The 42,125-nt window shown below is 62.3% G+C and carries 38 protein-coding genes and 3 pseudogenes (1 of these 41 only partly in view); 21 read left to right on the forward strand and 20 right to left on the reverse strand.

Annotated elements, in window-relative coordinates; genetic code table 11:
• The 4 genes in view from HFO71_RS30860 to HFO71_RS30875 are tightly spaced (at most 7 nt apart) and all read right to left on the reverse strand, a layout consistent with a single transcriptional unit that may run on beyond the window.
• Window positions 1–201 carry the start of a MaoC family dehydratase gene (locus HFO71_RS30860; RefSeq protein WP_130753642.1) on the reverse strand. Its footprint begins 252 nt before the window's first position, so the window shows 201 of its 453 coding nt (coding positions 1–201); the start codon lies at window positions 199–201; its stop codon lies beyond the left edge, outside the window.
• Window positions 201–2,066: an acetyl/propionyl/methylcrotonyl-CoA carboxylase subunit alpha gene (locus HFO71_RS30865; RefSeq protein WP_221988858.1), complete on the reverse strand. Its 1,866-nt coding sequence runs from the start codon at window positions 2,064–2,066 to the stop codon at window positions 201–203. Before HFO71_RS30865 ends, HFO71_RS30860 begins: the two co-directional genes overlap by 1 nt.
• Window positions 2,067–2,073: 7 nt before the next feature.
• Window positions 2,074–3,684, reverse strand: coding sequence for a carboxyl transferase domain-containing protein (locus tag HFO71_RS30870; protein WP_221988860.1), 1,611 nt, complete (start codon window positions 3,682–3,684; stop codon window positions 2,074–2,076).
• Window positions 3,681–4,826 carry an isovaleryl-CoA dehydrogenase gene (locus HFO71_RS30875; RefSeq protein ID WP_221972763.1) on the reverse strand — a complete coding sequence of 382 codons (1,146 nt, stop codon included), beginning with the start codon at window positions 4,824–4,826 and terminating at the stop codon, window positions 3,681–3,683. The genes HFO71_RS30870 and HFO71_RS30875 overlap by 4 nt, the downstream gene beginning before the upstream one ends.
• Window positions 4,827–4,992: 166 nt before the next feature.
• On the opposite strand from HFO71_RS30875, the gene HFO71_RS30880 reads away from it, so the two are divergent.
• Both HFO71_RS30880 and HFO71_RS30885 read left to right on the forward strand, forming a co-directional pair.
• A complete protein-coding gene (locus tag HFO71_RS30880; protein WP_011654326.1) occupies window positions 4,993–5,253 on the forward strand; it encodes a type II toxin-antitoxin system Phd/YefM family antitoxin in 261 nt (86 codons plus the stop codon).
• The gene (locus tag HFO71_RS30885; RefSeq protein ID WP_077980957.1) at window positions 5,243–5,662 is read left to right on the forward strand and encodes a hypothetical protein; all 420 of its coding nucleotides are present in this window, start codon (window positions 5,243–5,245) and stop codon (window positions 5,660–5,662) included. Before HFO71_RS30880 ends, HFO71_RS30885 begins: the two co-directional genes overlap by 11 nt.
• Here the strand turns inward: HFO71_RS30885 and HFO71_RS30890 are convergent.
• On the reverse strand, window positions 5,636–6,721 hold the full coding sequence (locus HFO71_RS30890) for an AraC family transcriptional regulator (protein WP_221980368.1): 1,086 nt from the start codon (window positions 6,719–6,721) through the stop codon (window positions 5,636–5,638). The genes HFO71_RS30885 and HFO71_RS30890 overlap by 27 nt on opposite strands.
• Before the next feature lie 81 nt (window positions 6,722–6,802).
• Here HFO71_RS30890 and HFO71_RS30895 point away from each other — a divergent pair, with 81 nt between their 5' ends.
• The 7 genes from HFO71_RS30895 to lpdA all read left to right on the forward strand — a co-directional run bounded on the left by HFO71_RS30895 (window position 6,803) and on the right by lpdA (window position 14,884).
• Entirely contained in the window at window positions 6,803–7,570 is a 768-nt protein-coding gene (locus HFO71_RS30895) for an SDR family NAD(P)-dependent oxidoreductase (RefSeq protein ID WP_221988861.1), read from the forward strand.
• Window positions 7,571–7,593: 23 nt separating this feature from the next.
• Complete coding sequence (locus HFO71_RS30900) at window positions 7,594–8,802, forward strand: acetyl-CoA C-acyltransferase (protein WP_221988863.1); 1,209 nt, start codon at window positions 7,594–7,596, stop codon at window positions 8,800–8,802.
• A complete protein-coding gene (locus HFO71_RS30905; RefSeq protein WP_221977924.1) occupies window positions 8,799–9,926 on the forward strand; it encodes an acyl-CoA dehydrogenase family protein in 1,128 nt (375 codons plus the stop codon). The genes HFO71_RS30900 and HFO71_RS30905 overlap by 4 nt, the downstream gene beginning before the upstream one ends.
• 62 nt (window positions 9,927–9,988) lie before the next feature.
• Entirely contained in the window at window positions 9,989–11,221 is a 1,233-nt protein-coding gene (locus HFO71_RS30910) for a 3-methyl-2-oxobutanoate dehydrogenase (2-methylpropanoyl-transferring) subunit alpha (RefSeq protein ID WP_130718617.1), read from the forward strand.
• A gap of 1 nt (window position 11,222) precedes the next feature.
• Window positions 11,223–12,236, forward strand: coding sequence for an alpha-ketoacid dehydrogenase subunit beta (locus HFO71_RS30915; protein ID WP_168285732.1), 1,014 nt, complete (start codon window positions 11,223–11,225; stop codon window positions 12,234–12,236).
• Between the two features lie 3 nt (window positions 12,237–12,239).
• Complete coding sequence (locus tag HFO71_RS30920) at window positions 12,240–13,481, forward strand: dihydrolipoamide acetyltransferase family protein (RefSeq protein ID WP_221988864.1); 1,242 nt, start codon at window positions 12,240–12,242, stop codon at window positions 13,479–13,481.
• 5 nt (window positions 13,482–13,486) lie between these two features.
• Window positions 13,487–14,884, forward strand: a complete 1,398-nt coding sequence (gene lpdA, locus HFO71_RS30925; protein ID WP_221988866.1) for a dihydrolipoyl dehydrogenase — start codon at window positions 13,487–13,489, stop codon at window positions 14,882–14,884.
• 110 nt (window positions 14,885–14,994) lie between these two features.
• Here lpdA and HFO71_RS30930 read toward each other — a convergent pair.
• Window positions 14,995–15,154: pseudogene (locus HFO71_RS30930) on the reverse strand (integrase core domain-containing protein); the annotation flags it as partial.
• A 235-nt stretch (window positions 15,155–15,389) separates the two neighbouring features.
• Between HFO71_RS30930 and HFO71_RS30935 the strand changes: the two are divergent.
• On the forward strand, window positions 15,390–17,351 hold the full coding sequence (locus HFO71_RS30935; protein ID WP_132612518.1) for an elongation factor G: 1,962 nt from the start codon (window positions 15,390–15,392) through the stop codon (window positions 17,349–17,351).
• A 449-nt stretch (window positions 17,352–17,800) separates the two neighbouring features.
• Here the strand turns inward: HFO71_RS30935 and HFO71_RS30940 are convergent, their stop codons facing one another.
• The 4 genes from HFO71_RS30940 to HFO71_RS30955 all read right to left on the reverse strand — a co-directional run bounded on the left by HFO71_RS30940 (window position 17,801) and on the right by HFO71_RS30955 (window position 22,651).
• A complete protein-coding gene (locus HFO71_RS30940) occupies window positions 17,801–19,360 on the reverse strand; it encodes a gamma-glutamyltransferase family protein (RefSeq protein ID WP_132612755.1) in 1,560 nt (519 codons plus the stop codon).
• Between the two features lie 72 nt (window positions 19,361–19,432).
• Entirely contained in the window at window positions 19,433–20,914 is a 1,482-nt protein-coding gene (locus HFO71_RS30945; RefSeq protein ID WP_221968981.1) for an FGGY-family carbohydrate kinase, read from the reverse strand.
• Window positions 20,915–20,929: 15 nt separating this feature from the next.
• Entirely contained in the window at window positions 20,930–21,730 is an 801-nt protein-coding gene (locus tag HFO71_RS30950) for a BtpA family protein (RefSeq protein ID WP_132612514.1), read from the reverse strand.
• Between the two features lie 69 nt (window positions 21,731–21,799).
• Window positions 21,800–22,651, reverse strand: coding sequence for a DeoR/GlpR family DNA-binding transcription regulator (locus tag HFO71_RS30955; RefSeq protein WP_018071845.1), 852 nt, complete (start codon window positions 22,649–22,651; stop codon window positions 21,800–21,802).
• Window positions 22,652–22,815: 164 nt separating this feature from the next.
• On the opposite strand from HFO71_RS30955, the gene HFO71_RS30960 reads away from it, so the two are divergent.
• On the forward strand, window positions 22,816–23,601 hold the full coding sequence (locus tag HFO71_RS30960) for an SDR family NAD(P)-dependent oxidoreductase (protein ID WP_077980763.1): 786 nt from the start codon (window positions 22,816–22,818) through the stop codon (window positions 23,599–23,601).
• A gap of 46 nt (window positions 23,602–23,647) precedes the next feature.
• Window positions 23,648–24,796, forward strand: coding sequence for an ABC transporter ATP-binding protein (locus HFO71_RS30965; RefSeq protein ID WP_221968985.1), 1,149 nt, complete (start codon window positions 23,648–23,650; stop codon window positions 24,794–24,796).
• A 12-nt stretch (window positions 24,797–24,808) separates the two neighbouring features.
• On the opposite strand, the gene HFO71_RS30970 is transcribed toward HFO71_RS30965, so the two are convergent.
• The 3 genes from HFO71_RS30970 to HFO71_RS30980 form a co-directional block, all read right to left on the reverse strand.
• Window positions 24,809–25,627 carry a carbohydrate ABC transporter permease gene (locus HFO71_RS30970; protein WP_027667202.1) on the reverse strand — a complete coding sequence of 273 codons (819 nt, stop codon included), beginning with the start codon at window positions 25,625–25,627 and terminating at the stop codon, window positions 24,809–24,811.
• On the reverse strand, window positions 25,624–26,565 hold the full coding sequence (locus HFO71_RS30975; protein ID WP_132612508.1) for a carbohydrate ABC transporter permease: 942 nt from the start codon (window positions 26,563–26,565) through the stop codon (window positions 25,624–25,626). Before HFO71_RS30975 ends, HFO71_RS30970 begins: the two co-directional genes overlap by 4 nt.
• 144 nt (window positions 26,566–26,709) lie before the next feature.
• Window positions 26,710–27,996, reverse strand: coding sequence for an ABC transporter substrate-binding protein (locus HFO71_RS30980; protein WP_221980362.1), 1,287 nt, complete (start codon window positions 27,994–27,996; stop codon window positions 26,710–26,712).
• 218 nt (window positions 27,997–28,214) lie between these two features.
• Here HFO71_RS30980 and HFO71_RS30985 point away from each other — a divergent pair, with 218 nt between their 5' ends.
• From HFO71_RS30985 to HFO71_RS31005, 5 genes are read left to right on the forward strand one after another with little or no spacing between them, the layout of a single operon-like run.
• Window positions 28,215–29,666 (forward strand): NAD(P)-binding domain-containing protein, encoded by a 1,452-nt coding sequence (locus HFO71_RS30985; RefSeq protein WP_221977921.1) that lies wholly within the window; start codon window positions 28,215–28,217, stop codon window positions 29,664–29,666.
• Window positions 29,663–30,700 carry a questin oxidase family protein gene (locus HFO71_RS30990; protein ID WP_168341683.1) on the forward strand — a complete coding sequence of 346 codons (1,038 nt, stop codon included), beginning with the start codon at window positions 29,663–29,665 and terminating at the stop codon, window positions 30,698–30,700. Before HFO71_RS30985 ends, HFO71_RS30990 begins: the two co-directional genes overlap by 4 nt.
• Window positions 30,701–30,718: 18 nt before the next feature.
• A complete protein-coding gene (locus tag HFO71_RS30995; protein ID WP_221968988.1) occupies window positions 30,719–31,915 on the forward strand; it encodes an amidohydrolase in 1,197 nt (398 codons plus the stop codon).
• Between the two features lie 37 nt (window positions 31,916–31,952).
• A complete protein-coding gene (locus HFO71_RS31000; protein ID WP_221968990.1) occupies window positions 31,953–33,302 on the forward strand; it encodes an 8-oxoguanine deaminase in 1,350 nt (449 codons plus the stop codon).
• Between the two features lie 9 nt (window positions 33,303–33,311).
• The gene (locus HFO71_RS31005) at window positions 33,312–34,544 is read left to right on the forward strand and encodes an amidohydrolase family protein (RefSeq protein ID WP_221988868.1); all 1,233 of its coding nucleotides are present in this window, start codon (window positions 33,312–33,314) and stop codon (window positions 34,542–34,544) included.
• Window positions 34,545–35,034: 490 nt separating this feature from the next.
• Here the strand turns inward: HFO71_RS31005 and HFO71_RS31010 are convergent, their stop codons facing one another.
• The 6 genes and pseudogenes from HFO71_RS31010 to HFO71_RS36245 form a co-directional block, all read right to left on the reverse strand.
• Complete coding sequence (locus HFO71_RS31010; protein ID WP_221968992.1) at window positions 35,035–35,400, reverse strand: GtrA family protein; 366 nt, start codon at window positions 35,398–35,400, stop codon at window positions 35,035–35,037.
• Window positions 35,397–36,101, reverse strand: a complete 705-nt coding sequence (locus HFO71_RS31015; protein WP_221988869.1) for an HAD family hydrolase — start codon at window positions 36,099–36,101, stop codon at window positions 35,397–35,399. Before HFO71_RS31015 ends, HFO71_RS31010 begins: the two co-directional genes overlap by 4 nt.
• On the reverse strand, window positions 36,098–37,084 hold the full coding sequence (locus tag HFO71_RS31020) for a UbiA family prenyltransferase (protein ID WP_077980965.1): 987 nt from the start codon (window positions 37,082–37,084) through the stop codon (window positions 36,098–36,100). The genes HFO71_RS31015 and HFO71_RS31020 overlap by 4 nt, the downstream gene beginning before the upstream one ends.
• Window positions 37,085–37,113: 29 nt before the next feature.
• The gene (locus tag HFO71_RS31025; RefSeq protein ID WP_231285909.1) at window positions 37,114–37,299 is read right to left on the reverse strand and encodes a hypothetical protein; all 186 of its coding nucleotides are present in this window, start codon (window positions 37,297–37,299) and stop codon (window positions 37,114–37,116) included.
• Window positions 37,300–37,364: 65 nt separating this feature from the next.
• Window positions 37,365–37,508 (reverse strand): annotated as a pseudogene (locus HFO71_RS31030) (DUF1173 family protein); the annotation flags it as partial.
• 856 nt (window positions 37,509–38,364) lie between these two features.
• Window positions 38,365–38,487 carry a hypothetical protein gene (locus HFO71_RS36245; RefSeq protein WP_276522915.1) on the reverse strand — a complete coding sequence of 41 codons (123 nt, stop codon included), beginning with the start codon at window positions 38,485–38,487 and terminating at the stop codon, window positions 38,365–38,367.
• Window positions 38,488–38,748: 261 nt separating this feature from the next.
• On the opposite strand from HFO71_RS36245, the gene HFO71_RS31035 reads away from it, so the two are divergent.
• From HFO71_RS31035 to HFO71_RS31050, 4 genes and pseudogenes are all read left to right on the forward strand, one after another.
• Window positions 38,749–39,786, forward strand: coding sequence for a DUF7146 domain-containing protein (locus tag HFO71_RS31035; RefSeq protein ID WP_077980776.1), 1,038 nt, complete (start codon window positions 38,749–38,751; stop codon window positions 39,784–39,786).
• 322 nt (window positions 39,787–40,108) lie between these two features.
• Window positions 40,109–41,048: pseudogene (locus HFO71_RS31040) on the forward strand (DUF2493 domain-containing protein).
• A gap of 126 nt (window positions 41,049–41,174) precedes the next feature.
• Complete coding sequence (locus HFO71_RS31045) at window positions 41,175–41,441, forward strand: type II toxin-antitoxin system Phd/YefM family antitoxin (RefSeq protein WP_077980777.1); 267 nt, start codon at window positions 41,175–41,177, stop codon at window positions 41,439–41,441.
• Window positions 41,438–41,854, forward strand: a complete 417-nt coding sequence (locus HFO71_RS31050; protein WP_077980778.1) for a type II toxin-antitoxin system VapC family toxin — start codon at window positions 41,438–41,440, stop codon at window positions 41,852–41,854. Before HFO71_RS31045 ends, HFO71_RS31050 begins: the two co-directional genes overlap by 4 nt.
• A gap of 77 nt (window positions 41,855–41,931) precedes the next feature.
• Here the strand turns inward: HFO71_RS31050 and HFO71_RS31055 are convergent.
• Window positions 41,932–42,125: WGR domain-containing protein (locus HFO71_RS31055; protein WP_221988871.1), on the reverse strand; the 194-nt coding region annotated here is incomplete at its 5' end.

Below are 42,125 nucleotides of genomic sequence, written 5' to 3' on the forward strand. Positions count from 1 at the left end.
GGTGAGCGCGAAGGTGAAGGTGCCGTTGACGACGATCCGGCCGAATTCGGTGCCGGCCGCATAGTCGGCATCGAGATGCAGAGGCTGCGGATTGTGGGAAAGCGTCGTGAAGAGCAGATTGTCGGTCTCGGTGACCGTGCGACGGATGTCGTGGGCGATGCGGTCGCCGACCGTCCACTCGTCGAAATAACGGCCGGCCATCAATCCTGCTCCTTCACAATGCTGACGACCAGCTGGTTTTCCGAGACCCTGATCCCCGAGGAAACCTGCAGTTTTTCGACGATGCCGTCGAAGGGCGCACGCAGAGAATGTTCCATTTTCATTGCTTCGACTGTCAGCAGGCGGTCCCCCTTGGCGACACGATCGCCTTCGGCGACATCCACCGAAATAACGAGGCCGGGCATGGGAGAAAGGATCGCGCCATCGCCGGCACCCTGACTTGCCTCGACTTCGCTGGCGACCGGCAGCCTGATCGGCCAGGCATTGCCGGCGTCGAAAAGCACCGTGGTTTCACCGATCGTGACTGTATTTGCCTCAAGCTCCGGACGTGATTGCCCCCAATGGAGGTGATCGCCGATACGGATGCGCACCCTTTTGTCATCCGCGCCGGCGATGCGGAACCCGGTCAGCGCAGACCAGGGATCACCATCCGTATTTTTTGAAAGCACGGTGGCCGCGGTGTCGATTGCGGTTTCGCTCGGCTCCGTCGCCACAAGCCTGTCGCCATGGCGGTCGAGAAAGCCGGTATCGATCCGAGCTGCGCGAAAATCCGGATCGACGGCGATGCGGGTGAGAAGGCCGGCATTGGATCTGACCGGCCAGACCTCGATCTCTGCGCAGGCGGCTGCGAGCTTCGAAAGTGCGGCCTCGCGGTTCGGCCCATGGGCGACAATCTTGGCAATCATCGGGTCATAGAAGGCGGTGATCTCGTCCCCTTGCTCGACGCCGCTATCGACGCGGATTGTGTCAGGCAGGCGCAGATGTTCGAGCCGGCCTGTCGACGGCAGATAGCCGGCGGCAGGATTTTCGGCATAGAGCCGGGCTTCGAAGGCCCAGCCGTTCATGGCAATCTCGTCCTGCATTTTCGGCAGCGGTTCGCCGCTAGCGACCTTCAACTGCCAGAGCACCAGATCCTCGCCTGATATTGCCTCGGTGACCGGGTGTTCCACCTGCAGGCGGGTGTTCATCTCCATGAACCAGATGCGATCTTCGCGAAGGCCTTCCGAGGCATCGGCGATGAATTCGATGGTGCCGGCGCCGACATAGTTGACCGCTCTTGCGGCCTTCACTGCCGCATCGCAGATCAATGCCCGGGTAGCGGCATCGAGGCCGGGGGCAGGGGCTTCCTCGATGACCTTCTGGTGACGGCGCTGCAGCGAACAATCGCGTTCGAAGAGATGAACGTAGTTGCCGAGCGTATCGGCGAAAACCTGCACCTCGATATGACGCGGATTGGCGATGTAGCGTTCGATCAGAACGCGGTCGTCGCCGAAGGCGGCGGCCGCCTCACGGCGGCAGGAGGCGAGACGTTCGGCGAAATCCTGCGGGCGATCGACGCGGCGCATGCCCTTGCCGCCGCCACCGGCGACCGCCTTGATGAGCACGGGATAACCGATGTTTTCCGCCTCGGCCGTCAGTCTCTCTTCGCTCTGGTCCGCGCCCATATAGCCGGGGGTCACGGGCACGCCGGCTGCCTGCATCAATTCCTTGGCGGCATCCTTAAGGCCCATGGCACGGATGGCCGCCGGCGGCGCGCCGACCCAGAGGATGCCGGCCTTTTCCACCGCTTCGGCAAATTCGGCATTTTCCGAAAGAAAACCGTAGCCGGGATGGATCGCAGCAGCGCCGGTTTTCCGGGCGGCATCGAGGATGCGGGTCTGAGAGAGATAGCTCTCGCGTGCCGGCGCCGGGCCGATGGCAATCGCCTCGTCCGCCTCCCTGACGTAGGGCAGGCCGGCATCGGCTTCGGAATAGACGGCGATAGTGCGGATGCCGAGCATCTTGGCCGAGCGGATGATGCGGCGGGCGATTTCGCCCCTGTTGGCAATGAGAAGACTTTCCATCATCGACGCCTCACATCCTGAACAGGCCGAAGCGCGGCCCTTTCGGGATCGGCGCATTCAGACAGGCGGAAAAGGCAAGGCCCAGCACATCCCGGGTCTGGCGCGGATCGATGATGCCGTCGTCCCAGAGGCGAGCCGTGGCATAATAGGGATTGCCCTCGGCCTCGTAGCCGGCGCGGATCGGCGCCTTGAAGGCTTCCTCCTCGTCAATAGGCCAATTCTCACCGCGCGCCTCCATGGAGTCTCGGCGGATCGTGGCGAGCACCGAGGCCGCCTGTTCGCCGCCCATCACGCTGATGCGGCTGTTCGGCCAGGTGAAGAGAAAGCGCGGGCGATAGGCGCGGCCGCACATGCCGTAATTGCCGGCGCCGAAGCTGCCGCCGATGATGACCGTGACCTTCGGCACGCTCGCGGTCGCAACCGCCATCACCAGCTTTGCCCCATCCTTGGCGATGCCGCCGGCCTCATAGCGGCCGCCGACCATGAAGCCGGAGATGTTTTGCAGAAAGAGCAAAGGCACGCGGCGCTGGCAGGCAAGCTCGATGAAATGCGCGCCCTTCAGCGCGCTTTCGGAAAACAGCACGCCGTTATTGGCGATGACGGCGACAGGCATGCCCCAGATGCGGGCGAAGCCGCAGACCAGCGTGGCGCCGTAGAGCGGCTTGAACTCATGCAGTTCCGAGCCATCGACGATCCGGCCGATGACCTCGCGCACATCATAGGGCGAGCGCACATCCTCCGGGATGAGGCCGCAGAGATCCTCGGGATCGAGTTTCGGCGGCCGTGGCTGCTGCAGGTCGATATCGACTGATTTCACGCTGTTGAGGGTGGCTGCGATATCGCGAACGAGCAGCAGCGCATGTTCGTCGTTTTCGGCCACATGATCGACGACGCCGGAGCGGCGGCCATGGGTTTCGGCGCCGCCGAGCTCTTCGGCCGAGATGATCTCGCCGGTTGCGGCCTTCACCAGCGGCGGGCCGGCGAGGAAGATCGTGCCCTGGTTGCGCACAATGACCGTTTCGTCGGACATGGCGGGCACATAGGCGCCGCCGGCGGTACAGCTTCCCATAACGCAGGCGATCTGCGGAATGCCTTCGGCCGACATCTGGGCCTGGTTGTAGAAGATCGCGCCGAAATGGTCGCGGTCGGGAAAGACTTCGGCCTGATGCGGAAGATTGGCGCCGCCGCTATCGACCAGATAGAGACAGGGCAGTCGGTTCTGCAGGGCGATCTCCTGCGCCCGGAGATGTTTCTTCACCGTCATCGGGAAATAGGCACCGCCCTTCACCGTCGCGTCATTGGCGACGATCATCACCTCGCGGCCGGCAACGCGGCCGATGCCTGATATGATGCCGGCGCCGGGCGCCTCGTCATCATACATGCCGTTGGCCGCCAGCGTGCCGATCTCCAGGAACGGGCTGCCGGCATCGATGAGCAGCTGGATACGATCGCGAGGCAGCAGCTTGGCCTTGCTGGCATGGCGCTCGCGCGCCGTTTGCGATCCACCCTCGCGCGCTTTCGCCGAACGGTTGTGGAGCTCGTCGATCAGGGCTTTGTTCTTGCCGGCATTGGCCTTGAAGCTGTCGCTGTCGCGGTCGATCGCAGTCGAAATCACCGTCATGACGCAATGAGCTCCCGGCCGATCAGGTAGCGGCGGATCTCATTGGTACCGGCGCCGATATCATAGAGCTTGGCGTCGCGCAAAAAGCGCTCGACCGGCCATTCCTTGGTATAGCCGGCGCCGCCGAGCGCCTGGATCGCCTCCAGCGAGACCTTCACGGCATTTTCGCTGGCAAAAAGGATTGCAGCAGCTGCATCCGTGCGCGTCGCGCGGCCGGCATCGCAGGCGCGGGCGACGGAATAGACATAAGCGCGCGCCGAATTCAGCGCGACATACATGTCGGCGATCTTGCCCTGCATCAGCTGGAAATCGCCGATCGCTTTGCCGAACTGTTTGCGATCGCGCACATAGGGCAGCACGACATCGAGGCAGGCCTGCATGATGCCGAGCGGCCCGGCGGCAAGCACGGCGCGCTCATAGTCGAGGCCGGACATCAGGATCTTCACGCCTTCTCCCTCCCGGCCCATCAGCGCCTCGGCCGGCACCGCGCAATCCTCGAAGACCAGTTCGGCCGTGTCGCTGCCGCGCATGCCGAGTTTGGAGAGTTTCTTGGAGACGCTGAAGCCGGGCAGGCCTTTCTCGATGATCAAGGCGGAAATGCCTTTCGGGCCGGCTGCGGGATCGGTCTTGGCATAAACAACAAGCACGTCGGCATGCGGCGCGTTGGTGATCCAGAACTTGGTGCCGTTCAGAATATAGTGATCGCCTATTTTCTCGGCACGCAACCGCATGGAGACGACATCGGAACCGGCGCCGACCTCCGACATGGCGAGCGAGCCGACATGTTCGCCGGAGATCAGCTTCGGCAGATAGCGGCGCTTTTGTTCCGGCGAGGCCCAGCGGCGGATCTGGTTGACGCAGAGATTGGAATGGGCGCCGTAACTGAGCCCCACGGAGGCCGAGGCGCGAGACACCTCTTCCATGGCGACGACATGATCGAGATAACCGAGACCGGCGCCACCGAATTCTTCCTCGACGGTGATACCATGCAGGCCGAGCGCACCCATCTCGGGCCAGAGCTGGCGTGGAAACGTGTTGCTTTCGTCGATCTCCGCAGCCAGCGGAGCAATATGATCGGCGGCAAACCGCGCCGTCGTTTCACGGATCGCGTCCGCCGTCTCGCCGAGCGAAAAATCAAACATGGCACTCCTCCCGCTGAAATATGTAGCGCGGGTTGCGGCGGGTTCAAAGTGCCCTTGAATGATGCGGCCGAAGAGCCTTGCGAATTCTTGTCGAGGGCGCGTGAGCGTCATTTTCTTGAAAATATGGAATATATGGAATATATGGAATTAAACCGGAGAGATTTTTATGCGACAGTTCACGACAGGTGATCTCAACAAACAGATCGGCGATGTCACCGATGTCGCGAGCCGCGAGCCGGTTATTCTCACCCGCCACAACAAGCCACGTTTCGTGCTGATGAGCTATGAGCACTATCAGCGAATGCGCAGCGGCGGGGACCCGCGTCGTGCGCATCACATTTCGGAGATGCCGGACGAGCATGCCGAATTGTTCGACGAGGCGATTGAGCGGCTGGCGCGCGGGGAAAGCTACGACGATGAACCATGAGTTTCGTCCTGGCGAGGTGATAACCTATCCCTATCTCTGGGCATGGCAACAGCAGCGTGGTGAGACCGAGGGGCGCAAACGGCGCCCAGTCTGTGTCGTCATCGCGATCCGCAGTGCTGGCGATGGAAACACCCATCTCGTCCTTCTGGCAATCACCACACAGCCGCCGGAAGTGGGAAGGGTTGGCCTGGAAATTCCTGATATCGAACGCCGGCGGGCCGGTCTCGGTGATCTCAAACAGAGTTGGATCGTCGTCGACGAATACAATTACGATATCGTCGAGCGCTCCTGGTACATCGAACCTCATCAGGCGGTTCTTGGTCGCTTCAGCAAGTCCTTCATGATGAAGATTGCCGCCATGTTCGCGAAAGCGCGAGGCCAGTCAGGGCGGGTCAACCGATTCGACTGACATGCCCTCGATTTCCGCTCCGTCCCGCCGAAAGACCTCGGGGCTCTTGTCCATCCATTTCCGGAAGGCCCGAAAGAAGGCGCTCGGCTCGGAATAGCCGAGATGCACGGCAATCTCGCCGATGGTCTTCGGCGTGTTCAGCAGCAGTTCGACGGCGAGGTCGCGGCGGATGTCGTCCTTGATGGCGGCATAACTTTGTCCCTCGTCGCGCAGGCGGTGGCGGAGCGTGGAGGGCGGCATGCGCATATCGGCGGCAAGCTCGGCAAAACTCCGCCACATGGCAGGCGTTGCCTGGTTCAAGCGCCGGCGGACGGCGGCGGCGATGCCGGCATCATAGCGATAGCGTATCAGAATATTGGCGGGCGCGCCGCGCAGGAACTGTTTGAGCGCCTGTTCGCTGCGCGCCACCGGCAGGTCGAGCAAGGCGCTGTCGAAGCCGAGCCGACTGATGGCTTGCGAGAAACGCACCGGGGCGCCGAAGAAGAGCCGGTAGTCGGCCCCTTGTTTGGGTTCCGCGCAGCGGAAATCGACGAGCCGGATCGGAATGCGCCGGCCGACCAGCCAGCAGATGATGCCGTGCAGGATGATCCAGTAGGTGCGGTAGGCGAAGGCCGAACGCGGGCCGCCGGCATCGCTGAGCTCGATCTCGGCCAGACCGTCGCGGATGACGAGCCGTCCCCGGGGATCGTCGACCACGACATCGAGGAAGCGCAGCGCCCGGCGCAGAGCGTGACCCAGCGTCGGCGCATGCAGCACGGAGTGGCAGAGCAGCGTGAAGCTGCCGCTCCGCATCGGCCGTGCGCCCATGCCGAAGAATTCATCGTCGAGTTCGGCGGCGATCGCCAGCCAGAGTGCGCCATAGGTCTCTGCCGAAACCGGCTGATCGACCGGGGTTGCCAGGCCGAGGCGGGCAAGGATCGGCGCCGTCGGCTTGCCGAGCCGCCGCAGGCTGTCGAGTGCCTCCTCGACGAAGCCAGGCGCGATCATGCGTCGCTCGATCTCGGCCATTCTATCCTCGCTATGGCAAAACTGGCCGAAATAATGGAGCAGTTCTGTCATCGCTTGCAATAGGTGGAGCGAATAGAATCGTATCCGTCGGTTGCGCATGGAGGGGTGCGATCGGCAGGGAGGAAGAGATTCATGCTGATCCGTGGAGCAAGTTTCATCGTGACCGGCGGCGGCTCCGGCTTGGGTGCGGCAACAGTGCGCGCGCTTGTGGAGGCCGGCGGGCGCGTGACAATCGCCGATCTCAATATGCAAGCGGGCGAAGAGCTTGCCCGAGAATTCGGAAGCGATGCCCGCTTCGTCAAGGCCGACGTGACCGATGGCGAGGAGGGGGCGGCGGTGGTTGCCGCTGCTGTCGAATCCTTCGGCGGCTTGCGCGGATTGGTGAATTGCGCGGGCGTGGCGCCGGCCGAAAAGGTGATCGGCCGCGACGGACCGCACCGGCTGGAGAGTTTTGCGCGCACGGTTGCCATCAATCTCATCGGCACGTTCAACATGATCCGGCTGGCCGCCGCAGCGATCCAGAATACCGAGCCGGATGCGGAAGGCGAACGCGGCGCCATCGTCAGCACGGCCTCGGTTGCCGCCTTCGATGGCCAGATCGGCCAGGCAGCCTATGCCGCCTCCAAGGGCGGGGTGGCGGCGATGACCTTGCCGATCGCCCGCGAGCTTGCACGTCACGGCATTCGCGTCGTGTCGATCGCACCCGGCATTTTCGAGACACCGATGATGGCTGACATGCCGGCCGAGGTTCAGGCGGCGCTCGGCAAGAGCGTGCCCTTTCCGCCGCGGCTCGGCCGTCCGGCGGAATTTGCCGGGCTGGTGCGTCATATCTTTGAAAACAACATGCTGAACGGCGAGGTCATCCGCCTCGACGGCGCATTGCGGATGGGCGCGCGCTGAGCGCGTTGCCCAGAGGAGGAAACATGACATTGCAGGATCCCATCGTCATCGTTGGTGCGGCGCGCACCCCGATCGGCAGCTTTCAGGGAGAGCTGAAGGAGGCGACAGCGCCGGAACTCGGAGCAACCGCGATCCGGGCGGCACTGCAGCGGAGCCGCGTCGAGGCCGAGGCGATCGAGGAGGTCGTCTTCGGCTGTGTGCTGCCGGCGGGGCAGGGGCAGGCGCCGGCGCGCCAGGCGGCGATCCATGCCGGCCTGCCCTTCGCGACCGCGGCCAGCACCGTCAACAAGATGTGCGGCTCGGGCATGAAGGCGGTCATGATGGCGCATGACCTGATCGCCGCCGGCAGCGCCTCCGTGGCGGTTGCAGGCGGCATGGAAAGCATGACGAATGCGCCCTATCTTCTTGACAAGGCCCGTGGCGGTTACAGGCTCGGCCATGGGCGTGTCGTGGATCACATGTTCCTCGACGGGCTGGAGGATGCTTATGACAAGGGGCGCTTGATGGGCAGCTTCGCGGAGGATTGCGCCGAGGCCTATCAGTTCACGCGCGAGGCGCAGGACAACTACGCGATCGCCTCGCTGACGCGGGCGCAGAAGGCGATTGCCGAAGGCTGTTTCGAAAGCGAGATCGCGCCGGTTACGGTGAAATCGGGCAAAGCCGAGCAGGTGGCGAGCGGCGATGAACAACCCGGCAAGGCGAAGCTTGACAAGATCCCGACGCTGAAACCCGCCTTCCGCGAGGGTGGCACGGTGACCGCCGCCAATTCCAGCTCGATCTCCGATGGCGCGGCAGCCCTTGTGCTGATGCGCCGTTCCGAGGCGGAGCGCCGCGGCCTCAGGCCGCTTGCGACGATCCTTGGTCATGCCACCCATTCGCAGGCGCCCAATCTTTTTGCCACCGCGCCGATCGGCGCGCTGCAGAAGCTGTCCGATCGCACTGGTCTGCCGCTGTCGGAGGTCGATCTGTTCGAAATCAACGAGGCTTTCGCCGTCGTCGCCATGGCGGCGATGCGTGATCTCAACCTGCCGCATGAAAAAGTGAACGTGCATGGCGGCGCCTGCGCGCTCGGCCATCCGATTGGCGCCTCGGGGGCGCGGATTCTGGTGACGCTGCTTGCCGCCCTGGACCGATACGACCTGAAGCGCGGCATGGCCGCGCTCTGCATCGGCGGCGGCGAGGCGACGGCTGTCGCCATCGAACGGCACGAGCGGGGAGGGCGAAACAGATGATCCTTTCCGACCTCCAGCAGCAAATCTCGGATCTCGCCCGCGACTTTGCCCGCGACCGGCTGGCGCCCGGGGCGGCCAAACGCGACCGGGAGCATCTCTTCCCGCGCGAGGAATTGAAGGAAATGGGCGAACTCGGGCTGCTCGGCATGCTGGTGCCGGAGGCCTATGGCGGGTCGGATACGGGTGTGATTGCCTATGCGGCGGCGCTGGAGGAGATTGCCGCCGGCGACGGACCCTGTTCTACGATCATGAGCGTGCATAGCTCCGTCGGTTGTGTGCCGATCCTCAAATTCGGGACCGAGGAGCAGCGGCAGCGCTTCCTGCCGAAACTGGCTAGCGGCGAATGGATTGGCGGCTTTGCGCTGACCGAGCCGCAGGCCGGTTCCGATGCCTCCAACCTGAAGACGCGGGCGCACCGCGACGGCGATCACTATGTGCTCGACGGTTCCAAGCAATTCATCACCTCGGGCAAGAACGGTCATGTCATCATCGTCTTTGCCGTGACCGATCCCGATGTCGGCAAGAAGGGCATTACCGCCTTCATCGTGCCGACGGATACGCCGGGCTACGAGGTGATCCGTGTTGAGCAAAAACTTGGGCTGCATTCCTCCGATACCTGCCAGATCGCCTTCAACAGCATGCGCATTCCGGCAGAACTCAGGCTCGGTGCGGAAGGCGAGGGCTATCGCATCGCGCTCGCGAATCTCGAGGGCGGACGGATCGGCATCGCGGCACAAGCCGTCGGCATGGCGCGGGCGGCCTTCGAGGCGGCGCGCGATTATGCCCGGGAGCGCATCGCCTTCGGCAAGCCGATCGTCGAGCACCAGGCCGTTGCGTTCCGCCTTGCCGATATGGCGGTACGGATCGAGGCGGCGCGGCAGCTGGTTTTTCATGCCGCCTCGCTTAGAGAGGCTGGGCTGCCCTGCCTGTCGGAAGCCTCGATGGCGAAACTTTTTGCCTCCGAAATGGCCGAGCGCGTCTGTTCCGACGCGATCCAGATCCATGGAGGTTATGGCTACATCGCCGATTATCCGGTCGAGCGCATCTACCGCGATGTGCGCATCTGCCAGATCTATGAAGGAACAAGCGACGTGCAGCGCATGGTGATCGCCCGCAATCTCTAAGCACCACATCCGGCCCTGCTTCCGGAGGAGGAGCAAGGCCGGCAAAGGGAGGAAAGAAAGACATGGTGGATTCCGCTCGTTTGAGCCTGCATGTCCCCGAACCCGCCGTTCGCCCCGGTGGTCAGCCCGATTTTTCCAACGTCAAGATTGCCAAGGCCGGTTCGGTGCCGCGGCCGGAGGTGGATGTCGCATCCGAAGATATCCGTGACCTTGCCTATTCCATCATCCGCGTTTTGAATCGCGAGGGCGAGGCGGTCGGTCCCTGGGCTGGGTCGCTCTCCGATGAGGCGTTGCTGACAGGGCTTCGCAACATGATGAAGCTGCGCGCCTTCGACGCCCGCATGCTGATGGCGCAGCGGCAGGGCAAGACCTCCTTCTACATGCAGCATCTCGGCGAGGAGGCCGTCAGCTGCGCCTTCCGCAAGGCGCTCGAGAAGGGCGATATGAATTTCCCGACCTATCGCCAGGCCGGCCTGCTGATTGCCGACGACTATCCGATGGTCGAGATGATGAACCAGATCTACTCGAACGAGAGCGATCCTTTGCGCGGCCGGCAACTGCCGATCATGTATTCCTCCAAGGAGCACGGCTTCTTCACCATCTCGGGCAATCTCGCCACCCAATATGTGCAGGCTGTCGGCTGGGCGATGGCTTCGGCGATCAAGAACGACAGCCGCATTGCCGCCGCCTGGATCGGCGACGGATCGACGGCGGAATCGGATTTCCACTCGGCGCTCGTTTTCGCCTCGACCTACAAGGCGCCGGTCATCCTCAACATCGTCAACAATCAGTGGGCGATCTCGACCTTCCAGGGCATTGCCCGCGGTGGTTCCGGCACCTTCGCGGCGAGGGGCCTCGGCTTCGGCATTCCGGCGCTGCGTGTCGACGGAAACGACTATCTCGCCGTCCATGCCGTCGCCCGCTGGGCGGCCGAGCGCGCCCGGCGCAATCTCGGGCCGACGCTGATCGAATATGTAACCTATCGCGTTGGCGCGCATTCGACCTCCGACGATCCGAGCGCCTATCGGCCCAAGACGGAATCGGAGGCCTGGCCGCTCGGCGATCCCGTGCTGCGGCTGAAGAAACATCTGATCGTCAAGGGCGCATGGTCGGAGGAACGGCATGTGCAGGCCGAAGCCGAAATCATGGATGAGGTGATCGAGGCGCAGCGCCAGGCAGAGGCGCATGGCACGCTGCATGCCGGCGGCAGGCCTTCGGTGCGCGACATTTTCGAGGGCGTCTATGCCGAGATGCCGCCGCATATCCGCCGCCAGCGACAGAAGGCGGGGTACTGACATGTCCAGAATGACGATGATCGAGGCCGTGCGCAGTGCCATGGACGTTTCGATGGCACGTGACGACAATGTCGTCGTTTTCGGCGAGGATGTCGGTTATTTCGGCGGCGTCTTTCGCAGCACACAGGGCCTGCAGGCAAAATACGGCAGAACGCGCTGCTTCGATACGCCGATCAGCGAATCCGGCATCGTCGGCACGGCGATCGGCATGGCGGCCTATGGGCTGAAACCCTGTGTCGAAATCCAGTTCGCCGATTACATGTATCCGGCCTATGACCAGCTGACGCAGGAGGCGGCGCGCATCCGCTACCGTTCCAACGGCGATTTCACCTGCCCGATCGTCGTGCGCATGCCGACCGGCGGCGGCATCTTCGGCGGCCAGACACACAGCCAGAGTCCGGAGGCGCTTTTTACCCATGTCTGCGGGCTGAAGGTGATCGTGCCTTCCAATCCCTATGACGCCAAAGGCTTGCTGATCGCGGCGATCGAGGATCCCGACCCCGTCATGTTCCTGGAGCCGAAGCGGCTCTATAACGGCCCCTTCGACGGCCATCACGAGCGGCCGGTGACGCCCTGGTCGAAACACGACCTCGGGGAGGTGCCGGACGGCCACTACACCATCCCGATCGGCAAGGCCGAAGTGCGGCGCGCCGGATCGGCGGTGACGGTGGTTGCCTACGGCACCATGGTGCATGTGGCGCTTGCCGCAGCCGAGGATGCCGGCATCGATGCCGAGGTGATCGATTTGAGAAGCCTGCTGCCGCTCGATCTCGATACGATCGTCAAATCGGTCTCGAAGACGGGACGCTGCGTCGTCGTGCATGAGGCAACCCTGACATCCGGCTTCGGCGCCGAAGTCGTGGCGCTGGTACAGGAACAATGCTTCTATCATCTCGAAGCGCCGGTCGTGCGTGTTGCCGGCTGGGACACGCCCTATCCGCATGCGCAGGAGTGGGACTATTTCCCCGGTCCCGGCCGTGTCGGGCGGGCGCTTGCCGAAGTCATGGAGGCCTGAGCCGTGCGCGAATTCATCATCAAGATGCCCGATGTCGGGGAAGGGGTCGCCGAGGCCGAGATCGTAGAATGGCATGTGAAGACGGGAGATCCCGTCCGCGAGGACATGGTGATCGCCGCCGTCATGACCGACAAGGCCACCGTGGAAATTCCGTCTCCCGTCAGTGGCACCGTCATCTGGCTTGCCGGCGAGGTCGGAGACCGGATCGCGGTCAAGGCTCCGCTGGTACGGATCGAGACGGCGGGAGATGTCGGCGAGGCTCAGTCCGTTGGGATTTCGCAGAAGCCGATTGTTGAGGCGATCAGGACCGACGTTGCAAGATCTGCTCCCGCAGTGCCAGCCCCTGCGGCGGCGCCAGTGCCGGCGCCGGGGGAAAAGCCGCTTGCCGCTCCCTCCGTGCGGCTCTTCGCCAGGGAAAGCGGCGTCGATCTGAGACAAGTGCAGGCGACCGGACCGGCCGGGCGCATCCTGCGCGAGGATATCGAGCAATTCCTAGGCCATGGGACCGCGCCTGCAACGGCAAAGAACGGCTTTGCCAGGAAGACGGCGACCGATGAGATCAAGCTGACCGGCCTGCGCCGCCGCATCGCCGAGAAGATGGTGCTCTCCGCCTCGCGTATTCCCCACATCACCTATGTGGAGGAAGTGGATATGACCGCGCTCGAAGAGTTGCGCGCCACCATGAACGGCGACCGCAGGGAAGGTCATCCGAAGCTGACGGTTCTGCCCTTCCTGATGCGGGCGCTGGTCAAGGCCATTTCCGAGCAGCCTGACGTCAACGCCACTTTCGACGACGATGCCGGCATCATCACGCGCTACAGTGCCGTGCATATCGGCATCGCCACGCAGACGCCGGCCGGTTTGACCGTGCCGGTGGTGCGGCACGCGGAAGCCCGCGGCATCTGGGATTGCGCCGCCGAGATGAACCGGCTGGCGGAAGCGGCGCGATCGGGTACTGCGACACGCGATGAGCTGTCCGGCTCCACCATCACCATCAGCTCGCTCGGCGCACTTGGCGGCATTGTCTCGACACCCATCATCAATCATCCAGAAGTGGCGATCATCGGCGTCAACAAGATCGCCACACGACCGGTCTGGGACGGCACGCAGTTCGTGCCGCGCAAGATGATGAACCTCTCCTCCAGCTTCGATCATCGCATTATCGACGGCTGGGATGCGGCAAACTTCGTGCAGCGCATCCGCACGCTCATCGAAACGCCGGCGCTCATTTTTATCGAAGGCTGAGATCAATGAAAGAGATCGTCTGCAAGCTCCTCGTCATCGGCGCCGGTCCGGGCGGTTATGTCTGCGCCATCCGCGCCGGACAGCTCGGCATCGATACTGTTATCGTCGAGGCCGGCAAGCCGGGCGGCACCTGCCTGACGGTCGGCTGCATTCCCTCCAAGGCGTTGATCCATGCGGCGGAGGAATTCGACGCGACGCAAAAGATGCTTGCCGGAAAAAACCCGATGGGCATCCGCGTCGAAGGCGCCTCGATCGACCTCATGAGGACGATTGCTTGGAAGGACGGGATCGTCGGCCGCTTGACCAGCGGTGTTTCGGGGCTGCTGCAGAAGGCGCGGGTCAAGATCGTTCATGGCCGCGCCCACTTCCGTGACGGCAAGACGGTGGAGGTGGAGACGGAAATTGGCCAGCAGATCATCCGCGCCGAGACGGTGGTGATCGCCACCGGTTCGGATCCGGTGGAGCTTGCGAACCTGCCTTTCGGCGGCCGCGTCATTTCCTCGACAGAGGCGCTGTCGCTGATAGATCTGCCAAAAAAGCTCGTTGTGGTCGGTGGCGGTTATATCGGGCTGGAGCTCGGGACCGCCTTTGCCAAGATGGGGTCTGATGTGACGGTCGTCGAGGCGACGCCGCAGGTGCTGCCGCAATATGATGCCGAGCTGGTGCGGCCCGTCATGCGCAAGCTGGCCGAAGGCGGTATCCGGGTGTTGACGGGTGCGAAGGCGATCGGCCTTGCCGACAATGGCGAGGCATTGATCGTCGAAACGCCGGATGGCCGGCGAGAGACCCTGCCGGCGGACCGTGTCCTCGTCACCGTCGGCCGCCGCCCAAGAACCGCAGGATCCGGTCTCGAAGAGCTCGATCTCGATCGTGCCGGTCCCTATCTCCGGATCGACGACCGTTGCCGCACCTCGATGCGCGGCATCTATGCGATCGGAGACGTAACCGGCGAGCCGATGCTTGCCCATCGGGCCATGGCGCAAGGGGAGATGGTGGCGGAAATCATCGCCGGAAAGAAGCGCGCCTGGGACAAAAGATGCATTCCCGCCATCTGCTTTACCGACCCGGAGATCGTCAGCGCCGGCTTGTCGCCGGCGGAGGCGAAGGCGCAAGGCTATGAAATTCGCACCGGCCAGTTTCCGTTCAGCGCCAACGGACGGGCAATGACGATGCTGTCCGAAGAGGGTTTCGTGCGCGTTGTGGCCCGCGCCGACACCAATCTCGTGCTCGGCCTGCAGGCGGCGGGAGCCGGGGTTTCCGAACTCTCGGCGGCTTTTGCCCTCGCCATCGAGATGGGTGCGCGCCTGGAAGACATCGCCGGCACCATCCACGCGCACCCGACCCGCAGCGAAGCGGTCACGGAGGCGGCGCTTAAAGCTTTGGGAAGTGCGCTGCATATCTGAGTTCAAGCGCTTTCGGCGTCCTGGGCCAGTTTTGAATTTGCTCCAGCGGTTTTTTTAAGATGCTCCCCGATTTTTGGGCCAGCGGGAGCTGGAAGTTTCGGGGGTATGGCTCAGCTCGGCGAGGGTGCCGATGAGCCGTTCAAAAGCGAGATCGGCACCTTGTTGCCGATCGCGCCATGTGGCCGAACTCGTTATAGTCTCTACGCCAATCCTCCATCTTTTGCGGGCATCCGCAAGGGTCAGGAACCAGTGCTGGTTCAGGCATTCGGCTCCTGCTGCTTGGCGATCGCCCGTTCGGGCGCGGCTGCAAACAATGGCAGTGGTTCGTCGCGCATAGACGTCGATATCGCAAATTCGTCAATGCGTTCTCTGCACCTGAATGGATCAGCCTCAAATGCAAGTCCAGATCAAGCGTTGTGACACTGAACACCTCTGGCGCCTTGCAGCAGTTCAGGGCATCCTATGATGGCTGAAAATTGTGTTTATGGCAGTTGGAGGAAGGCTGATGCGCTGCTTCACCGTGCTTGGACCCTCGCAGACCGGAAAATCGACAATCGTGGAAAAGCTCGGCTCCCTGGAGGGAACGCCGAGAAAATCCAGCTCCCCTTATGGATTGAACCTCACAGAATTCACCTTCGGAAACGAGGCGTGGTGTGCACTGGATGCGCCAGGACCCAACGAAGCGTTGGCGCATGCGCAGCACGCGCTTCTTGCCAGCGACGCCTGCATACTGTGCGTTTCATCGGCACCCGAGGAGGCTGTGCTCGCCGCGCCCTATCTGCGGATAGTCGAAGCCTCGGGGACGCCTTGCATCCTCTTCGTCAACCGGATGGACGAACCGCGAGGGCGGTTGAGGGACGTGATCGCCGCGCTTCAAGACTACGCCAACCACACGCTTTTGCTTCGCCAGATCCCGATCCGCGAGGGGGACAGGGTCATTGGCAGTTGCGATCTGATTTCGGAACGGGCGTGGCGATACCGGGAAGGCCAGACTTCGGCGCTGATCGCAATCCCCGAAAGCGCCGCCGAACGCGAGCACGAAGCGCGCAGCGAGCTCCTGGAACACCTGTCCGAATTCGATGACTGGCTTCTCGAGGAACTGATCGAAGATCGCGAGCCACCCAGTGATGCCCTCTATGCCATTTCATCACGGGTTCTAAGAGAAAACAGAATTATCCCGGTCCTGATCGGTGCTGCAATTCACGGCAACGGCATGACGAGGCTGATGAAGGCGCTGCGCCACGAGGCGCCGCCGGTAGGGGTTCTTCGGCAGCGTCTCGCTCACACGGGAACTGTCGATGAAGGCAAGCTGGTGGCCTTGAGCTTCCATGCCTATCATCGCCAGAATGTCGGCAAGACGGTGCTCGTGCGCGCACTTGGCGAGGGACTGCGGCAAGGCGCATCACTTGGTGGCTCCAGCCTCGGCGCCGTACAAAATCTCGCAAACGGGCGGTCTAATTTGGCGGTTCTGCCTGCGCCGGGGGATGTCTTCGCGACGGTCAAGTCCGACCATCTGCCCGTCCCTTCGCTGTTGACCTCCGGCGCGGTGGTCGCCCCGCCTGAGTGGACGGAACCACCCACGCCGATGCTTGAAAGGATCCTAATTCCGGGCAGTGAGCGCGATGAAAACAAACTTTCCGAAACGCTGGCGAAACTTTCCGAGACGGATCGCGGTCTGGAAGTCTTGCAGGAGGAAGGCACGGGCGCTCAATTCGTCCGCGCCCAGGGGCCGGTACATCTGCGTGATCTCTGCCGAACGCTGTCCGATGTCTTTCATATCTCCGTGACAGACCGAACGCCCAGCCCAGTCTACCGCGAGACGATCACAAAACCATTGGAGGTTCATTACCGCCATCGCAAACAGACCGGCGGTGCCGGGCAATTCGCGGATGTGAAGTTGAGCATTCACCCCAACGAGCGCGGCCAGGGCTTCACCTTTGGCGAAACCATCAAAGGCGGCGCCGTTCCGCGCAATTACATCCCTGCCGTCGAAGCGGGCGCGCGCGAAGCGATGGAGAAAGGACCGCTAGGCTTCGAAGTCATCGATGTCGGCGTAACGCTGTTAGATGGTCAGCACCATACCGTCGACAGTTCGGAACACGCCTTCCGGACAGCGTCGAAAATGGGGGTGCGACAGGCGCTTTCCGAAGGATCGACGGTGTTGATGCAGCCGGTCTTCCGCGGCGAGTTCCACATCCCGGCGGTCTATTCAGGCAGCCTTGTCCAGATCGTCTCCGCTCTCAACGGTCAGGTTCTCGGCTTCGACCGTGATGAAACCGCCAAGGGATGGGACATCTTCCGGGCGCTCGTTCCGGGTGGCGCACTTAACGATCTGGCGCGGGCGCTGCGCTCGGCGACGCAGGGCATCGGTTATTTTTCCAAGACCTTCGATCACTTCGAGGAACTATACGGCAAGGAAGCGGACGCCATTGTGAGGGCAAACGAGAAACCAGGCACCGCACACTGAAAACGTTCGCGCCACTTCATGCTCGTTCACAGAGCCGGGCTCACGCCGCCCTTACGTGCCTGGAACGTTTGCAGTTGTAGTAGCACAGGCCCGCGGTTGGGGCTTGCTTCGGGGATGAGCGAGGTCGATTGTGCCGAGATCACAACGGCGGTGGCCGACAGCATATTCGGACCGTCTATCCAGTGACCACCGGCGTCTCTCACGAAGATCGCCTGCAAGTACCCGGATATCCCCCAGCGGTCCATTCCCCCTGAAGCGCTAAGGCCTCCCACTGGAATCCTCGGCGACTTTCGAATCCATAGCGGAATGATACCCAGTGCGGAGAACGTCGCCGATCTGCTGGGAGCACGATGCTCGGGAACTGTCATCAGCGGTCCGTCTGATCAATTATTAGCTTTTGCCCGCTTCCTTGCGTTTGAACGCGTCTCGCCGACGCATAACCCCATAACTCATGCCGCCGGAGGAGACCCGATCGCCAATCCGTCGCCACGTGGATCATGCGCGCCGGTCGCCATGCCGTCCTCGTCGATAACGATTACGCCTGCCTGCCCTGCAAGCGGGCTCTGCGCCTCGATCGGTGACAGTGCGTGGCCTCGTGCGGCCAGTTCGGCAAACACCGCTTCGCCGGCATCGCTTTCCAGCTTGAGGCTGTCACGGCTGTCGGAAAAGGTCTTGCCGAGAAGAAAGCGTGGACCGGCCAGCGCTGCTGCTGGTTCCTCGTCGAAGTCGATCAATCGGGTCAGCAGCATTGCCAGCGTCTGCGGCTGGCCGTCGGCGCCCTGCGTGCCGTAGAGCAGGGCGGGCTTGCCGTTGCGCAGGCCGAGGCCGGGATTCAAAGTATAGAAAGGCCGTTTGCCGGGTGCGATGGCATTGACATGCTTGGGATCGGACGAAAAGGCCGCCCCGCGGTTCTGCCAGAGAATACCCGTATCGCCGACCACCACGCCGCTGCCCCAGTCGAAATACGTGCTCTGCAAGACGCTGACGCTGCCGCCCTCTGCGTCGGTTGCGGCAAAGAACACGGTGTCGCCGCTGCGAAAGGGCGCCGGCCATTCGAGCGCTCGTGCTGGATCAATGGAGGCTGCCGCCTGTGCAAGATGCTGCGCGCTCAGCCATTCCTCCACCGGCTGCGGCACGACATCGGGATCAGCAATGCCGCCGCGGTCTAGGAAAGCGCGTTTGACGGCTTCGACGCAGAGATGGAAATGATCGGCGCTGCCGGCCTTTTGGGCGGCAAGATTGAAATGGGCGAGAATGCCCATGATCGCCAGCGTCGACAGACCCTGTGTCGGCGGCGGCGGCGCAAGCAGCTCGAAGCCGCGATACGAGAGACTGACGGGTGCCACTTCGCGCGTTCGGGTTGCCTTGAGATCGTCGGCAGTCAGCGGAGAACCCGCCGCCTGCAGGCCCGCCGCAATCCTCGTGCCGAGCGCGCCCTCGTAGAATGAACGCGGCCCATCACGGGCAATCAGCGAAAGCGATAGCGCCAAATTCTCCTGTCGAAACAGACTGCCCGTTTCCGGCGCCGCGCCATCCCGCATGAAGAGTGCGGCAAAACCCGGCCAGCCGGCTGCCTCCGCCTGCCGGAAGGCAAGCCAGAAGCTCTGCGAGCGTGTAACAGGAAAGCCCTCTTCGGCATGGCGGATCGCATTGGCAAGCAAGACGGAAAAATCGATCTTTCCGCCCCAGTGCCGCGCGGAATAGTCATGAGCGTGCCGCCACGCATCGACGGCGCAGGCCGAGGTCAGCGCCGAAAGCGGCCCGCGCAGCGGAATGCTGCCGCCGAAATCCGGCAATTTCCGCGCCGCCTGGCCGATGCCAAGAAAACATGTTTTCCGCCCGCTGCGATCAGCAACGATCCAGACGGAATCGCCGCCAAGCCCGCAGAAATGCGGGTAGACGACGGCAACGGTGCTGCCGATGGCGATCGTAGCCTCAAGCGCATTGCCGCCGGCTCGCAGGATCGCCGCGCCTGCCTCGCTCGCCAGCGCATGCGGGCTTGTTACCATGCCGCCGCGCCCGGCTGCCTGTCTCGTGGAATCCCGTTCTGCCGGTGTCGTCACGCTCAAATCTCGCTGGGTCTATGGCCTGTAAAGCGCGCGATAGGTCCGATAACCTCGATCATAAACCGCTGCATTGTCGGGATTGGGGACGATTCTGTCACCTTGGCCGACAAAGGCGGTCACACCGGACCAATCCTCGGTCAGTCCGGCACCGATCGCCGCGGCCCAGGCGACACCGAGGCAGGAGCCGGGATGGCCGGTGAGACCCTGCAGTGGCTGCTGCAGCACGTCGGAAACGATCTGCATCCAGATACGGCTCTGCGATCCTCCGTCGGAAACGATGAAACGCGTCGTCGGATGGCCGATGTCGTTCAGCACGTCGATATGATGGCGCAGCGCATAGGCGTAGGCTTCCAGCATCGCCCGCCAGAGATGGCCGGTATGATGCGACAGCGTCAGCCCGTCAATCAGGCCGCGCGCACCGGCATCATGGATCGGCGTCTTCTCGCCGAGGAAGTAAGGCAGGATCGTCAGCCCGTCCGCGCCGGGCGCGCATGCCGCCGCCAGCCGATCGAGATAGTGGTGCACGGATATTCCCTCCGCCTTTGCCGCGATCTGCTCGCGTCCGGCGAAGATGCTGATGAACCAGTTGAGCCCCGAGCCGCCGGTCGACATGCAGCCGTTCGGCATGTAAAGCCCCGGAACCAGATGATAATCGAGAAACATGCGACGATCGGGCCGCACGACATCCGTTGCCGTCAGGATATCGACGGCACCCCCGAATTTCAGCAGCACGTCGCCCGCCTTGTTGATCCCCGCGCCGAAGGCCGAGGCGATCATGTCGGCTGCTCCGCCGATAACAGGCGTTCCGGGTGCGAGCCCCGTCGCCTTGGACGCCTCATCGGTCACATGGCCAAGCACCTCATGCGAAGCGGCCTTCCTGGGAATAGCGTCCCGCCGGACCCTCGCAAGCTCGATCAGTTCGTCGTCGAGCCTGTCGGTGTTGATATCGACGAAGCCAGCTTCCAGCGCCCAGTTCTGCTCGATCGCCTTTTCTCCGGTCAGTTTCCAGTTGATGAAATCATAGGAACCCATGACCGTGGCAATGCGCTGGAAGACCGCGGGCTCATGCCGTGCGATCCAGCGCAGCTTCGCCGTCACCAGCTGCTGGTTGATGCCGTTTCCCGCCTTCGCGAGAAAATCCGCCTCATTCCACTCGGCCCTAAGTTCCTCGACCTGCTCACCGCAGCGCCCGTCGCTCTGCTGGATGCTCGGCCTCAGCACGTAGCCGGCGTCATCGAGCAACACGACGGCCGGCAGCATGCCGGTTACGCCGACGGCCGAGATTTGCCTAGCCTCGATCCCGCTCGTTGCAATCAGTTCCCTGGTGATCTCACAGACATTCGCCCACCATTCCGCCGGGTCTTCCTCGGCCCAGCCGTGCTGCGGCGAATGAAGCGTCGACGGTCGTGAGGTGAGCCCGAGCACGCGGTTCGGCAGCTCGATCAAGATGCCGATGGTGGAGGTGGTGCCGATATCGAGGCCGAGCGTGATGGACATGGCGGTTCCTCTCGTTCAGCGCAGCGCCTCGACGATCTCCATGAAGCGCTTTACCCGGTCGCCGTCGACTGGGTTCCAGGTATTGCCGTCCACCTTGAAATGCGTGCCGATGATGACGCCGCTGGCAACGCTCAATATGTCGCGCACATTGTCCTTGTTGACGCCGGTATTAGCAAAGACAGGGACATCCTTGACCGTCTCGCAGACACGCCTGAGGTCCGATTGATCGACCGCCTGTCCGGTCAGTGGTCCCGACACCAGGATGGCATCGGCGAGCGACGAGAACACGGCACTCTTCGCCCTGAGTTCAATCGATCGCTGGTCCAGCGAATGGGCAAATTCCGCGTTAATGTTGAAGAGCATCTTCATATCGTCGCGGCCGAGGCTATGTCGCAGCCGTGCCGCCTTGGCGCAATCCGGCTGCCAGATGCCCATGTCGGAAGCGAAGACGCCGGTGAAGATCTCGCGAACGAAGCTCGCGCCCGTCACTGCGCCGATAGCAACGCTTGCCGAGGGATCCCAGAGATAGTTGACGCCGAACGGCACGGTCAATTGCGGTTTCACCCGCTCGACGATCGCGGTCATCGTCGCCAGCCCTTCCGGCGGCGCCTGGAAGACGTAGGGCCGGTCGTTCTCGTTGCCGAACATGATGGCGTCGACGCCGCCTGCCTGCAGCTTCTCGATGTCGGAAAGCACGTCGTCGACGAGCTTGTTCACACCGGCGGCGGCGTCATAGGCGGGCGAGCCGGGCAGGGCTCCGATATGCGCCATCGCGATGACCGCCTTCTTCTTGACGCCAAAAAAGTCGAAGACCATGCGGGAACTCCCTGAAGCGAAATCGAGTGGAACAGTCATCCGCCGGGGACGGATGCGGGAACGGGCAAATCAAAGCAGCGGCTGCTCCTCGGGCGCGATGCGCACATCGACCCCAGCGGCGGCGAGCGCATCGGCAAGATCGGCCGGCGGCATGGCATCGGTGATCAGCATGTCGAATTGCTGCAGCGGCGCGATATGCACCAGCGACATACGCTTGAACTTGGTGGAATCGCAAAGCACCACCTTCTGCGTGGCGCGGCGCAGATAGACCCGCTTCATGTCGGTGTCCTCGAAGGAGTAGTCGTAAATTCCCTGCGCCGTAATCCCGGACACGCCGACGAAGGCGATGTCGAACCAGAGTTCCTCGAATTGCGAAACGGCCGATTGGCTGCTAATCGCCATTTCCTCGCCACGCATGCGCCCGCCAGGCAGGTAGACCTCGCCAAAGCCGGTGCCGAGTTGCATGGCGTTGCGCACGCCGTTGGTGAAGATCTTCGTATGCGGCTGGTTGAGCAGCAGACCGGACAGCAGATAGGTCGTGGTGCCGACGTCGAGTGCCAGGGTGCGTGCGCCGGCGGCAACGCCTGCCGCAGCCATCGCAATGGTCCGCTTGGCGGCGGCATTGCGCGTCAGCCGGGATTCGAAAGTCGGCTCCTCGCGGTCGACAGCCTCATTGGCGATCGGCTCGAAGGCCTTGCCGCTGCGCACCGCGCCGCCATGGGTGCGCACCAGTCTGCCATCCTTTTCGAGTTCGATCAGGTCGCGGCGGACGGTCATTTCGGAAACGGCAAGCTGGGAGGCGACATCGCTGACGGAAACCGCGCCTTTGCGGGCCAGTGTCTCCAGGATGCGCGCATGCCGCACCTGGGCCAGAACCTTCGGTTTTTCCGCTGCGGCGACCATCTGCTGTTCCGCGTCCATGATACCGTTCTCATCCTCCCGCCGTCGCAACTCGTGGCTACGATTGTCTGATTGTTGCTCCCTATGTATCGAACAACTCGAACAAATTCAAACATAAATTTTTCTTGTTGTGTATGATTTTGTTGTTATATGATCGGTGATGTTTCCAGTCGATGAGGGCGAACATGCAGTCTCCGAGCTTTCCAGAACTATCCGGTAAGCGTGCGATCGTAACCGGCGGGGCGACTGGGATAGGGCGCGCGATCGCGACCGCGCTCTCCCGCCAGTCGATCCAGGTGGCGATCTGCGACATCAACCTGGCCGCCGCCGAACAGACGGCGGCCGAGATCGGCAACGGCGCCACTGCCTATGCGATCGACGTTCGCAAGCGCACCTCCGTCGAGGCGACCTTTTCCGAGGTGGTCGAGAGGATAGGCGGTTACGAGATCCTCTGCGCCAATGCTGGTGTCTCCACGATGCAGCATGCGCTGGAACTGACCGACGAGGAGTGGGACTATAATTTCGACGTCAACATTCGCGGCATCTTCCTGACCAACCAGATTGCCGCCCGGCGCTTTACGAGCACCGGCACCGGCGTCATCGTCAACACCGCCTCGCTTGCCGCAAAGATCGGCGCACCGTTGCTGGCCCATTATTCCGCCAGCAAGTTTGCCGTGCTCGGCTGGACACAGGCGCTCGCCCGCGAGCTCGCAGCTTCAGGCGTTCGCGTCAACGCCGTCTGCCCCGGTTTCGTCAAGACCGGCATGCAGGAGCGCGAGATCGCCTGGGAGGCGAGCCTGCGCGGCGTCACGCCCGAACGCGTCGTTGCGGACTATATCGCCCAGACGCCGCTCGGCCGGCTGGAAACGCCTGAAGACGTGGCCGATGTCGTCGTTTTCCTCTGCTCGAATTCGGCCCGCTTCATGACCGGGCAGGGCGTCAACGTCACCGGCGGCGTCTACACGACCTGACCCGTCCAGGACCTGCAACAGGCCTCCCGTTCAGCAAGGAAACAGCATGGCTGAAATCGTCTTCGACCAGATCAGCAAGAGCTATGGCGATGGCTATGCGGCGATCCGCAACCTGGACATGACCATCCGCGACGGCGAATTCCTGGTCCTTGTCGGCCCCTCCGGCTGCGGCAAGTCGACGGCGTTGCGTATGATCGCCGGTCTCGAGGAGATCACCGATGGCCGCCTGACGATCAACGGCGCCATCGTCAACGACCTTGCCCCGCGCGATCGCGATATTGCCATGGTCTTCCAGTCCTACGCGCTTTACCCACATCTGACGGTGGCCGAGAATATCGGCTTCGGCCTTCGTGTCCGCGGCCTCGACAAGGCCGACATCGCCCGCAAGGTGCAGGAGACGGCAAAGCTCCTGGAGCTCGAGGACTATCTCGCCCGCAAGCCCGCCCAACTCTCCGGCGGCCAGCGCCAGCGCGTCGCCATGGGCCGGGCGCTCGCCCGCAGCCCTCAGGCCTTCCTGATGGACGAGCCGCTTTCCAACCTCGATGCTCGCCTGCGCGGCCAGATGCGCGCCGAAATCGCCCGCATGCAGAAGATGTCGGGCATCACTACGGTCTATGTCACCCACGATCAGGTCGAAGCCATGACCATGGGCGATCGCGTCGCCGTCATGAAAAGCGGCGTCCTGCAGCAGCTCGGCACGCCGCGCAACCTTTATGATCAGCCGGCCAATCTGTTCGTCGCGAGCTTCATCGGCTCGCCGGCGATGAACCTACTGGCGGCCGATCTCTTCGCGACGGAGAACGGCCCAGAGGCCCGCTTCGGCCAGGCCTCCATCCTTTTTTCGGGCGAGGTGCTCGCCGAGCGGCCGCGCATCGCCTCCCCGGCCGGTCGCGCTGTCGTGCTCGGCATCCGCCCGGAAGCCTTCCGGCCGGTCGATGCCGGTGGATTGGCCGGGTCCGTCGCCTTCATCGAGGATCTCGGCGCCAACCTCCTCGTCCACGTCGATGTCGAAGCTGCCGACCGGTTGAAGTCGCTCTCGGCCGAAGAGGACGATGTGGCGCTGTCCGCCCCGCGCCTGCGCGTCATCATTGACGCTACCCGCCGCGTCAAGATCGGCGAGCGCCTGTCGCTTGCCGCCGACCCCGCCCGCGTCCACGTCTTCGATGCCGTGACCGAAGCGGCGATCCGCGCCTGAGGTGGTGTCTCTTTAGTGAATGCCCTTCGTCAGGCCCTGCACGAAATAACGGTTGAGGAAGAGCACGATCAGTACGATCGGGATCGTCGAAAAATGCGCCAGTGCGCCGAGCGTGCCCCAGGTGATGTCCTTCGTGCCGTAGGCTGAAAGCAGCGCCACTGAGATCGGCTTGGAATCGAGCCGGGTGAGGAACATCGGATAAAGGAAGTCGTTCCAGGAAAACATCAAGCAGAACAGCGTGGAGGCGACGACGCCTGAGCGCACCGCCGGCAGCGCCACGCGCCAGAAGGAGCCGAACAGCGTACAGCCATCCGTTAGCGCCGCCTCCTCCAGTTCCTTCGGCAGGCTGCGGAAATAGGAAAACATCATCCAGGTGACGAAGGCCGAATTCAGCATCGCGTTGATGAGGACGACGGCGACCCAGCTGCCGAGCAGCCCGACATCGCGCATCATCAGATAGAAGGGGATCAGCGCCGCCACCGCCGGCACCATGCGGATCGCCATGAAGAAATAGGCAACGGCAATGGCATAGCGGCTGGTCGAGCGTGCCAGCGCATAGCCTGCCGGCACGCCGAGAAGCAGCGACAGGATCACCGAACCGCCGGCGATCAGCAGGCTTGACGATACGAGGCTCCAGACGTCGAACAGGCGGAAGACCGTCGCGAACTGCTCGAGGGTCGGTGTAAAAGTCAGTTTTGGTGGGATCGAGAAGATGTCGCGCGACGGCTTGTAGGCGGTCGATGCCAGCCACAGGAAGGGCAGCAGGAAAAAGCCGAGCATGACAAGGATGAAGGCGCGCTCGCCGATGCGGCTCAAGGTGCGTGTGCTCATCGCCCGTTCGCCTTTCTGTCCGCCTTGCGGATCAACAGGATGAAGCCTGCCGCGATTACGGCGATGCAGATCAGTGTCAGGTTGGAGATCGCCGAGGCGCGGCCGATATTGAAGAATTCCAGACCCTGCTTCACCGCATGCAGCATCAGCGTGTTGGTCGCGTTGCCCGGCCCGCCGCCCGTCGTCACATAAACGCTGTCGAAGATGCGAAAAGCATCGATGGTGCGCAGCGTCAGCGCCAGCAGGATCGAAGGCAACATCAGCGGAATGACGATGATTCTCAGCCGCTGCAGCGCCGTTGCCCCATCCACTTCCGATGCCTCGAGAATATCACCCGGCAGCGCTTTCAGGCCGGCAAGCAGGATTAGCGCCACCAGCGGCGTCCATTCCCATATGTCCACGAAAATAAGGGTCGCCAGAGCCGAACTCGGATTGGCAAAAAGCCCGCGCGGATCGGAAAGCCCGAACTCGGCGAGGTAATAGCCGATGAGCCCATAATCGGCGAGCAGCAGCGCCCGGAAGATCAGTCCGACCACCAGCGGTGTGATCGTCACCGGTATCAGGATCAGCGCCAGGCAGATCCGGTTAAAGCGGTCATCGCGCCAGAGCGCCAGCGCAATGGCAAAGCCGAGCAGCAGTTCTACAGTCACAGCGCCGACCGTGAAGATGACGGTATTGACGAAGGCCCCGCGCGTCACCGGGTCGGAGAGAAGGTCGATATAGTTGCCGAGGCCGACGAAATGCGTCCGTGCAGGCTTCAGCAAATTATATTCGTAGAAGCTGAACCAGATGCCCTGCGCCAGCGGCCAGACGCCGATGACGAGCACGTAGATGACGGCCGGCAGTGTCATCAGGATGAAGAACAGCCGCCTGCGCTCCAGATAGGAAACGCTCAAGGCCGGGGAGGGCTTCAGCGCGGAAGTGAGGGATAGGGTCACGTCATGTCCATCGGGTTCCTGGTTCGATGCGCGTCCCGGGGATCGAGCCGGGGGCACCCGATCATGAAGCCCGAGGCGCATCGGATCAATGGTCTCGAAATGGCAGGGCCGCGACATAGGCCGCGGCCCCGGGGAGAACCGTTCTTAGAAGAGTTTTGCAGCGGCTTCCTGAGCGGCGTCGAGCGCCTTCTTAGGATCGGCATTGCCGACCAGCACGTCGTTGACGGCGGTGCCGAGCAGGTCCTGAATCTCTGGATATTGCGGGATGCGCGGACGATATTCGCCGTCACCATGCTCGAAGGTTTCCGCGATGACAGGCAGGAAGGGGAACTTCTTGAGCAGATCGGGATCGGTCATCTCGCTCTTGCGCAGGAAGCTGCCGGCGCCCATCATGTTGAATTCCTTGTGCACCGGCGGACTGACCAGCCACTTGATGAAGGCCCAGGCGGCTTCCTTCTGCGTGTCCTTGATGCCGGCGTTGATCGCCATGCCCCAGCCTCCGATCCCATAGACCTTCGGCAGACCGGCGCCGCGGGGCGCCGTCGTGATCGCCACCTTGTCGACGATCTTGGAAATCGAAGGATCATAATAGTCGGGCGCACCGACCGACCATGTCTGCATGGTCGCGGCAATGCCCTGGCGGAAGCTTTCCTCGCGTCCGCCCCAATCATAATTAACGGCGCCGGGAGGTGCCGCTTTCATGAAGAGGTCCTTATAGACGATCAGGCTCTTGATATTGGCTTCGGAATTCAGCGCCGGCTTGCCGTCGGAGCCGAGGATCGAACCGCCCATCTCGGTATTGTACTGCATCCAATCCTGTGCGACCGCCGGGCCCTTCTGGCCGTTGGCGACGAAGCCGTAGATCTTCTTGCTGGGGTCGGTCAGTTTGTAGGCGGCCTCGACCATTTCCTCCATCGTCGTCGGCGCCTTCAGGCCGGCGGCGTCGAAGAGATCCTTGCGATAGGCAAGAACGTTGGCATAACCGGCAAAGGGAAAGGCGACCTGCTTGTCTCCCCAGTGGCCAAGCGCATTGAGAAGCGTCGGATAGATGTCGTCGAGCTTCAGTTCGGCGGCGTCGCGCTTCATCCACTCGGTGAGATCGACGGTGTATTTGTTTTCGGCATATTGGCCCGCCCAGACGATATCCATCGTCACCAGGTCGTAGCCGCCGGTGCCGCCGACGAAATCGGTCGTGGTCTTGGTCAGCAGCGAGCCGTAATCGAGAATGTCGACCTTGACGTTGGCGCCCGTCTCCTCGGTGAACTTAGGGGCGATGGCAGCCAGAACAGCGGCGAACTGGTCATTCTGCGAGGCAAGCGTGAGCGTGATGCCCTCATACTTCTTGTCGGCGCCGATGGCGGAGCCCACAAATGCGACCGAGACGAGGCCCGCGATCGCCAATTTCCGTGTGAGACTGTTGAGCGATTTCATGTTTGCTCCCCTTTTTTGATTGGCTTGAGGCACTATACATCAAACAAAATCGCACTCAAGCGCACTTGACAAAAAACCACAAACATTAAAAATCACAAATTAGAACATATTCGCGCATAAATGTCCATATTTTGTGCGCGTTGCATAAAAAATAGCAGGAAGTTGATCATTCCCTGCGCGTCTATACTGTCCTGTCCAACGCGGCGAGCTGCACATTCATGAAGACCACACCGGATGAGCGCCTGAGAGAGTTGGAACGCCGCGCCCATGATGAAATGGCCCGCATTGAGGCGCTCTGTGCCGGCTGGCCGACGCTGGGCGATGAAGACCGCGACGACCTGCATTCCGTTGTGATCTGCGGCGCTGGCCTCTCCGGTCTGTCGATCGCCTTCGCCTTGAAGCGGCGCGGTATCAGGTCCGTTCATGTGATCGATCAGAGCGAGGAGGGCCGCGAAGGCCCCTGGATCACCTGCGCCCGCATGCAGACCCTGCGTTCGCCGAAATATCTCTCAGGCCCGGATCTCGGCATCCCGAGCTTGACGCTGCGTTCCTGGTACGAGGCGCTGAATGGCGCCGACGCCTGGGAAGCGCTCGACAAGATCGGCCGCGAGGATTGGATGGCCTATCTCATCTGGTTTCGAAGGACCGTCGGCATCGACGTCGAAAACGACACGACGCTTTCCTCGATCAATCAGGCGGAAGGCGGACTTGCTCTCACGCTGTCAAAGGGTGACGGCACCAGCCGCACGGTCACCTGCCGCCAGCTGGTGATGGCGACCGGCATCGACGGCTGCGGCGGCCCGCGCATACCCACAATGGTCAAGGCGCTGCCGAAATCCATCTGGACGCACAGCAATGAGCCGATACCTATCGATTTCCTCAAGGGCAGGGATGTCGCGATCCTTGGCGGCGGCACGTCGAGCTTCGACTGGGCGGTGGCGGCTCTCGAAACCGGCGCCCGAGAGGTGACGATGTTTGCGCGGAGCACCGATATGCCCCGCACCGAGGTTCTCGCCTGGACAAATTTCCCCGGCTTTCTCGGCCATTTCGCCGACCTGCCGGATCTGGAGCGCTGGCGGTTCGCCCACCTCTACTTCAATTTCAAGGTGCCGCCGACCCAGGAGCAGTATGACCGGGCCCGCCGCCACTCCGGTTTCACCATGCAGCTCGGCTGTGGCGTCCGCGAACTCTCGATGGACGGCGGCAGGATCAGGCTGGCGACCGCAAATGGTAGCCACTATGCCGATCATCTCCTGCTCGGCACCGGTTACGAGATTAATCTCGCGCTCAGGCCCGAGCTTGCCGGCCTCGTCGACGCCGCAGCGTTTTGGAAGGACCGTTTCGAGCCGCCGCAGGGGGAGGAGAACGCCATGCTTGCCGACTATCCCTATCTCGGGCCCGGTTTCGAACTCACGCCCAGGGATGCCGAAGCCGGCTGGGTCTCGCGCATCCATATGTTCAATGCCGGCGCGCTGGCGAGCCTTGGCCCGATCAGCAATGGCGTCACCGGTCTCAAATACGGCGTGCCGCGCATCGTCAGCGCCTTGGTGAAAGCGCTGTTCATCGAGGACTCCAACCGGTATCTTGAGGCATTGGCCGCCTATGACGAACCGCATTTCGATCCTGGCATAGACGAGGACGTCACGACATCAAGGGAGGTTTTGGCATGAGACAGGCTGCCGCCGTTCAATTTTCGGGATTGGAGGCCGTCCTTTTGCGGGCACGCGAGGATAGCGTCGAATTTCCCTATCTGTTGGCCAACCACGTTCCGATGGTGCTGATCGCGCTCGACCGCCTCGGCGCCTCGGCGGAGCGGTTGGAACAATGGTACGAGCAGTATCGCGAGAGCCATGCACTTCCGCTGATGCCGCCGCCGGTTGCCCCGATTATCAGGGCGGCCTGGGCCGAGGCGCTTGGCGATCGTACGCGCGAGGCGGATTACCGTGCCTTCTTCATCGCCGAAACCCGCCGGCTCGGCATCGATGCCGTCATCCGTACCTATCTGCCCGCCATGGTGAACGGCCTTGCCGGCAGCGCCACGCATCCGCTGATGCGCCTTGCCTATGGTGTGCTCAAGAGGGACGACCAGGAGGTTGGCACTGCGCTCGGCTATTGGGCGGCCTGCTATCTGCCGCTGCCATCCGCGACCGGTGCCGTGCCCGATACGGATGATCCGGGGAGCGTGCTTGCCGATGTCGGCAATATTGAAGGCATCCGCGATTATGAGCCAGAAACCGATCTGCTCTGGCATAATATCCGCGCCGTCGCAGCACTTCCGGGCTTCCGCCCTGTCATCGACCGCCTGGCTTTCAGCCCCGATACGCCGCGCCGCATGGCCGCGACCTCGCTTGCCCTCTTCGCCGGAACCATGGATTTCTCCGCACTCCATTCCGTCACCGGCATGCACTGGCTGCGCCTCGTCTCTCCGCACCTCGAAAACGCCGAGCCTTTCTACCGCGCCTTCTGGCAGGTGATCGCCTCGCTGGTGCCGAAGATCGGTTTTCCGGCGCTCCCCACCACTGAGACGCTGGAAGAAATGCGCAGCCGACAGGCGCCCGCCTGGGCGGAAATCAAACGCGCCGCGGTATCCTCGGACGACGAACACGATGTCAGCCTGGTCTTTTCTGCCCTGCAGGAGGAAGAGGTGTGGAAGGATCCGCTCTATCGCGTCGTCGCGGCGCGTCGGGTCGGGCTGATTGCATAGCGGATGACGGAAGAGTTAATGACGCCGAGCCTCGTAGTCGAAAACGCCAGGACAGAAGCCGGCGAGATCGTCTCGCTTATTCTGAACAATGACCGGATCGCCGCGATCGGTCCGAATGCGGCCGCCGGCATCGACCCCGCAGTGCCGCGTTTCGATGCTGCCGGCGGCCTTCTCTGCCTTCCCTTCGTCGACGGCCATATTCATCTCGACAAGACGCTGATTGGCTTGCCATTCATCCCGCATATCCCGGGCGACACGGTCGCCAAGCGCATCGAGGCGGAAAAATCCCTGCGGCGCACGGTGGCGCTGCCGGTCGAAGCCCGCGGCGGCGCCCTGCTGGAGAAGCTCGCAGCCTACGGCACACTTTCCGTTCGCAGCCACGTCGACATCGATACCGAAGTCGGCCTGAAAGGCCTCGAGGCCGTGCTCTCGCTGAAGCAGAGCCATGGTCATCTCGTCGATATCCAGACCGTTGCCTTCCCGCAATCCGGCGTGTTGCGCAATCCCGGCACGGCCGAGCTGCTCGATGCTGCCATCGCCGCCGGCGCCGATCTCGTCGGCGGCCTCGATCCCGCCGGCATCGACAACGATGTGACCGGCCATCTCGATGCGATCTTTTCCGTCGCCGGCAAATACGGCGTCGGGCTCGATATCCATCTGCATGATGGCGGTGCACTCGGCGCCTTCGAACTTCGCCAGATCGCCGATCGCACGGCAGCACTCGGCCTCGAAGGCAAGGTGGTCGTCAGCCACGCTTTCTGCCTCGGCGAGTTGGACGATGCCGAATTCGGCCGCACTGCCGCCGCACTCGCCAGATCGGGCGTGGCGATCATGACCAGTGCGCCAGGAGCCGTGCCGATGCCACCAGTCAAGCGGCTTGCCGCCGCCGGCGTCCGGCTCTTCTGCGCCAACGACAATATCCGCGACGCCTGGTCGCCTTTCGGCAATGGCGACATGCTGGAGCGTGTCGGTATCCTTTGCGATCGCCAGGACTTCCGTTCGGATGAGGATCTGGCGGCGGCCTTCCGCCTGGCGACTCAAGCGCCGGCCGAGATCCTCGGCCGCTCCGTCGGCCCGCTCCGGGCCGGGTCACCTGCTGATTTTGTTATTTTGCCCGCCGCGTCGCTGGCAGAAGCCGTCGCTGCCCGTCCCCTCGATCGCATCGTGTTTCGCGGCGGCACCATTATCGCCCGCGGGGGCCGGCTCGTCGTCTGATTTTTACATCAATGTATGGCGCATGGGAGCACCGCAGATGAAGGACCGACTTTGGATCCAATCGCCGCTCGCCATCATGGCAGAAGGCGCCGAAGGGGGCATCGTCATCGAGAATGGCCGCATCGTCGAACTGGTCGCGGCTGGGCGGCAGCCTTCGACCCCCGTCGATGCACGCTTCGACGCCGGCCGGCATGTCGTCATTCCCGGTCTCGTCAACACCCATCACCATATGTTCCAGACGCTGACGCGCGCCCATCCGGCCGCGATCAACAGGTCGCTCTGGCCATGGATCCGCGCGCTCTATCCGATCTGGGCAAGATACATGACGCCCGAAGCCTTCCGTCTTGCCGTCCGTCTCGCGCTGACCGAGCTCCTCCTCTCCGGCTGCACCACCACCTCCGACCACCACTATCTCTATGCCGCCGGTCTCGAAGACGCGATGGATGTCGAAGCCGAGGAGGCGGCTCGCCTCGGCATGCGCATCACGCTGACGCGGGGCAGTCTCAATATCAAGGACCAGCAAGGCGTGATTTCGCCCGCCAATGTCGTGCAGGATGACGACGTGATCCTTGCCGACAGCGAGCGTGTGCTCCGGCGCTATCATGACCGATCCGAAGGGGCGATGACGCAGGTGGCGCTTGCGCCCTGCGCGCCCTTCGACGTCACGCTGGAACTGATGCGCGAAACGGCGGCGCTGGCGGAACGCTACGATTGCCGTCTTCATACCCATCTGGTCGAAACCAGGGCGGAAGCAGAATTCTGCCGCAGCAAATTCGCCTGCACGCCGGTCGAATATCTCGACCGCTGCAACTGGCTGAGTGCCCGCACTTGGCTCGCCCACGGCATTCATTTCGACGATGCCGAGATCGTCGAACTCGGCCGGCACGGCGTCGGCATCTGCCATTGCCCGACCTCCAACATGGTGCTTGCATCAGGCATGTGCCGCACCTGCGAGCTGGAAGCCGCAGGAGTGCCAGTCGGCCTTGGCGTCGATGGCTCGGCTTCCAATGACAATTCCAACCTGATGGAAAGCGTACGTCATGCCCTGATGCTGAACCGCCTGACCTATGGCGCCGAAGCCGTTACCCATCTCGACGCGCTGCGTTGGGGAACCGCTGGCTCGGCAAGGCTGCTCGGCCGCGACGACATCGGGATCATCGCGCCGGGCCGCGAGGCGGATCTGGCCTTCTACAAGCTCGAAGAATTGCGTTTCTCCGGTGCCGGCGATCCGCTGGCAGCCCTCGTGCTCTGCGGCGCCACCACGGCTGATCGCGTCATGATCGCAGGCGAATGGCGCGTCACCGACGGCATGCCGGAGGGTGTCGATATCGAGGCGCTGATTGCCGATCACAACCGCGTCGCCCGCAATTTTCTTCTGTCGGTCTGAGGAGGCCCCATGGCGATCGATTTCGTCATCCGCAATGCCCGTATGGCCGGCTTGACCGAGCCGACCGACGTCGCATTCGAGGCAGGCCGCGTTGCGGCAATCGCACGTCGCTTCGTCTGCGACGCGCCGCACCATGATGCCGGAGGGAAATTCGCCTGCGCCGGCCTGATCGAGACCCATATCCACCTCGACAAGGCCGGCATCATCAGCCGCTGCAATCTCTGCACCGGGACACTCGCGGAGGCCGTCAGCGAGACCTCGAGGGCCAAGGCGGCCTTCACCGAGGAAGATGTCTATGCCCGCGCTGCCGCGGTCATCGAAAAGGCGATCGTCAACGGCACCACCCACCTGCGCACCTTCGTTGAGATCGACCCGCGCGCCGGCTTCCGCTCCTTTGAGGCGATCAGAAAATTGAAGGCCGACTATACCAGCCTCATCGACATCGAAATCTGCGCATTCGCGCAGGAAGGTCTGACGAACGATCCCGGCACGGAGGGCATGCTCGAACAGGCGCTGAAAGCGGGGGCCGATCTGGTGGGGGGCTGCCCCTACACCGATCCGGAGCCTGCCGAACACATCCGCCGCATCTTCGACCTCGCCGTGCGCCACGACGTCGCCGTCGATTTCCACCTCGATTTCGACCTCGACCCCGCAGGCTCCAATCTCCCTGTCGTCATCGCCGAGACCGTCGCGCGCCGGTACCAAGGGCGCGTCTCGGTCGGCCATGTCACCAAGCTCTCTGCTCTGCCGCCGGAAGAGCTTGAGCCGATCGGCCGCCGTCTTGCCGAGGCCGGCATCGCATTGACCGTCCTGCCGGCCACCGATCTCTTCCTGACCGGCCGTGATTGGACCCATCTCGTCCCGCGCGGCGTGACACCCGCTCACCGGTTGGCAGGGCTCGGCGTCGTCACGACCATCTCCACCAACAATGTCCTGAATCCGTTCACGCCCTTCGGCGACGTCAACCTGATGCGCATGGCCAATCTCTACGCCAACGTCGCCCAGATCGGCACCGCCGATGGCTTCGACTGTGTCTTCGCCATGATCACGACACAGGCTGCCACCCTCCTGGGAAGAAAGGCTTACGGCATTGCGATCGGCAGCGCGGCAGATATCGTCCTCTTCGACGCCCCCTCGGCTGCCGATGCCGTCGCGACAATCGCGCCGGCGAGCGCCGGGTGGAAAAATGGTCGCCGGAGCTTCCTTCGCCCGCGGCCACGGCTTTTCCTGGACCCAGGCTAGGCACCACATACGCTTTGCGCTAGGCGGGCAGTCTCCTCCAGCAGCCGTCGAGACCTGCCTGCAACTTCCGCAGATTGATTGGGCCCTATCGGCAGCGGTCCGGCGGTTGATGCATTCCTTAATGTCGCCTTTCCAGTAGGGCCGGCCGCCCTCATCCCAACGAGCGATGGCGCCGACCAATGCGACCGTGCCCGACCTCGAAGCGATTGCTGATCAAATGCATGGTCGTCGGTTCAGATCCCCTCAACTGCCCGGACCTCGAATGACGAGCTCTGAATCCTGCTTCCATCAAGAGCTGCAACATCTCTGCTTTCTCTCCGCAGCGGACATTAGGCACATATTGATTAGACGCTGCTGGCGGACGCTTATCTCAGGCATGGTTCATATCGCGCCGCTCTCGAACAAGCCTTCCAACAAGGCTCCGCTGAACCTCTCTTATTCTGGGCACAGTCCAAAGGCGGGAAAGATATGGTGCCGCCGCGCGCTGGCTCTACCTGAACACCCAGAGAAGGTTTATTAGGAAATTGAAGAGGAAGGCCGTGCCGATGCCGAAAAGCTTTGCCCACAAGGGCGGGAGCCCGACCTGCTGCACGAGGATCAACGTCACGCAGACATTGATCGAGAGGCCGAGCAGCGCGCCGGTCAGGAACAGTGAAGCGCGCTTGCGGCTTATTGCCTGATTGAAGACATAGCGGCTGGTGACGCTGTAGTTGACGGCGGCCGCAATCAGCCAGCTTAATGTCGCCGAAAGGCCGAGGGGCACGCCAAACGCCAACAGGCCACGAAACACCGCGAGGTCGACGATCGCAGCCAGACCTCCGGTGAACACATAGCGGATAGCCTTTGACAAGATCATCCGGACGCTTCCTCTGCCCGCAGCGCTGCGAACACCGGGTCCGAATAGGTCGAAAAGGTCAGCCAGCCCTCCCGCGCCCCGTCGGAGCGAATGAGCGGCAGGACACCGGCGCGGCGCGCCGCAAGGCCATCCCGCTCGGGCCTGTCGCCTATCAGAACGGTTTGCGCGGGGTCGATACCGGCGCGCTGCATCAGCATCTGCAGGCCGCGCGGATGAGGTTTCAGGATGCCGACACCGGGGTCGCTTGCGGCCAATACGTAGTCGGCCGACAATGTCATCCTCTGCAGCTTCTCGTCGGCAGGATAATCAGAATAGATCCCGATCGCCTTGTTCTGCCGTCTGAGCCCGGCAAACAATTCCACCAGCCCATCATACCTGCAGGATGCGATATAGGCGAGCGGACGGCGCCCGATCCATTCGCTGACGATAGCCTCGATCTTTTCGGCTGGCTGGCCGGTTCGCGCGACGATTCGCGCCATCAGGCTCGTCTGAAAATCGTCGATCTCCTCCTCGCCGATAGCTTCACGGAGGAAACGATATGCGCGTAGCACACGCAGATTGATCAGGCTGCCTCTCGCCACCGCATCAGCAAGCAACTCGCCGGCCATCCGAAGGCGCAGCCTCCGCTGGTTGTATAGCGTTCCGTCGACGTCGAAGACGACAAATCGGATAGTGCCCCAGTCGACATTGCTCGCGATCATTGGACGGTGATGTAGTGCTGCTCGGTCAGAGTCACGAGAAGCGGAATGTCGACGAATGTGGTGAAGATGAAGGCCGCCAGCAGGGCCGCGACGATCGCGATCAGGCCGGGCTCGCGGAACAGCTTTTCCGGTTTCTGCGCCGTAGAACCCGGTTTCGTCGCCATCACGAAATAGGCCGTGAATAGGGCAACGACGAAGGGCAGGACGAGCATGTACTCGATGCGATACTTGACCAGGAAGACGGACAGAAAGGCAATCGAAAACAGTGAATAGGCAATGCAGGAGGCGGTCAGCGAGACCTGCGTATACTGGGCGAAACTCGCCCGGTAGCGCGACAGCAGATCCTTGCCATGCGACGCGACGATCTCGTCATATTCCGACAAGCGCTTTGCCGCCATAAGGAACGCGCCGCCGAACCAGTATGCCAGAATGATCGATCCCGGCGGGAGGCTCGTTGGGTCGATCATCGACCAGCCGATCACCAGGCGGATCGGATTATTGATCGATTCTGAGATGACGTCGAGATAGACCTTGTCCTTGCTTCTGATCGGATCGAGATTGTAGACGATTCCCTGAATCGCAAACAGGCAGGCGACGAAGAACAGAAGCTTGCTCGAGAGGATGGCGCAGCCGAGGCCGACGATGAGCAACACGGTCCATTCGAGCTGAACCAGCCTGCCGTTCATCGCGCTTTGCACGGCGGACCGCTGCGATTTCGTCGGATGATGTCGGTCAAACTCGCGGTCGAACCACTCGTTAATGCAGTAGTTCGCGGATGCGATGCAGAGCGCGGTCACAAATCCGAGCAGGATTGAGGACGCCAGGTCGTCGGTTCTGACCCCCCGCAGAAGATAGGCGAGGACGATGCCGGGAACGATGAAGACATGCTTCGTACTGTGATCGAGCCGTGCAATGGCGATATAGTCGCGCAAGCCCGCTCGGCCTGATGCGGTCACCCTGCGGTCACCCAAGCTTGTGTTCATGCCGGACGCCTCCTTCATCCTCAGACGGTCTATTTCCGATCACCGTCCAACAGATACACATCATAGGTTTCGAAATAATTCGCAGGGCCGAATTCGGCGAGCAGCGTCGTCGTCGACAGGAAATCGTCTATCTGCTGGCGCGAGGCATGGAAGGTCCAGTTGTAATCCTTCCGATAAATCTGCTCCGGATCTATTCTCTTCAGCTTGTGCTGCATCAGGATTACCACTGGAGACCTGGGCGCGCAGGTCCTGGCTGGTTTTCAGCGTCTCTCCAAGATCCGACCCGAGCGATGTACATCGGAACCGGCGGTTCCTTGCACCTACAAAGTGGCCTGAGCTTCTGTTCATAAGCACGTTCGAGCTGCGATTGAAACTCTGGAGCGGTTTCGTCCAACGGCTCTTTGCCGATCAAAAGTCGTCGCACATCGTCCCTCGCTTCGGTCACCGAAGGCTGATCAAGCCGTATAGGACGTAGCACAAACTCGCTGAATAATACTAGCGTAAATTAATTAGTATAATAGGCTGGGGGCGGTGCCTGTGACAATGCGAACGAGTTTCGCAGCCAATCGGTTCAAGGGCCAAATGCAGATCCAACTCGGCATTGCGCCGATCCAGTTCTCGTTGATCGTTTGCGACTCAAGACGGATATGCGGGGGCTTCTGGTCTTCAGACATTCGTTCCTCTCAGTGCCGCCAACGAGAAGCTGAACGGAAAGGACGAGTCGTCAATACCGCGACGACGGAGGCAACTCCGGAGAGCCGCCCCTAATTTTACTTTGCTGCCTTCGAGACCTTTGTCTCTTCGAGGATTTCCCGCGGCTGCATCCACGAATTACTGCGGGGTCAGACTTCGGTCCGATTGAAGACAGCAATCTCTCTGCTAATTTTCGTTCCGCTGAGAATGCAAAACTCGGCATGAAAAGGGTGTCTGCCCCTGATCCGGAGCACCCTTTTCAAACTCTTCTTTTAGGAGTCCGACCTTGCCCCTCGGCACCGGATCGTTCGCGGGGCGGCGAACCTCCCAATTGATCATAGGTTGCAAGTATTCGGTCGGAGCACCATGCGTGCGATGGTGTTACCGGATCCATCAAATCTAAGCGGACCGTCATCAAAGTCGAAGCTTGTGATCTGCTTGGCCTCTCCGGAAATGTGAATCCTCAAACCGTCAGGATTTGACCAGCCCATGGTCGGCTCTTCATCGCCACTTTCCTCATCGTTGTAGTCATCGAGCTCAAGGTCCTCGACGCACCGATCGCCCACCCATATTGATGTGCTGCAAAGCTACGGTTCACAGTCGCCATTGTCTTCCAGGTCTGTATCTCCCAGGAGATCCAAGAGCGCGATCAATCGCTCGATGTAGGCTTCAACGGCTTCACGACGCAGCTGTTGAACGACCTGGCTCATGCAGATGCCCTCCTGGCTACTTCCGCCACAAAGGTAACGAAGCGGGCGAGCTGGCGAGGCTAATACGCTTCCGTTTCTGCCTCCTGAAAATTGGAACTATTCGACATGATAATTGGAGGTCAGGAACCTGTCGGTTGCAGGAGGAATCGGCGGTAGGCTTGGCGGAAGAGCGAGAGAGCGGCTGGGAAGGCTTGACCTGGCAGCGCTTGGAGAGCGCCTGGGCAGGTCGGTTCGTTCTCACTCTTGCTAGGATTTTCTGCGATGTTATCCGCCTCCGAGCTGGCGGACCGTCTCGCGCGCGACGCCGAGGCGGTCTGCCGCCACTACCTCTCCGCCGGCCGCCGGGCCGGCAATTACTGGATTGTTGGCGATGTCGCCAACAGCAAAGGCCGATCGCTTTACGTCTACCTCTTCGGCCCTCGTGCCGGCAGATGGACGGACGCGGCGACCGGACAATATGGCGATCTGCTCGATCTCGTTCGGGAAACCTGCGGTCTTGTAGACTTTCGCGATGTTGCCGATGAAGCACGGCATTTCCTGAGCCTTCCGCAATCCGAACCGGCGACGTCCCGCGGGGGCGGCGCCCCCGACTATCCGCCGGTCGAGAAACCGGCGGCGGAACGCGCGAGGCGCCTGTTCGCCATGACGCAGCCGTTGGCAGGCACCCTTGCAGATGCCTATCTGCGCGAGCGGGGCATCCTGCAGGCATCGACGCATGCGGCGCTTGGCTTCCATCCGTCCTGCTACTATCGGGATCTGGGGTCCTCCCGAACGACCAGCTATCCAGCCCTGATTGCGGCCGTCACTGACCCGGCAGGGCAGATCACCGGCGTGCATCGCACTTGGCTGGATCCTGGCGGCGAGGGAAAGGCCAAGGTCGAGGACCCCCGACGCGCGCTTGGCGGTCTTCTCGGCAACGCCGTGCGCCTTCGTTTTCCGATCAACGGACCCGTGCCGATCATGGCGGCAGGCGAAGGTCTCGAAACCATGCTTTCGCTATCTCATGTGATGCCCGGCTTGCCTATGGCGGCCGCGCTCACTGCCAACCACCTCGCGGCTTTCTCACCGCCGGCCGGGTGTCTGCGCCTCTACATCGCCGGTGACGCCGATGCAGCCGGGCGACACGGGATCGAGAGATTGAGCAGCCGTGCGCAGGCGCTCGGGATCCTGCCGCTGGTGCTTGCCCCGGAGCTCGGCGACTTCAACGAGGATCTGCGCTGGCTCGGCCCGGAGCGGCTGATTGGGAGCCTGCAGGCGCAGCTCGTTCCGGAAGATGCTATGGCCCATCTGCCCATGTGAGGCTGGCAGAGACAGTGGGGAGGGGTGGCGTTCGTCACAACTGGCAAGGTCGTTCCATGAGGCACTTCCTCCAGCTGGGCGCGCCCGCGGGCCTGTGGAGAGGCGACCTTTACCACGCGGCGGCCGGGCCTTCAGCGGGTCAGTCAGGTTTCTTCCCCGCGCCGGCTTCGCCGGCGCTCCTCGCGGTTCAAGAAACCTTCCTTCTGCCGCCCGGCGCTGCGCTGGGCCGCAGCGCTTCGCGCCGCGGTTCCGGCCCGTCTTCGCGTGAGCGGGGTTCGCCGTCAGGCCGCGAGAGGCGCCGCCGCAACCGACGGAGACTATCATGAACCTGACACTTCCCATCGACGACGCCTTCGAGCCCCACCATGCCTCCTCCCCGACCGACCGCTTCATTTACGAAATGCAGATCTACGGCCACCGGCCCTTCCAGGACGAACCCGATCCACGGCCGCTCCCGGAAGAGCCGGTTGTTCAGTCGGCGTTGACCGCAATCTTCGACGCCCTGTTCGAGATGCTTGGCCACACGCGGCTCGAGCCTGATCTCGAAAACCTGCTCTGGTCGATGGTCAACCTCTTCCACCGGGCCGGCGAGCGCATCCAGCGCGAGCTGCAACGCAACGAGGACGCACAACGCATCGGACAGCGGGAGCAGGACGGCTCGGAGGTCAAGAGCGTCGAGCTCGAGCGCCTGCTCGCCGAGGGCATCACGTTTCGAACGCCGCAACGCCTTCGAGTTCATGCGCGACTACGCGGCCGACCTCTTCGAGGCTCAGACCGGATCGGCATGGCGGCCGCGCACCGGCTCCAAGGTCAGCCACGCCAACATGACTGCGGCGATGATCGACTCCAAGGACTTCCTCTCCGCACGCCGCCGCGCCGAGACCGAGGTGCTGATCCCGAGCGGGACCAAGATCGCCTTCTCCGGCGGCATGGATTACAACGATCATGAACGCATCTGGGCGAAGCTTGACCAGGCGCACCTAAGGCATCCCGATATGATCCTGCTCCACGGCGGTTCGCCGAAGGGCGCCGAGCGCATCGCCGCCTGCTGGGCCGAAGCTCGCAAGGTGACGCAGATCACCTTCAAGCCGAACTGGACGAAGCACGCCAAGGCCGCTCCTTTTCGCCGTAACGACGAGATGCTCTCGGTCATGCCGGCCGGCGTCATCATCTTCCCGGGCTCAGGTATCACCGGTAATCTCGCCGACAAGGCACGTCGCCTCGGCGTCCCGGTCTGGCAGGCTGCGGAGAATGGCGCGTGAGCGCCATTTCCTCCATGCGGGGAAAAACCTGATGGTAATGAGATCGCGCGTTATCGCGGAGAAAAACAGGGAACTTGCATTTCGATGCATTTGTGTACACAATTCTGGGGAACATGGAGCCTTTCAATGTCTGAACCTCGGCCGAACGCATCTTCTCCCCGCCGTGTGGGCGTGCGGGAGTTTCGTGGCAATCTGACATCCTTCCTGAAGCAGGTTCAGGACGGACAGAGGTTCGTTCTGATGTCCCATCACAAGGTTGTTGCCGAAATCGGCCCTCCGTCAGTTGACATGGCAGTGCGCAAGCCCGGCGCTTTGCGTGGAAAGATCAGCGTTCCCGACGATTTCGACAGCTTGCCCGCAGACGTTCTGAAGGCGATGGAAGAGGGGACGTGAGGCTTCTGCTCGATACACATGCGTTGTTATGGTGGCTTAATGACGACGAAAGGTTGAGCAGTCATATCCGCAGCCTCATTGCGGATCCTGAAAACGATGTACGCGTAAGTGTCGTTTCCCTTTGGGAAATCACCGTGAAATTGCGGATCGGGAAGCTCGATGCAGACATAGACGAGATCCTAGAGGTCCTGCCAGATCAGGGATTTGATAGGCTCGATATTGCCGACGCACATCTGATCGCACTTGGAAAGCTTCCGCTCCATCATCGAGATCCCTTCGACCATCTCCTTATGGCGCAGGCGGTCGCGGAGGGCGCGCATTTCGTTTCGGAGGACCAGAATGTGCCGCTTTACGGTATTGAATTCTTGACCTGTTCGGATCCCTCAACTTCGCTGGACCCACCTGGGCAATAGTTTTGTGGCGCCCGCCTCAAACGTGAATAGATCCCTTGCGCGGCAGCGCGCGCCACCTGCCGAGTGATCATGTCGGGTCACGGACGGCAGACGCAGCCTCTGGCCGGCCTGTAACCCTTCCGGCGCTTCCGGCGTGCAAGATCGAGAAAATGCGCCACAGCTTCCTGTTCGGTCCCGAACACGTCGGTCCTCTCACCGCCACACTTCCCGATCCGCCCCCAGCTTCGCACGACCGCGGTTTCGCCAAACAAGGTAGGCTCGATTGCAAGCG

This window comes from Rhizobium laguerreae, assembly GCF_019778565.1.
Lineage (GTDB): Bacteria > Pseudomonadota > Alphaproteobacteria > Rhizobiales > Rhizobiaceae > Rhizobium > Rhizobium laguerreae.

What these genes read in the sequence shown, in the direction of transcription:
- HFO71_RS30865 (WP_221988858.1), bottom strand. Translation starts at nt 2,066, where the DNA reads ATGATGGAAAGTCTTCTCATTGCCAACAGGGGCGAAATCGCCCGCCGC.
- HFO71_RS30870 (WP_221988860.1), bottom strand. Translation starts at nt 3,684, where the DNA reads ATGACGGTGATTTCGACTGCGATCGACCGCGACAGCGACAGCTTCAAG.
- HFO71_RS30875 (WP_221972763.1), bottom strand. Translation starts at nt 4,826, where the DNA reads ATGTTTGATTTTTCGCTCGGCGAGACGGCGGACGCGATCCGTGAAACG.
- HFO71_RS30880 (WP_011654326.1), top strand. Translation starts at nt 4,993, where the DNA reads ATGCGACAGTTCACGACAGGTGATCTCAACAAACAGATCGGCGATGTC.
- HFO71_RS30885 (WP_077980957.1), top strand. Translation starts at nt 5,243, where the DNA reads ATGAACCATGAGTTTCGTCCTGGCGAGGTGATAACCTATCCCTATCTC.
- HFO71_RS30890 (WP_221980368.1), bottom strand. Translation starts at nt 6,721, where the DNA reads ATGACAGAACTGCTCCATTATTTCGGCCAGTTTTGCCATAGCGAGGAT.
- HFO71_RS30895 (WP_221988861.1), top strand. Translation starts at nt 6,803, where the DNA reads ATGCTGATCCGTGGAGCAAGTTTCATCGTGACCGGCGGCGGCTCCGGC.
- HFO71_RS30900 (WP_221988863.1), top strand. Translation starts at nt 7,594, where the DNA reads ATGACATTGCAGGATCCCATCGTCATCGTTGGTGCGGCGCGCACCCCG.
- HFO71_RS30905 (WP_221977924.1), top strand. Translation starts at nt 8,799, where the DNA reads ATGATCCTTTCCGACCTCCAGCAGCAAATCTCGGATCTCGCCCGCGAC.
- HFO71_RS30910 (WP_130718617.1), top strand. Translation starts at nt 9,989, where the DNA reads ATGGTGGATTCCGCTCGTTTGAGCCTGCATGTCCCCGAACCCGCCGTT.
- HFO71_RS30915 (WP_168285732.1), top strand. Translation starts at nt 11,223, where the DNA reads ATGTCCAGAATGACGATGATCGAGGCCGTGCGCAGTGCCATGGACGTT.
- lpdA (WP_221988866.1), top strand. Translation starts at nt 13,487, where the DNA reads ATGAAAGAGATCGTCTGCAAGCTCCTCGTCATCGGCGCCGGTCCGGGC.
- HFO71_RS30935 (WP_132612518.1), top strand. Translation starts at nt 15,390, where the DNA reads ATGCGCTGCTTCACCGTGCTTGGACCCTCGCAGACCGGAAAATCGACA.
- HFO71_RS30940 (WP_132612755.1), bottom strand. Translation starts at nt 19,360, where the DNA reads ATGGTAACAAGCCCGCATGCGCTGGCGAGCGAGGCAGGCGCGGCGATC.
- HFO71_RS30945 (WP_221968981.1), bottom strand. Translation starts at nt 20,914, where the DNA reads ATGTCCATCACGCTCGGCCTCGATATCGGCACCACCTCCACCATCGGC.
- HFO71_RS30950 (WP_132612514.1), bottom strand. Translation starts at nt 21,730, where the DNA reads ATGGTCTTCGACTTTTTTGGCGTCAAGAAGAAGGCGGTCATCGCGATG.
- HFO71_RS30955 (WP_018071845.1), bottom strand. Translation starts at nt 22,651, where the DNA reads ATGGACGCGGAACAGCAGATGGTCGCCGCAGCGGAAAAACCGAAGGTT.
- HFO71_RS30960 (WP_077980763.1), top strand. Translation starts at nt 22,816, where the DNA reads ATGCAGTCTCCGAGCTTTCCAGAACTATCCGGTAAGCGTGCGATCGTA.
- HFO71_RS30965 (WP_221968985.1), top strand. Translation starts at nt 23,648, where the DNA reads ATGGCTGAAATCGTCTTCGACCAGATCAGCAAGAGCTATGGCGATGGC.
- HFO71_RS30970 (WP_027667202.1), bottom strand. Translation starts at nt 25,627, where the DNA reads ATGAGCACACGCACCTTGAGCCGCATCGGCGAGCGCGCCTTCATCCTT.
- HFO71_RS30980 (WP_221980362.1), bottom strand. Translation starts at nt 27,996, where the DNA reads ATGAAATCGCTCAACAGTCTCACACGGAAATTGGCGATCGCGGGCCTC.
- HFO71_RS30985 (WP_221977921.1), top strand. Translation starts at nt 28,215, where the DNA reads ATGAAGACCACACCGGATGAGCGCCTGAGAGAGTTGGAACGCCGCGCC.
- HFO71_RS30990 (WP_168341683.1), top strand. Translation starts at nt 29,663, where the DNA reads ATGAGACAGGCTGCCGCCGTTCAATTTTCGGGATTGGAGGCCGTCCTT.
- HFO71_RS30995 (WP_221968988.1), top strand. Translation starts at nt 30,719, where the DNA reads ATGACGCCGAGCCTCGTAGTCGAAAACGCCAGGACAGAAGCCGGCGAG.
- HFO71_RS31000 (WP_221968990.1), top strand. Translation starts at nt 31,953, where the DNA reads ATGAAGGACCGACTTTGGATCCAATCGCCGCTCGCCATCATGGCAGAA.
- HFO71_RS31005 (WP_221988868.1), top strand. Translation starts at nt 33,312, where the DNA reads ATGGCGATCGATTTCGTCATCCGCAATGCCCGTATGGCCGGCTTGACC.
- HFO71_RS31010 (WP_221968992.1), bottom strand. Translation starts at nt 35,400, where the DNA reads ATGATCTTGTCAAAGGCTATCCGCTATGTGTTCACCGGAGGTCTGGCT.
- HFO71_RS31015 (WP_221988869.1), bottom strand. Translation starts at nt 36,101, where the DNA reads ATGATCGCGAGCAATGTCGACTGGGGCACTATCCGATTTGTCGTCTTC.
- HFO71_RS31020 (WP_077980965.1), bottom strand. Translation starts at nt 37,084, where the DNA reads ATGAACACAAGCTTGGGTGACCGCAGGGTGACCGCATCAGGCCGAGCG.
- HFO71_RS31025 (WP_231285909.1), bottom strand. Translation starts at nt 37,299, where the DNA reads ATGCAGCACAAGCTGAAGAGAATAGATCCGGAGCAGATTTATCGGAAG.
- HFO71_RS36245 (WP_276522915.1), bottom strand. Translation starts at nt 38,487, where the DNA reads ATGAGCCAGGTCGTTCAACAGCTGCGTCGTGAAGCCGTTGAAGCCTAC.
- HFO71_RS31035 (WP_077980776.1), top strand. Translation starts at nt 38,749, where the DNA reads ATGTTATCCGCCTCCGAGCTGGCGGACCGTCTCGCGCGCGACGCCGAG.
- HFO71_RS31045 (WP_077980777.1), top strand. Translation starts at nt 41,175, where the DNA reads ATGTCTGAACCTCGGCCGAACGCATCTTCTCCCCGCCGTGTGGGCGTG.